This window comes from Streptomyces sp. NBC_00316 (assembly GCF_036158715.1).
In the GTDB taxonomy this organism is placed as follows: domain Bacteria; phylum Actinomycetota; class Actinomycetes; order Streptomycetales; family Streptomycetaceae; genus Streptomyces.
Genome location: NZ_CP108023.1, coordinates 5,791,375 through 5,849,045 on the forward strand (window position 1 = coordinate 5,791,375; position 57,671 = coordinate 5,849,045).

Consider the following 57,671-nt stretch of genomic DNA (forward strand, 5'->3'; position numbering starts at 1 on the left):
CGGGCCGCATGAGCGAGGCCGCCCTGAAAGCTGGAGCTTGGCAACCCACACCGAGAAGACCTTGCAGCGACGCAACCTGTGCGTCGAGTTCCTCGGTGCGGCGTTGCGCCTCCGCCTGCCTGTACTCGCGGTGACTCTGGGCAGCTCGCCGCTGGTAGGCCCGCGCTAGCTGCGCTTCTTGTCTCCGCTGCCTGGCCTCGGCTTCCTGTTGGCGCTGCTGCTGCCGCTGCACCTCAGCCCACACGCCGACAAAACCAGTAGAACGACGACTCATGTGCTGCAGGCCCTCCCCAGGACGTTGGCAGCCGTAAGGAACTTTGGTTGCCCCCACAACCAGTTGTAACGAGACGACTCTATCCAGCAATCGTTGTCTCGCATATCCACTCGTCAACAGCAACCAGCCCGGGCTCTTGCCGCAGGTCACGGTGACGGGAGGGTACTGGGGCTGTACCGCGTATCAGTGCCCAAGCTGTCGTGCTGGGCAGAGCTGATCCCGCGGGGATGGCAGTCACAGAAAAGGGCTATGAGCGAGGCTTGACATGAGTCATCAAGGCGCGTTCACAGCCCCTTTCGGTGGCTGAAGAGACGCCATCCGCGCCGTTGCGGGCCTGGTCGGCGACCGCGCGGCCACTCGATGACCACCGCTGACGTCGTGTGGTTGATTGATATCGTCCGCGAATGACCAGTCGTAGCCGCGACCGCGTTGCAGACGTCCGCAGCGTCGTGAATGCGCACATGCCCGACTACCAGGTCGACTCCGTCGTACAGCTCGGCGAGGGCTTGGACAACCTGGCGTACGAGGTGAACGGTGAGCTGGTCGTGCGCTTCAGTAAGGAGCCCGACCTGGCACGGCGGGCCGCCCTGCTGAACCACGAGGCCCGCGTGCTTGCTGCCGTCGCCGACGTTTCGCCGCTGCCCGTGCCCCAGCTGACGTTCACGGTCGCGGAGCAGGGTTGTCTGGCCTACTTCAAGCTTCCCGGCGTGCCACTGGTGGATATGCCGCGGCACCAGCGATCGGCCCACGGCACGCCGATTGGCGCCACGCTCGGTGAGCTACTCACTGCGCTGCATGCTGTTGCGATCGATCGGATGGCTGTGGAAACGGGCCACCAGCCGGTGGCCGAGTGGCGACATGAGGCCACGGAGAACTATGTGACGGTGGCCGGGCAGGTACCGGCGGCGCAGCGCCGATCCGTCGAGGCGTTCCTGGACGCCGCACCACCACACGATGGCTGTACCCCAACGTTCTCCCACAACGATCTGGGGATCGAACACGTTCTCGTCGACCCGGTCGCATGGACGGTGACCGGCATCATCGACTGGAGCGATGCCGCCGTCGTCGATCCGGCCTGCGACTTCGGGCTGCTCTACCGCGATCTCGGTCCCTCGGCTATCCGCGCCGCCATCAGCACCTATCGAACCGACGCCAACGACGTCGCGGCTCTCAGCGAGCGTGCCTTGTTCTATGCCAGGTGCAGTGTCTTCGAGGATCTGGCATACGGTATCGAGACGGAACAAGGCAAATACGTCGACAAGAGCCTTGCCGCGATGGAATGGCTGTTTCCGTCGTAGCCGCCTCATCCCGACCGAGCCGCCAGAGACATCAACCCGCCGGGAGAGAACCAGCACTGTGAACGCGGCTTGACATGGATCAAGCCGAGCTTCCTGTGGATGATGTACCGCTGCGGGTGGGCGACGAAAGCCGGGCAGGAGACCGTCCTGGCCATCGAGATCACCCGCGACGGCTTCGAGTGGGCATTGCGCCATGCGTGCCTGTCGAGCTACGTGCGCGGGCTGCACTCCGACCGCAGCACCTGGCAACGTCAGCTCAAGCGCGCACCGACCCGCGTCCAGTGGGACCCCGAGCGTGACCTGCACCTGCGCCCCCTGACGTACCGCTCACTCCAACTCGGGCTCTCCGGCGAGGCCGTACGGCGTTACGCGGACGAGTGGACGGTGGCCATCAGCGATGTGACTCCGCTCGCCCGGGAGATCCACGACCTCGTACGCCGCAGCGAGCTGGACGCCGCCGCGGGACTGCTGCCCCAGGAGCACCCCTACCCCGCCGGGGACGAACCACTGGCCGCCCTGCACCCGTGACGGACGAGTTCACCGAACAGCCGGGCCGCCTACGGATCACATGGCGGCACAGGCTCGCCGGGACGGGGGGCGAGCGGAGTACCCGTTCGAAACCGACTGGCCTGGCCGACGGGAATCGCGTCGGTGCCGGAGGTAGTCGGAGCAGTAGCCGAACCGGCCCGGGTCCGGCCCGACCGGCCGTGGCACCGATCGTCACTGACGCGGTGCCACGGCCGGGTCGTCCTGCCGAGGCAGCAAACGTGGCCTCATTCGTTGCACATGCCGCGCGTCGTCCTACCACTCCTGCCTGACCGCCGGGCCGCGAGGAACGGGAGGTCGCGAGCGGAGACCGCGGGGAGGAACATCGGAATCACGTAGGCAAGGTGGTGGCTATGGGGACGCCGTCGATGCGTTTCAGCGAGAGTGCTGAGGATCCGTTCGCCCTCGGGCGTGGCGCCTCGGCTGTACTCGACGACCAAGGCACCGTGGTCGGCTGGAGCGCACGTGCACAGGAGTTGCTGGGCTATCCGGCCAAGGAAGTGATCGGTCGGGCGTGGCAGGACCTCCTGGTCGACGCCCGTGACCTGCCTGTCGCGCGGTCCGTCGTCGTAGACGCCATGAGGACGGGGGGCTGGTTCGGGGTCCTGCCCGTCCGACACCGCGACGGACGGCGTGTGGAGATGGGGTTCCGGGCCCGTGCGGTCACTCGGGACGGGGACAGTCGGGAGTGGGTCCTGGTCGGAGCCCCAGCCGCGGAGGTCGGCGCCTGGCAGCGGGACCGTGCGCTGCTGGACGGCCTGTACCGCCGGTCCCCGATCGGTCTGGTCACTTACGGCCCGGACAGGAGGGTGATTCGGGTCAACCGTGCGGTCGAAAAGGCGAGCGGCGTCCCGGCCGAGGCGCCGGTGGGCCATCGCCCCCGCGAATTCATGGTCGACGAGGACGCGGGCCCGGCCGATGAGCGGGTACGGCACGTCCTGGAGACCGGCGAGCCGTTGATCTTCACGGAGCAGTCCGCCCGGGCACGCCACGATCCAGGCCGGGAACGGATCGTGTCCGTCTCGGCGTTCCGCATGGAAGACCCCTCGGGCCGGGTTCTCGGCGTGGCCGAGACGATCGAGGACGTGACCGACCGCCACCGGGCCCAACGCAGGCTCGCCCTGCTGAACGAGGCGAGCGTCCGGATCGGAACCTCACTGGACGTGACACAGACCGCTCGGGAACTGGCCGAGGTGGCCGTCCAGGGCCTGGCCGACTACTGCTCGGTGGACCTCCTCAAGCCGGTGACACTGGGTGATGAACCGGTTTCCGGTGCATCAGGTCCGCTGCTCCGAGCTGCCCTCTCTCCCCCGGAACACCGCGTCCCGTTCCAGGAAGGCGATGTGGTCCCGCTGCTTCCGGAATCTCCGCAGGCGCGGTGCCTGTACGAGCGTCGCCCGATTCTCGAAGGACTGCTGCCGCTGCGCCCCGAGTGGTACGCCATGGACCGGTGGCGGATCGGGATTGCCTTGGGTCTCGGAGTCCATTCGCTGATCGCGGCGCCGCTGGTCGCGCGCGGTCTGGTACTGGGCGTAGTGAGCCTGTGGCGATCGCGCCATTCGGAGCCTTTTGAGGACGACGATGCCGCCGTGGCCCAGGAGCTTTCCTCGCGTGCGGCCGTCTGCATCGACAATGCGCGCCGCTTCACCCAGCAGCAGAGCGCCGCCCTGACTCTGCAGCGCAGCCTGCTGCCGAGCGCGGCATCCGACCTGCCGGCCGTCGAGGTGGCCTGCCGATACCTCCCGGCGAGCGGTGAACCGGGCATCGGCGGTGACTGGTTCGACGTGATCCCGTTGTCAGGGGCCCGGGTCGCCCTCGTCGTGGGAGACGTGGTCGGCCACGGGATCCACGCTGCGGCCTCCATGGGCCGCCTGCGCGCCGCCGTGCGCACCCTGGCCACCCTCGACCTGGAACCGGACGAGGTGGTGGCGCGGCTGGACGATCTGGTCAGTCTGCTGGCCACCGAGCTGGAGGCGAACACCGACGGCAATAGGTCGGCGATCGAGCAGATGATCGGGGCCACCTGCGTCTACGCAGTCTACGATCCGGTCTCCCGGCACTGCTCCCTGGCACGCGCCGGCCACCCGGCACCGGTGATGACCACGCCGGACGGCCGGGTGACCGTGCTCGACCTGCCCGCAGGCCCACCGCTCGGACTGGGCGGACTGCCGTTCGAGACGTGCGACCTCGACCTCCCCGAGGGGAGCCTGCTCACGCTCTACACCAACGGTCTTCTGGCGGCGCGCAACGGCGACATCGACGTCGCGCTGGAGCACCTGCACGAAGGTCTCACCAACTCCACCGATCCCCTGGACAGCACCTGCCATGCCGTGGTCGAAGCGCTGCTGCCCAAGGAGCACGTACCCACCGACGACATCGCGCTGCTCATCGCCCGTACCCGGGTGCTGCCCCCAGAGAATGTCGCCACATGGCAGCTGCCCCTGGAAGCGACCGCAGCTGCCCGTGCCAGGCAGCTGACGACGGCGAAACTGACCGAATGGGGGCTGACGGAACTGGCCTTCACCACCGAGCTGGTCGCCAGCGAGCTCGTCACCAACACCTTCCGGTACGCGGCCGGCCCCGTCACCCTGCGCCTCATCCGCACGCATTGCCTGATGTGTGAGGTGTCCGACACCAGCCACACCTCCCCTCACCTCCGACGGGCCCTCAGCACGGACGAGGGCGGCCGCGGGCTCTTCCTGGTCGCGCAGCTCACGGAGCGGTGGGGCACCCGCTACACCCACGACGGCAAGACCGTTTGGACGGAGCAGCCTCTCCCGCACGCATGACCCGCGACGAGGGCGTGTCTGTTCCACCAGGTGCTGTCGCGGCGGATCAAGCCATGGGAGTCGCTCGGCCTCAGCGGCCGGACGAACCGGTCAACCACGTCTTGAGCTGTCCTCCGGCGGCTCTTCCCCGGAGCGTCACCGGCACGGCCTTTGACGACACCGCCTCACTGCCGTCGCTGAACACCCAGGACTCGCCCCCGCGCACGACATCCCATGGCCGAGTCCGAGTCCGAGACCGGACCTGTGGCCTCCGCCCCCGCCTGCTTCGCCGAGTTCGCGTGCCACCCGTACGGACGGGCTCATGCGGACTGCTCCCCACCCGCATCCTCGCCCGATGGAGAGAAGCCCCGGCACGACCGATGAGTCTCCACGTCCGCAGGCGTCTACAGGTGTGACAGTGCCGACCAGGCACGAAAACGAGGAGACGAAGCATGAGCACCGAGCAGACCACCCCGGCCAACGGCTTCTCCTACAAGCTGACCCGAACGCTCGACGCCTCCGCGGTGAAGGTGTGGCAGGCGTGGACCACTCCCGAGCAGTACGCCCGGTGGGCTTACGCCGTTGCCGGCTCCGTCGAGATGGACGTACGGCCGGGCGGAGCGTGGAAGGCCACGATGGCCACGCCCGACGGCGGACAGTTCCCGCTGACCGGCTCCTATCTTGAGGTCGCCGAGAACCGCCTCCTGGTGGTCGGCATGGACGTACCCGGCAAGCCCGCGCCCGCAGCCATGACCGTGGAACTCGACGAGCAGAACGACCACCACACGCAGATCTTGCTCCACCAGGCCTGCGACACCGCCGAGGAACGCGACATGGCCGAGCAGGGCAGCACCATGCTCCTCGACAGCCTGAGTGCCTTCCTGGCCGATGAGGCGAGGAACTGACCCCGCGCGGAGCCGCCAACCGCCCGCGCGACGTCACCGTGCTCACCCGGGAGTTCCACGCCCACGTGCGGTCCGGCCGGCTCGACGCGGCAGCGGCGCTTCTGCCGCAGGAGTCGCCGTATCCGACGGGCGCCGCACCGGTGCCGGTGCCCAGCGGCTGACGGGCGGCGATCGGCTGGTCCTGGTGGCGCAGGGCACGAGGGCGTACCGCGTCCGGAGTACGGCGGGGGAGCGCCGTACGCCTCAAGGAGGCCCGGTACTTCCCCCGTTGCGGCGACCCGGGCCCATGGGGCGGGCGCTTAGGGTCGAGAGATGCAGACCCCTGACTCCCGATGGCGCCGGTGGACCCGCGGACGCGCCCGATGGGCGGCGGCCCTGGCCGCGCTCGTCGTGCTGGCGGGCGCCGGTACCTGGACCGCGGCGGCCGACGACAGTGCGCCCGCGGTGCACCGCGAGGACCGCATGATGCGGATGGACGGGGTGTCGATCGACACCTCGTACTTCACGTCCGGGGGTTCGGGGCGCCGGCCCGCCGTGCTGATAGGGCACGGCTTCGGCGGCTCGAAGGACGATGTGCGGGCGCAGGCCGAGAAGCTGGCCGGAGCCGGGTACGCCGTGATGACCTGGTCGGCCCGTGGGTTCGGGAAGTCCGGCGGAGAGATCTCGCTCAACGCGCCCGACCGCGAGGTCAGGGACGTGTCCGCGCTGATCGACTGGCTGGCCCGCCGGCCCGAGGTGAAGCTGGACGCCGAGGGCGACCCGCGTGTCGGCGTCACCGGGGCCTCGTACGGGGGCGCGGTCTCGCTCCTCGCCGCCGGGTACGACAAGCGCGTCGATGCCATCGCACCGGTGATCACCTACTGGAACCTCGCCGACGCGCTCTTCCCCGGCGGAGTCTTCAAGAAGCTCTGGGCCGGGATCTTCATCACCTCCGGCGGCGGCTGCGAGAAGTTCGAGAAGCAGCTGTGCGCCATGTACGAACGGGTCGCCGTCTCCGGGAAGCCGGACGTCGCCGCCCGGAACCTGCTGACCGAGCGCTCCCCGTCCGCCGTCGGCGACCGCATCAAGGTGCCCGCGCTCATCGTGCAGGGGCAGACCGACTCCCTCTTCCCGCTCGGCCAGGCCGACGCCATGGCACATGCCATCAGCCGGAACGGCGCACCCGTCTCGGTCGACTGGATCGCGGGCGGACACGACGGCGGGAACATGGAGAGCGGGCGGGTCGAGAACCGGATCGGGTCATGGTTCGACCGGTATCTGAAGGAGGACAAGGGCGCCGACACCGGACCCGGCTTCCGCGTCACCCGTACCGGAGGCGTCGACTCCACCGATGGCGCCGCACTCCAGCGCGGCGCGACCAGTGACCACTACCCGGGGCTGTCGAGCGGCGAGCGGCAGATCGCGCTCACGGGCGCGGGCGGCGGCGGTCAGGTCGTCATGGGCCTGGGCGCGGCCGCGAACAACGGGCAGAACGGCGGGCAGAAGGGCGGGCAGGACCGGACGGCCGGCGCGCCCGCGGGCCGACGGACGCAGACCTTCCGCAACCCGGCCGGTGCCAACCCGCCCGCCATCTCCGCCGTCCCCGGCATCGGCGGCGGCCTCGCCCAGCTCTCCACCCTCGGGGTCGGGCTCTCGCTCGACTTCCCCGGCCAGTACGCCCGCTTCGACTCCGCGCCGCTCGACACCTCGATGCGCATCACCGGCTCACCCACCGTCCGGGTGAAGGTGACGGCCGGGCACGGCGACGCGGTGCTGTTCGGCAAGGTGTACGACGTGTCGCCGGACGGGCGTCAGCAGGTGCTGCCCGCCCAGCTCGTCGCCCCCTACCGGATCACACCCGCGCAGCAGAACAGGCCCGTCGAGCTGACCCTGCCCGCCGTCGACCACGCGCTCGACGCCGGACACCGGCTCCGTCTTGTTCTCTCCTCCACCGACCTCGGCTACGCCTCACCGGCCGAGCCGACCACCTACACCGTCTCCCTCGACGGACCGATGTCCGTCCCCACCGCACCCGCGGTGAAGACCGCCTCGGCCGGGCTGCCGTGGTGGACCTGGGGACTTCCGGCCGCGGCCGCCGTCATCGCGCTCGCGCTGCTGCTCACCGCGCGCCGCCGCTCCGCGACCCCCGCCCCGGACCCGGCGCTCGCCGACGTCCCCCTGCAGATCACCGGCCTGTCGAAGAAGTACGCCGGGTCCTCGGACCGGTACGCGGTCGAGGACCTGTCCTTCCGGGTCGAGAAGGGCCAGGTCCTCGGGCTCCTCGGTCCGAACGGAGCGGGCAAGACCACCACTCTGCGGATGCTGATGGGGCTCATCGGCCCCGACGACGGCGAGATCCGGGTCTTCGGGCACGCCATCCGGCCGGGCGCACCCGTGCTGTCCCGGGTCGGGGCGTTCGTCGAAGGGGCGGGCTTTCTGCCGCATCTGTCCGGGCGCGCCAACCTGGAGCTGTACTGGCAGGCCACCGGCCGCCCCGCCGAGGACTCGCACATCGAGGAGGCCCTGGAGATCGCCGGACTCGGTGACGCGCTGGCCCGCGCCGTGCGGACGTACTCGCAGGGCATGCGGCAGCGGCTCGCCATCGCCCAGGCCATGCTCGGCATGCCGGACCTCCTCATCCTCGACGAACCGACCAACGGCCTCGACCCGCCCCAGATCCGCGAGATGCGGGACGTGATGATCCGGTACGCGGCCGGAGGCAGGACCGTCATCGTCTCCAGCCATCTCCTCTCCGAGGTCGAACAGTCCTGCACCCACCTGGTGGTCATGGACCGCGGCCGGCTGGTCCAGGCGGGCCCGGTCGCCGAGATCACCGGCTCCGGCGACACGCTGCTGATCAGCACCGCCGCGGAGGTCGCCGAACCGCTGGTGGACAAGGTCGCCGCGCTGCCGGGCGTCGGCTCCGCGGTCCGTACGGACGACGGGCGCGGGCTGCTCGTCCGGCTGGACGGCGCCACGTCGTCGTCCGCGCTGATCGCCGAACTGGTCAGGCTCGACGTGCCGTTGACCGGTGTCGGACCGCACCGCCGCCTGGAGGACGCGTTTCTCACCCTGATCTCCGGAGGCTCCGCATGAGTGCCGCAATCGATGTCACCGACGCCGCCGAGGCGCGCGGATACCGGGCGCGGCACACCCTGCCGCTGCGCGTCGAGGCCGTACGGCAGCTGCGCAGGCGCCGCACCCTGGTGATGGGCGGGGTGCTGGCGGCTCTCCCGTTCGTCCTGATCATCGCGTTCGCGATCGGGGGCACCCCGGGCTCCCGTGGCGGCGGCGACCGGATCACGCTGATGGACACGGCGACCGCATCCGCCGCGAACTTCGCCGCGACCTGCCTGTTCGTCTCCGCCGGGTTCCTGCTCGTCGTGCCGGTGGCGCTGTTCTGCGGGGACACCGTCGCGTCCGAGGCGAGCTGGTCGTCGCTGCGCTATCTGCTGGCGGCGCCCGTGCCGCGGGCCCGGCTGCTGTGGAGCAAGCTCGTCGTGGCGCTCGGCTTCAGCCTGGGCGCGATGGTGCTGCTGCCGGTCGTCGCACTGGCTGCGGGAGCCGCCGCGTACGGCTGGGGGCCGCTCGAACTCCCCACCGGCGGCGCACTCGCGGCCGGCGACACCGTGCCGCGGCTCGCACTCGTCGTCGCGTTCATCTTCGTCTCCCAACTGGTCACCGCCGGGCTGGCGTTCTGGCTGTCGACCAAGACCGATGCCCCGCTGGGCGCGGTCGGCGGCGCGGTCGGACTGACCATCGTGGGCAATGTGCTCGATGCCGTCACCGCACTGGACTCGTGGCGCGAATTCCTGCCCGCGCACTGGCAGTTCGCGTGGGCGGACGCGCTCCAGCCCGACCTGGAGTGGGGCGGCATGGCCAAGGGGGCGGCGATCTCGGTGACGTACGCCCTGATCCTGTTCGCCCTCGCGTTCCGAGGGTTCAGTCGTAAGGACATCGTGTCCTGACGTCGATGTTCCGCGGCGATTCACGGTCTTCGTGCCCGCCGTTGCCGCATCGAGACCCATCCGCAACGTCTTCGTCTGCTCCCTGGCGCCGCCCCGGACGTCACATTCACAAGTGCTGACGCGACGTTGGGGGTAGGGGATGGAACGCCGTACGTACACAAGGGCGTACGCCGGGGCAGGCGCCAGGATGCTGGGTCTGCTGCTGGCGGGCGGGATGCTGCTCACCGCATGCGGGGGCGGAAGCAGCGTGGACAAATCGTCGGCCGACGGCGCGAGCGGCAGGCAGGGGACGAGCGGGGGCGGCCAGGTCGCCCCCGCGCCCGCCCCCGAGGCGTCGGGCGAAGGAGCGCAGAAGACGGAGGACGGGCGGCAGAAGCGTGTGGCGCCGGACTATCTCTCCACGTTCGCCCTGGACGTGGACACCGCCAGTTACGGGTACGCGCGCCGCAGGCTCGCCGACGGCTACCTGCCGGAAGCGGAGACCGTACGGCCCGAGGAGTTCGTCAACAGTTTCCGCCAGGACTACCGGCGGCCCGCCGGCAACGGCTTCTCGGTGACGGTCGACGGGGCCCGGACGGACACCGGCGGGGGCGCGGGGGCCGGCGACTGGTCGCTCGTACGCGTCGGCCTGGCCACCCGCATCGCGGACGAGCACGGTGAACGCCCGGCCGCGGCGCTCACCTTCGTGGTCGACATCTCCGGCTCGATGGCCGAACCCGGCCGCCTCGACCTGGTGAAGAAGTCCCTCTCGATCCTCACCGACGAACTCCGCGACGACGACTCCGTCTCCCTGGTCACCTTCAGCGACGAGGCGAAGACCCTGCTGCCGATGACCCGGCTGCGGGACCACCGCGGAAAGATCCGCGACGCCGTCGACTCCATGGAACCCACCGACTCCACCAATGTGGAAGCAGGCATCCGGCGCGGTTACGAAGAGGCGGTCGACGGCCACCGCCAAGGCGCCAACAACCGGGTCGTCCTGCTCTCCGACGCCCTCGCCAACACGGGCGAGACCGACGCCGACGCCATCCTCGAACGGATCGACGCCGCCCGCCGCGACTACGGCATCACCCTCTTCGGTGTCGGCGTCGGCAGCGACTACGGCGACGCACTGATGGAACGTCTCACCAACAAGGGCGACGGCCACACCACGTACGTCGCCGACGAGACCCAGGCGCGCAAGGTGTTCGTCGACCAGCTCCCCGCCCACATCGAACTGCGTGCACGCGACGCCAAGGCCCAGGTCGCCTTCGACCCGAAGACCGTCCAGCAGTTCAAGCTGATCGGTTACGAGGACCGGAAGGTCGCCGACGAGGACTTCCGCAACGACAGCGTGGACGGCGGCGAGATCGGCCCCGGCCACACGGTGACGGCGCTCTACGCCGTGCGGCTGCGCGACGGCGCCGCCGGGCATGTGGCCACCGCGACGGTGCGCTGGCTGGACCCGAGGACGCGGGCGCCGCACGAGGCGTCGGGGTCGGTCGAGACCGGCGCGATCGGCGGCGGCCTGTGGAGCGGCGACAGCGGCAAGCGGCTTCAGGTGGCGGCAGTGGCGGCGTACTTCGCGCAGGAACTGCGCGGCGACAGGCTGCCCGGTCAGCCGGGACTCGGCGAACTCGCCACACGTGCCTCGGCGTTGGCCACGGCCACGGAGGACAGCTCGGTGCGGAAACTGGCGGACGCGATCGCCCGCGCCGACCGGCTGAAGGGCGGCAGCGGATCGGACGGCGGAGGGCAGCAGGAGGGTGAGATGGACTGACCCGGGAGGGGAGGTCCCTCGGGGGAGGGGCAGTGGGCGGGCTGTGCGGCGGCCGTGCGGAAAGGGCTGCACAGCCCGCTCCCGCCACGCGATGATGTGCGCCATGGCCTCCCTGATGCTCGCGCTCGCCGCCCTCGCCACCGGCCTGTACGCCGGCTTCATGCTGAGCTTCCTGACCGGGGTCATGCCCGGCCTCAAGGCGCTGCCGGACGACAGGTTCGCCGACGCGATGCGCCGCTTCAACGAGAAGGTGCCGGGACCGGTCTTCCTCGTCCTCTTTCTCGGTGTGATCGCCTTCCCGCTCGCCGCCCTCGTCGTACCGGGCGACGGCCGGACCGCCGCCGAGCAGGGTCTCGTCGCGAGCGGGCTGGCCTGTGCGGTGCTCAGCCATCTGGTCACCGCAGCCGGCAACATCCCGCTCAATTCGGCGCTCGCGGCAGCCGAGGGCGGCGACGACAGCGCGGCCCGCCGGGCGTTCGAGTCCCGCTGGAACACCCTCCACCGGATCCGCACGGCGCTCTCGACCGGTGCCTTCGCGCTGCTGGTCGCCGCCGCCGCATAGGGCGGGACCCGCGGGTCGCCGTCGTGTCAGTTCCCGTGGTCACCAGGCGGTCGACAAGCCCGACCACGCACCGACGGTGGCCGCCGCGTAACGCTCCCGGTGGCCGTGCGACGCCGGACGAGGGGCGGCACGCCTCGGAGGCGGCGGGCCGCCTCCGCCAGTGCTCCGCCGGCGCTGTTCCAGCGGTACGCGTGGGCGACTCGTCAGTACACTGAGAAAGTACAAAACACTCATTCCGGGTGCCCTGCCCTACGCGGGATCGCGGAGGGAAAAGTGAGCGATGGCTGAGCAGCTCCTCATGGACGAGGCCGGCGCGGCGCGACTTCGGATGATCATCGAAGCAGGGAGTGAACTGGGGGGTGCCGATCTCCTGGGTTTTGCGCTGGAACATGCCGTGACGGAGGCCGACGGCCTGGGCGGGATGGTGCATGTACGGAGCCCCGGAGGCCGGGGGCTGCTGCTGATGGCGTCCAGCGGGCTGGTCCGTACCGTGGCCAAGGACTGGGAGGGTATCGACGAGCACGGCGCGACCGCGCCCGCTCGTGCGGTGACCGACGGTGTGTCGGTATGGCTGCCCGCCACCGACGGCTGGGAGCGTGACGCTCCGCTCCTCCCGTCCGAGCCTGATGGAGCGGGGCCCGTACAGGGCCCCTCATCAGGCAGCACACCCGAATCGGGCACCGGCGCCCGGTGCCATCGGCCCCGCGCTTCCGCCCCCTGGTCACCCACCTCCGCGCTCCCGGACGGCAGCGGACTGCTGGCCGTTCCGCTGATCACCCCGGGCGGGGCGGTCGGCGCGCTGTCCGTGCTCACCGTCGGCAAGGGGCAGCCCACGCCGCAGCAGCAGGGGGCCGTCGAGGTACTGGCCGCCTGGGCCGCACTGCGGCTGCGGGAGCAGAGGACGGATACGGATCGGGAAGGCGCCGGCCGGGTGCGTGACGATCCGCCCGTCACCCGGCTGCCCACGGAACCGCACGGCCCCCAGCTCCGGCAGGCGCTGGAAGCGATCAAGGTGGGGTCCTGGGAATGGGACCTCGACACGGGGGAACAGCTGTGGGACGAGTCGACCCTCGCCGTTCTCGGCATGCAGGGACAGCCCCCGAGACAGCGGTTCGAGACCTGGACCGGGCTGGTCCACCCCGATGACCTGCCGTGGCTTCTCGTCGAGATCGACCAGGCGATCCGCAACCGCCGGGTGTCCGACGTGGAGTACCGGATCCGCCGCCCGGACGGGAGTTCGGGCTGGGTCACCTCGCGCGGCCGGGTCCTGGCGGGGGAGGACGGCGAGCCCGACCGCATGGTCGGCACGGTGTGGGACACCACCGAGAGCCGTACCGCCCGGGACCTGGTGCGACGCGCGCTGCGGAACCTGAGCGAGGCGTTCTTCGCGGTCGACAGCGCGTGGCGGATCACCTTCGTCAATCCGGAGGCGGAACGTCTGCTGGGCACCTCGTACGCGCTGCTCGGCCGGATCCTGTGGGACGCGCTCGCCGACATCGGCGTCGACGCCATGGGACTCGGCCTGGAGGCGGCCTACCGGCGGGCCGTCGACAGCGGTACACCGGGCGGGTTCGACGTGCGGTGGCCCACCAACCGGCGCTGGTACCACATGCGGCTGGTCCCGATGACGGACGGCCTGACGGTGTACCTCGCCGATGTCACCGAGAACCGTTCGCAGGAGGCGGAGTCCGCCACGGCGGAACGCGTCACGGCCGATCGCAACGCCCGGATCAGCGAACTGACCGGCGCGCTCGCCGAGGCCCTGACGATGCAGGACGTGGTGACCGCCACCGCCGAGCGGGTCATGGCGCCGTTCGGCGCCTCCGGCCTCGTCTTCCATCTCATCGAGGACACGACGGTCCGGGTCGCGGGGGCGGTCGGATATCCGCAGTCGTTCCTCGCGACGGTCGACGGGGTGCCGGTCTCCGACATCGCCCCGATCGACGAGGTGCACCGCACCAGGGAGCCGACGTTCGTCGACTCGGCGGAGGAGTACATCGAACGCTATCCCGAGAGGGCCATCTCCCCCGCATCGGTGAACAAGGCCGCCTGGGCCTTCCTGCCGCTGATCGTCTCCGGCCGTCTCGTCGGGTGCTGCGTCATCTCCTTCACCGAACCGCGCCACCTCGGTGGGGAGGAGCGGGGCCTGCTCATCACACTCAGCGGACTGATGGCGCAGGCCATCGAACGCGCCAGGCTGTTCGACGCCGAGCACACCCGGGCCCAGGAGCTCCAGCGGGGACTGCTGCCGGACATCCTGCCCGCACTGCCCGCCGTGGCCTCCGCCGCCCGCTATCTGCCGGCCAACGAGGGCGTCGAGGTCGGCGGCGACTGGTACGACGTGATCCCCCTGTCCGGCGCCCGGGTGGCGCTGGTCATCGGCGACGTGATGGGACACGGCCTGGCCCAGGCGGCCACCATGGGCCGGCTGCGCACCGCCGTACATACGCTCGCCGACCTCGACTTCCCGCCGGACGAGCTCCTCAACCGCCTCAACGACGTGGTCAACGACCTCGGCGACGACTTCTACGCCACCTGCTTGTACGCCGTGTACGACCCCGTCACCCGTACGTGCACGTTCGGCTCCGCCGGACACCCCCCACCGGCGGTCGTGTACCCGGACGGCACCACCGAATTCCTCACCCGCCCGCCGGACCCGCCGCTGGGCGCCGCTCTCCCGCCGTTCGAGACCACCGAGGCGGTCCTCCCGGAGGGCAGCCTGCTGGTGCTCTACACGGACGGGCTGGTCGAATCCGCCACCCAGGACATCGACCGGGGGATGGTCCACCTGGCGAAGGCGCTGGCCGCCGGGGGCCCCGTACCGGACGAGGACGAGGCCGCGTCACTGGAGCGGCTCTGCGACGACGTCCTGGCCGAGCTGCTGCCGGGCCAGCAGCTCACGGACGACGCGGCGCTGCTCGTGGCCCGCACCCGTGCGATCCCGGCCGACTCCATCGCCGGCTGGGTCCTCTCCGACGGCCCGATCGCCGCGCAGGAGGCCCGCCACCACGTACGGGACAAGCTGGCCGACTGGCAGCTCGACGAACTCGCCATGACCGCGGAACTCCTGGTCAGCGAGCTGGTCGGGAATGCCGTCCGGTACGGCAGAAGCCCGATCGGCCTGCGCCTGCTCCGGGCGGAGGGCCTGATCTGCGAGGTCTCCGACGGCAGCCTGACCACACCCCGGATCCGCCATGCGGCCGAGACCGACGAGGGCGGCCGTGGCCTGCAGCTCGTCGCCGCGCTGGCCCAGCGCTGGGGCGCGCGCTACACCGCCACCGGCAAGTGCATCTGGACGGAGCAGACGGTGCCCTGACCGCTGCGGGGCCGTTTCCGGCGGGCGGGCCGGTCGCGGGGGCGTGCGCTTGATCGCGTACGGCAAGAAGGTTACGCACGGCAGACGCCCCCGAGCGGGCCCGTTGACGGCCCTCTCAGGGGTGCCCTGACACTGCTGTCCCGATGGCGGTCGACCCGCCAGGGATCAGTTGTGACCGAACTTCCGCTGCTTCTTGTGGGCGACCGGCTCCTGGATCGAGCGCACTGTGTCGGGAGCGGCCGTCGGCTGCGGCTGCTGCTCCTTCGTCTCCACAGCAGCGCTGCGTTCATGGCCGCCAGTGCGGGCACCGCGGTTCTGCCGACTCTGCTTCTTGCTCACGATCATGCCTCCTGTACCGGCTCTCGGACATTGGGCCAGTTTCAGATTCGCATGTGAGTACGAAGGTCGCATATCGGGTGAGTGCTCGCGGCCGCTGTACGTGCATCCGGTGCCCGCACGCCGTCACCACGGCGCCAGGTGCCGGGATCAGGCGGGATAGGCGTGCGTCTGGGTCGCTTTGACCGTCGCCCAGACCGTGGCGCCCGGGTGCAGGTCGAGCTCGGCCGCGGCGACCGTGGTCAGGTCGGCGGCGAGGGGGAGTTCGCCGGTGAGGTCCGCGCGGATCCGGTCGCCGTGGGTCTCCAGGCCGGCCACCTCGCAGCGCCACAGGTTGCGTGCACTGGAGCCGGTGGGGCGGTCGCGGTACAGGGTCACGGCGCTCGGCGGGAAGGCGACGAAGACGGGGCCGGTGAGGTCCTCGGTGGTGGTGGCGGCGGGTCCCGCGTCGAGCCGTACCGTGTGGCCCTCGGCCCGCCCCCTGTAGAGGTTCAGGCCGACCAGCTGGGCGATGTAGTCCGTACGCGGGTGGCGGGCGATGTCGGAGGGGGCGCCCTCCTGGACGATGCGGCCGTGCTCGATGACGACGAGGCGGTCGGCGAGCACCATGGCGTCCAGCGGATCATGCGTGACCAGCACTGCGACCGCTTCGAACTCCGCCAGACGGCGTCGCAGTTGAGCGCGCACGTCCAGACGGGTGCGGGCGTCGAGGGCGGCGAGCGGTTCGTCGAGGAGCAGCAGCCGGGGGCGGGTCGCCAGCGCGCGGGCCAGGGCGACGCGTTGGGCCTGGCCGCCGGAGAGCCGGCGGGGCCTGTCGCCGGCGTGGTCGGCGAGACCCATGTGGTCCAGCCACTCCGCGGCTTGGGCCCGGGCCTCGGCCTTGGACGCGCCTTGGCAGCGGGGGCCGAAGGCGACGTTGTCGAGGGCGGTCAGATGAGGGAAGAGCAGATAGTCCTGGAAGACGACTCCGACCGGCCGGGACTCGGGCGGCCTACGGTCCAACGAGGCGCCGTCGAGACGCAGATGGCCGCCGGTGAGCGGGGTGAGCCCGGCCAGTGCGCGCAGCGCGGTGGTCTTCCCGGCGCCGTTGGGGCCGAGCAGCGCGACGACGTCACCGGGTGCGGCGCTCAGCGCGACGTCGAGCCGGAAGGAACCGCGGTCCACGACGAGGCGGGCGTCGAGGCCCTCGCCGCGTACGACGCCGGAAGAGGGGCCCGTGGTGGTGTGGTCGAGGGGGGTCATGACGCGGTCATCCAACGGTCCCGCAGTCCGGCCAGGACGGCGATCGACACGGCCAGCAGCACCAGACTCAGTGCGATCGCCGCCGCCGGGTCGCTCTGCAGCGCCAGGTACACGGCCAGCGGCATCGTCTGCGTACGGCCCGGGAAGTTGCCCGCGAAGGTGATCGTCGCGCCGAACTCGCCCAGCGCGCGCGCCCATGCCAGCACGGATCCGGCCGCGATGCCGGGGGCGATCAGCGGGAGGGTGACCCGGCGGAACGCGGTGAAGCGGGAGGCACCCAGGGTCGCGGCGGCCTCCTCGTAGCGCGGGTCCGCGGCCCGCAACGTGCCCTCCACGCTGATGACGAGGAACGGCATCGCGACGAACGCCTCCGCGACCACGACACCCGCCGTGGTGAACGGCAGGGTGATTCCGAACCAGGAGTCCAGCCACTGCCCCACGACGCCGTTGCGGCCGAGAGCCATCAGCAGTGCCACACCGCCGACCACCGGGGGAAGGACCAGCGGCAGGGTCACCAGGGCGCGTACGAGGCGGCGTCCGCGGAAGTCCGTACGGGCCAGCAACCAGGCCAGCGGCACGCCGATGACCAGGCTCACCGCCGTGGCCGCGGTGGCGCAGAGCAGGGACAGCTGCAGCGCCTGCCAGACCTCCGGACTGGTCAGCTGGTCGGGCAGGCTGCGCCACGGTGCCCGTACGAGCAGGGCGACCAGCGGCAGCAGCAGGAACGCCAGGCCGATCAGCGCGGGCACCAGCAGCGGGAGCGGAACCCCCGGGCGGCGGCCCCGGACACGCCCGCGCCGCGGTCCGCCCAGGAGGGGATCGGCCGCGGTGCGGGACTTGTCGAGCGAGGTCACGGCTGGAGGAACCCGGCCTCGGTCAGGACCTTCTGGCCTTCGGCGGACTGCACCAGTTCGATGAACGCCTTCGCCGCGTCGGCGTTCGGCGCGTCCTTGAGCAGGGCGATCGGGTAGTCGTTGATGGCGTCGGCCGACTCGGGGAACTCCACGCCCTCGACCTTTTCACCCGCCGCCTTCACGTCGGTCTTGTAGACGACCGCGGCGTCGGCCTCCTTGAGCTCGACCTTGGTCAGGGCGCTCTTGACGTCCTGCTCGTAGGAGACCGGGGTGAGCTTGAGCTTGCCGGCGTCCAGGGCCTTCTGCGCGGCGGCGCCGCACGGCACGGTCTTGTCGCACAGGACGACCTTGAGGCCGGACTTGGTGAGGTCCTTGAGGGAGGAGACCTTCTCGGGGTTCCCCGGCAGGGTGGCGATCTCCAGCTGGTTGCGCACGAAGGTGGCCGGGGTGCCGGACGCGTCCTTCGCGTCGGTGACGATCGCCATGGTCTTGGGGCTGGCGGCGGCGAAGACGTCGGCCGGGGCACCACCGGTGATGCCGGCGGCGAGGCTGTCGCTGCCGCCGAAGTTGAAGGTGACCTTCGTGCCGGGGTGTTCCTTCTCGAACTCCTTGCCCAGGGTCGTGAAGCTCTCCTTGAGCGAGGCGGCGGCGAACACGGTCACCGTGCCGGAGAGCTTCTTCGACGTGTCCGCGGACGCCGGGGCGGACGAGTCCGAAGTGGACGACGAGTCGTCGGAGGAGGAGCAGGCGCTCAGTGCCAGCAGCGCAGCGGCGCCTGCGCCGGCCACCTGCAGGGTCCGGCGGGTCCGGCGTGCGGAACGGGATATCACGGGTCCACTCCCTCTGAGTTCTTCGGTGTCCGGCCCGGGGATGATCCGGCGGCCCGGCTCGTCGCGCTCGGCGTGCAATCGGCCGCCGTCGATCCAGCGCCCAGGCGTATCGACACCGACGCCCGTCAAGGCGGCCCCCTCTCCGATCCGGTGGATCTGCACGTGGGGATGATACTGCCGCAGATGCAAGGAGGAAGTCTTCTGTTGCATTGCATGAGCTGGACCTTTGGCGGGCAGGGTGGGCATGTGCGTTTGTGCGGGGCCGCGGTCCGGGTACCGTCACCCGGGGAGGTGGTGGCCAGTGAGCCAACCCTTGACGCGACGGGCTGCCGATCCGGTGGCGGAGCTCGCCCTGACTGGAGACCTTGCGCGCCCGGCCCGGCTGACCGTGTCCGACCTGCTCGCCTGGCCCCAGCATCGTGCGCGGGTCAGCTTCGAGTGCGCGACCAGCGGCATCCAGCACCACGGCTTCACGGGACCACTGCTGCACGACGTCCTGTCCGCCGCCGGCCCCGCCTTCGACCCCGCTCGGCGCAAGGACCGCCTCCGCTTCCTGATCGCCGTGACGGGCGCGGACGGCCACCACGCACTCCTCTCCTGGGCGGAGATCGACCCGGACTTCGGCCGTGCCGCGGTGCTGCTCGCCGTCAGCATCGACGACAACCCGCTCGACCGCGCCGGACCCCAGCTCGTGCTGCCCCAGGACCGCTGCGGGGCCCGGCACATCAGCGGCATCAACGCGGTACGCGTGGACGGTGGTTACACCTCGTGGACGTGACGTCGACGGGTACCGCGGAAGGTTCCGTACCCCTGGCGCGCGATGTCGCAGGCCTCGGCGCTTACTCCTGCCCGTGATGACGTGATCCAGGGGGCCCGCCACCCATGGGTGCCGCGTCAGGTGCGGTCGATGTGCACGTTCGTCGACTTCACGCGGGCGGTGGCCTCCATGCCGACCTCCAGGCCCAGCTCCTCCACGGCCTCCCGGGTCAGCAGCGAGACCAGCCGGTGCGGACCCGCCTGGATCTCCACCTGCGCCGCCACATCGCCGAGCTTCACGGCGGTGACGATGCCGGGGAAGGCATTGCGGACGGAGGTGTACGAGGCGTCCTCCTCGCCGCTGCCGGTCCCGGCGAGCTCCACGGAGAAGGCGGCCAGATCCTTGCCGTCGATGAGCCGCCGCCCACCTTCGTCACGGTGGGTCGCCATCCGGCCGGCATCCGCCCACCGCCGCGCGGTGTCCGGGCTCACTCCCAGCAGCCTGGCTGCCTGGCCGATCGTGTAGGACTGCATGTGCGCCAAGATAGGCGCACTCTCCTGCGGGACCAAAAGGCCCCTCTGCCAGGGGAACGCCCGCAGTGGCGCCCCTGGCAGGACCGGAAGACCGCGCCGGCCCCGTCCCGAACCGCCGGCGCGTCAGGCTGTCCCGGATGCGCCGGGCCCGTCGTTCCCGCCCAGCGGACTCCCCGCCTGCCGAACACGGTGCCCCGCCTGGGGTGCAGCCCACGAGCACCGGCACCTCAAGGGCCGCGAGCGCGACACGGGGATCGCGCCCTGCCGCCACGGCACTGAGCTGCGCCGTCGAGTGGCTGCATGCTTCCGGCCGGCGCCGATGTGGTCACTGCTTGTCATCGTGTTGCCGGGTACGACGGCTCCACATCGACGCGGCACCGTCCAGAAGCGGTTACTCGAGTCGCGCGTCATGGCCTCGAGGCGGCCCCCGCTGTGCGTCAATGACCACAGCCGGCAGGGCGGTTGTCCCCTTCGGCGATCGCCATGGTCGACGGGGTGAACCGAGCGCCCTCACCTGCCGACCGGATCTTCGGTGCGACCCCGGGCGGGTTCGCCGCGCAGGGCTGTCACAAACGGGGAGGCCGTCTTGTCTCCACTCTGAACAGCCCCTGTTGGGAGGAATACATGAGCACTGAGCACGCACACCTGCCACCAGGCGTCGAGGTGATCACGACCCTGCCGGAGGCGGCGGCCCGGATCCCGTCCGGCGCCTCGGCCAGTACCATCCGGGTCACCCTGCCGCCCGGTGACCCCGGTGCGCCGCCGCACCGGCACCCCGGGCCGCTCCTCGGCTACGTGACCCAGGGCGAGATCCTCTTCGAGCTGGAGGGGCAGCCGCCCCGGGTGCTCAAGGCCGGTGACGCCCTGTTCGAGCCCGGGGGCGACGTGATCCACTACCAGGGCGCCAACAACCTTCCGGACGCGCAGTCGCAGCTGGTGGTGACCATGTTCGCGCCTCCGGGTTCCCCGGTCCTGACCGTGGTCAGCGCGGAGGAGCTGGCCGAACGACGACACCTGCGGGTCGCCCAGCCGTGATGGCCACCGGCCCTGGCAGGGCGGCGCCACCGGTGCGCCCGGCCGACCGGCGATCCGCACCCGGGTCCTGCTTCGCACGTCGGCACGGACTGGCCGGCCCGGAAGGCAATGAATTCCGCCTCCTGCACACCCGGCTCCAGCCCCGCTGACCACGTGCGTCGTGGCGCCGAGCCGCTCAGCCGTTGAAGTGGGGCCGGGGGTTTGCTCGCCGGTGCCGGTGCCGGTGCCGGCACCGGTGCCCGTGCCCGGGCTTGCGCTGGAGTCGTCCATCGACGAGCGGCCGCGGATGTTGCGGGCGGCGGGCCTCCGCGCAGAGCTGGTCGTAGCCGGGGCTGTCGGCGACGGAGTGGGAGGTCTGGCTGTCCCGTTCGCTCACGAACGTGTTCGCGCCAAGGACGCTCTGCTCACCTCTTCGGAACGAAGCGGTAGACCGTGGAATCCCTCGCCTCGAAACCGAGGCGCTCATACAGCCGGTTCGCCGCGTGCCTCGACGGACGCGATGTGAGGTCCACGGTCCGGGCACCCGCCGCGTCCGCCAGGCGCAGAGCCTCCTCGGTCAGGGCACCCCCGACTCCGAGTCCCCGCGCGGCCTCGTCGACGACCACGTCCTCGATGCGGGCCCGCATACCGGACGGCAGCGGAAACATGACCAACGTCAGCATCCCGACCGCTTCGCCTTCGACCCGCGCCACCAACACCGTGTTCGCGTCGGAGGCGAGCAGGCGCCCCACTGCCTCGCGATCCAACGGGGCGGCCGTGCTCGAAAGCTGGGGCAGCAACCGAGCAAATGCCTCGACCAATTCGTCGTTCGCTTCGCGGACAACCGCGACCTCAACGCTCATGATCCCGACCCTACCGAGCGAGCCCCGTCGCGGGGCGGTTCATCACAGCTCCGTCCCCGCGCAGGGGAGAACGGAGTGTTCGACGCGGATGGCCTGGACGTTCGACCACTGGATGGTCCGGCGGCGGAGGCTGTGCACGATGGCTGTCGACTCCGTGAGAGTGACGCCGCAGTACTGACCGAACATCAGCAGCACGAGCGGCAGAGCGGCCCACGTACCCAATGACTCGGTTGTCTCAGAGCGGGCGAGCTTCCAGGTCACCCAATAGATGACCCTCGTGCCCACGACGACAAGGAGGGGCAGAGCAGGCAGTACGCGCTGGAGACGCGTACACGGATGACGGATGCGCGCAGCCTCGACTGCGATTGCTCCACCAATACCCGCCCCTCGGACAATGCGGCCAGCGTCGGCACGCGATCGCCAGGGCACGACGGTCAACGGCCTGGAGCTGAGCTCGGCGCTGCTGATCTGCGAGGCGCTCGACGCTCGTGACGCGTCGGTGATCGCGATGTGGTTTACACGAGAGTGAGCGCTCTCTATCCTGTGGCGAACGGCCGCCGTCGGCCACCCCCTGGTGCGGGGCAGGCCGCATTCGCAATGCAAGGGAGATCAGGTGACCGCGAACCAGCCGCAGACGACCTACGAGGTGATCGAGGAGCGCGCCACGGTCGACTCCGACAAGACTGCGCTCGTCTTCCTCGAGCACGGGACCGTCGGTGGCATCGACCGCCGATGGTCATTCCGCGAGTTCCGCGACGAGGTCGTGCGAACCGCAAACATGTTTCATCTCCTCGGGGTCGGTCGCGACGATGTCGTGTCGCTGCTGCTGCCGAACCTGCCCGAGGCGCAGTTTGCCTTGTGGGGCGCGGAAGCGGTCGGGATCGCCAACCCGGTCAACTCCCACCTCGCGGTCGATCAGATCGAGCACATCCTCAACGCCGCCGAGACGAAGATCCTGGTCGTCCAGGGGGCGTCCGACCCCGGCGTGTGGGCCAAGGTGGAGCAGCTGGTCCGCCGCGTTCCGTCGCTCAAGGAGATCATTGCGGTCGACGACCCGGCGAGCTGGGGTGCGCAGATCGCCGCGGCCCCGTCTGAGGCGCTGCTCTTCGATCCGCCGAACGCGAGCGACATCGCGTCGTACTTTCACACCGGCGGGACGACCGGAGTGCCGAAGCTGGCCAAGCACACGCACGCCAACGAGGTGCACAACAGCTCGGCGGCCTCCGGGGTCCTGAAGTGGTCGTCGTTCAAGTCGATCGTGATGGGACTGCCGATGTTCCACGCCGCCGGCGTAGTGGTGTGCTCGCTCGGCCCGCTCGTCGCCGGGAACACGATCGTCATCGTCGGCCCGCTCGGGTTCCGTAACCCCCGCGCGATCGAAGGCATCTGGGACGTGATCGATACCTACGGCGTCGACCTCATGGTCGCGGTGCCAACGGTGCTCTCGGCGATCCTCGAGTCGCCGGTGCCGAAGGAGCGCGCAGCCAAGCTTGCGCTAACCATGACGGGTACCGCCCCGGTGCCCGTGGCGCTTGCGCAGCGCTGGCAGCAGGCGACTGGGAAGTACCCGATCGTCGGGTACGGGCTGACCGAGAGCGGCTGTGTGATCACTGTCACCCCGCTGGGTGCCGAAATCAAACCGGGTTCGGTCGGTCCCGCGTTGCCTGACTGCGAGGTCCGCGTCGTTCCCTACCGCGACGAGGACGAGATCATTGATCCGGCCGTCATCGGCGACTGCGCCCTTGGAGAGGTCGGCGTCGTCCTCGCCAAGGGTCCGAACATCTTCCCCGGTTACCGCGAGTCCGAGAAGGACGTCGGGGTCCTGCTCGACGGCGGGTGGCTGAACACCGGCGACTTGGGCCGACTCGACGAGGAAGGCTACCTGTGGATCACCGGCCGGGCGAAGGACCTCATCAAGCGCGGCGGGCATGGCATCGACCCGGCGAACGTTGAAGAGACCCTGAGTTCGCACCCGGACATCCAGGTTGCAGCGGTTGTCGGACGACCAGACCCCTATGCCGGCGAGCTGCCCGTCGCCTACGTCACCCTTCGTGCAAACGTCGAGGATTTTGATGCCGACGCTGTGCGGCTGTGGTGCAAGAAGCGGGTCAGCGACCCGGCTGCTGCGCCTGTCGAGATCGTCGCGCTCGACGAGCTGCCGCTGACGGCGGTCGGCAAGATCTCGAAGGTCGACCTGCGCTGGCGCGCTTCGGGCTTGGCGATCGAGCGCGAGATTGAGGCGGCGTTCGCCGGACCGTTCACAACGGCCGTGCTGGAGCTGCGCGAGCAGGACGCCACGTACGTCGGCCATGTCACCGCGCGCGGGGCGTCGCAAAAGCGGCACCGCTCGGAGTGCGAGACAACCTCGCTGTCGGTCATCTCTTGCTCACCGAGGGCGAGGGACGCGCTTTCGAAGAGACCGCGCGGCGTCGCGACGCGATCATCCACACCGCCGACGCCAAGGAAGGTGTCGTGTCGTTCGTCGAGCGCCGCGATGGGCAGTACGTCGGCGCGTAAGCGCCGCCCGCATCGATCGCGAGGACATGCCGGGTACCAAGCGGCGAGCGTGATCTGACGACCGTGTCCGGCCTGCCTCCGCTTCAGCGGGGCAGGCCGGACACGTGCAGCGGCTGGAGCGACGAGTCCGGCTGTGCCGAGCGCTCGTGCAGGTCTCCCGCAAAGTCGTCGCCGACCATGGGCCGGCGAACCCCGAGAGCGACTGCTGCAGCTGCAAACGACGTGGAGCCCGAGTGCCTAATGCGGGACGCCGAACCACGCCTCGATCAAGAGGTACAGTGCCTGCTGCTCGTCGGGGAGCCCCTCTTCGGCGAGTCGGCTGAGTCGTCGACGCTCGCATGAGCTCGGGGCGGTGGCCCGGCAAGGCTGACCCCGGGCGGGGGCCCGGCCGGGGAGAGCCGATGGCCGTGGTCGCCAGCCGCCCGTCGGCTGTTGCGTGCCGCTGCTCGGCCGACGCTCAGCGGCGGCTACCGCGGGGCGACTGCGGAGGAGAGGGCGGCGTCAAGCAGCACCGACGCTGCAGTGCGCGCCTGCAGCGCGATCGATGGGTCGCGTCGCATGTCCGACGCGACGAAGGCCCCATCCATGAGCAAGAGCAGCTGGGTCGCCAAGGTCTCGGGGTCGGGCGCGCCGGCCTCGCGGGCCTCGCGGGCGAAGCGCCCGAGCATGGCGTCCTTGTGGCGGATCGCGAGCTGCGTCAGCGGATGGTCCGGGCTGGCCATCTCGACACTGGCGTTGATGAAGGCGCAGCCGCGGTAGAGCTCGTCGACGAAGACCACCTCGGCCAAGACGTCGTAGGTAGCGAGGATTCGGTCACGGGGCGTCGTCGCTCGGCGCGCCACCTCGCGGTCGAGCTTCTCCTGGACGCGCTGGTTGCGGCGTTCCAGGTACGCCTCGACGAGCGCGTCCTTCGACCCGAAGTTGCGGTAGAGCGACATGATCGAGGTGTCGGCCTCGTCCAGGACACGGTTGATCCCCACCGCGCGGATGCCCTCGTTGTAGAAGAGGTGCGCGGCTTTCATGAGGCGATCACGGGGCGGCGGCTTCTTCACGCCCCCTATGATAGCGACCACTCTCGCGGGCGCAACCGTGGTCGACAAGGGGCGCCGACTGTGTGGGTTTCGGAGGTCGCGTCCAGGCGTCGGATCGAACGAACGTTGTTCAGTGAGGGAGCTACAGGACTGCGTGAGGCTGCAAGACCGACGCCACCAACGCATATGCGGTGGCCATGATCGCGTTACGGACGCCGGGGGTGACCGCGCTGGCCTACGACGAGGAGCGCCCGGACTGGGGGTCGCGGATCGCGTCGCTGAGTACAGCTAGCGTGATGCGCCGGAAACGACGGACGACATCGCGCAAACCTGGTTCATGCTGCCGCACCCTACGGAAGGTCGTTCCGAGGTACTACGGGATCTCCACAGGTCCACGCTCTGCGCCCGGACAGTCGGACAGCTTGGACACCTCGCTTATCCCTGGTCTAAGCCTATGAGTGGCTTCGATCAACACGGGCGGCGGGAGCGAGCGCCGTGGGACACCAACCGTCCGGCCGTCCGCAGTCGTGCTGGGGGCTGATCGGGTACCCGACGCGGCGTGGCCGTCTATCCGCACGCTGCGCCGGGCAATCTGGGTGTCGGAGGTGATCTTTGTGGCGAACGAGGACGCGATGCGCCGAACACCGGCGGGTGGGGACGCGGGGGACTGGGCGGGTGGGGCAATCTTGGATGCCTTGTTCACCCAGTCACCGGTAGGGCTGCACATCCTGGATACGGAGCTGCGGGTCGTGCGGGTCAACGCCGCCGCGCGGGGCATGCGCGGTGTGCCGGTCGAAGGCCTGACCGGGCTGCATTTCGCCGAGGCATACGCCGGCCTTTCCGCGCCCGACGAGGTGGAGGCGATGCTCCGTGGTGTGCTGGAAAGCGGTGTGCCCGTGCGCGAGCATCTGGTCCACCGGCGGCTGGCTTCCGAACAGGGGCGGGAAGCATGCGGGTCGATGTCGGTGTTCCGCCTGCAGGACCCGCAAGGGACGGTCCTGGGACTGGCCGCCACGGTGGTCGACGTCACGGAACAGGAACAGGCACGTGCCCGGCTGGGTGCGCTGAATGCCGTGCGCGAGCGTGTGGGTCAGACCCTGGACGTGATCGCCACCTGCCAGGAGCTGGTGGAGGCCTTGGTGCCCGGCTTTGCCGACTTCGCCATGGTGGACATTGTGGATGCCGTGGTACGCGGCGAGGAGTCCCCGACAGGGCCACTCGCTGAGGATGTTGCTCTGCGCCGTGCCGCCCTCCGGGCCCGCGACGGCCTGCAGGTACCGAGCTATCCGTTGGCTGACATGCGGAGCCTGAACTTGCTGCCCCCCTACGCGCAGGCCATGAGCGACCTCCGCCCCCGCCTCGTGCTTCTGAGTCCCGACAGCCCGTGGCTCGACGCCCCCAGGGCCAGGGCGGTCCGCGCAGCCGGAACGCACACACTCATCGTGGCGCCGCTGGCTCTGCGCGGCACGGCCCTGGGAGTGCTGAGCCTTCTCCGGACCGGCGGGTCCGATCCCTACGACGAGGACGATGTCGGCCTCGCTATCGATGCGGCCTCCCACACCGCCCTGTGCATCGACAACGCCCGCCGATTCACCCGCGAGTACACCATCGCCGCGACGGTCCAGCGCCATCAGCTGCCCCGCTATCCCGCCTCTCACAGCACGGTCGAGACCGCCCACCTGCACGTGCCCGGCTTCAGCGGCGGGGGAGGCTGGTTCGACTCGATTCCCCTGTCCGGCGCCCGCACTGCCCTGGTCGTCGGAGAGGTCGCCGGCAGTGGCATCCAAGCGGCCACCACCATGGGGCAACTGCGCACTGTCATCCGCTGTCTGGCTGCACTGGACCTGCAGCCCGACGAGCTCCTCGCGCGCCTCAACGACACCGCAGCCTTCCTGGCAGCAGAGCGCGCGGCTCTGCCCCCCGGCGATGCCCTGCACCGCCAACCGCTCTCGGCGAGCTGCGTCTACGCCGTCTACGACCCGGTCACCCGCACGTGCACCTTCGCACAGGCCGGGCACACCCCACCCTCGATCATCCGCCCCGACGGCAGCACCGAGGTTCCGGACAGCACCCCAGGGCCGCTCCTGGGCAGTGCGGAAGGTCCCCCCTTCGCCGCCACCACCACCGACCTCCCCCACGGCAGCATCCTCGCCCTCTACATCTCCGAGACCCTGCCCGCACCCCCCGCCGATTCCGACGGTGCCCCCGCACTCCTGCGCGACGTCCTCGCTCAACCCGGCAGCCCTCTCAAGGACCTGTGCGACGACATCCTCCGCACCCTCCGCAGCAAGGACCGTCCCGGCGAGGCCATTCTCCTCCTCGCTCGCACCCGGCCCTTCCCCGCCCACTCCCTTGCCACCTGGCTCCTCGACCACGACCCCACAGCAGCAGCCATCGCCCGCGGACACACCCGCCGGACACTCGCAGACTGGAACGTGGACGAAGACACCGCTTACGCAGCCGAACTGATCGTCAGCGAACTCGTCACCAACGCGATCCGCTACGGCGCCCCGCCCATGCAACTACGCCTCATCAAGGACCGCACCCTCACCTGCGAAGTGCACGACGACAGTCCTGTCTCCCCCCAACTGCGCCACGCCCGCACAGTCGACGAAGGGGGACGCGGCCTGTTCATCGTCGCTCAACTCGCCCAAAGATGGGGCACCCGCTACACCACCGAAGGCAAGACAGTCTGGAGCGAACAGACGCTCCCCACTCCGGCTTCCCCTCACTCTGAGCCGACAGCCGGGTCCGTCCAATAGGCGGTGATCCGTCCAGGCCGTGCGTGATGCGCGCAGCCGCATGGACGGATGGATGCCGAGGTCATCGATAGCGCCCAATGTCCGCTTCGCGGCACGGTGGGGTTTGCCGCTGCAGACCGTGGTTCTCCGCCGCAGATGGTGCGGAGGTGGCGGTGCTTGCCGTCACAGCAGTCGACTTCATTGGGCCGGGCCGAGTACCTCGTCGGCGCTGCGGGGCTCTTGGCGCGGTCGCAGTCATCGTGAGATTCTCCTGCCACGGATCGGTGCGAGGGCCGCCAAGCGCTCGGACATGAGGCGCCATCGCCCTTACACATAGCAATCCTCACTGCGGATGCGCTGCGCGCACCTTTGCCCCTGCGCGTGTGCTCACCTGGGATGGATCCCCCGGAAGCTCCGGCTCTGCGGGGGCCATCCAGATCACTTCACGATTCCCCCACCAGGTCCGATGATGTTCCGTGCCGCGTCTCCCTCACAGTGCAGAGCGAAGGCGGCAACGCGGGTGCGGCAGGCCCATGCCCGGGGCCTCGCGTCCTGAGAAGCTCCCGAGGACAGATCCGGCCCAGCGCAGGAAGATGAAGTCAGACGTGCTGAGTACGTCGTCGTCGCCTTCTGGGGCAGCCACTTCCGCCAAGCACTTGCTCAACGGATCGTCAGCCCTCACCCCCGCCGGAGGCAACCATGGGCGCAGTTCTCGGTGACGTGCTGGGTTTCGCGGCCGCCGTCGCGGTCAGCCCGCTCCCGATCATCGCAATCATCCTCATACTCGCCACGCCCCGGGGACGTCTCAACGGACTGCTGTTCACCGTCGGCTGGATCCTGGGACTCTCGGCTCTGGGCGCGGTGATGCTGGCGATCGCTTCCCCCGCAGGCGCCTCCGCCCACAATCACCCGGCCACCTGGGTGGGAGCACTCAAGCTCGCTCTGGGCGTGTTCCTCATCCTCTTCGGTACCCGGCTATGGCACCGGCGTCCGAAGGACCCCTCGCAGGCACAGCTGCCGAAGTGGATGGGCGCGATCGACCGCCTTACACCGGTCAAGGTCTTCGGACTCGGACTGGCCTTGGCAGCGCTCAACGCCAAGAACGCCCCACTGACCATCGCCGCGGGCGCCGCGATCGGCTCAGCCGGACTGCCGGTCGGGCAGCAGATCGCATCACTGGCAATCTTCGTCCTGATCGCCACCCTCGGCCTGCTGACCCCGCTGGGAGTCTTCGTGCTCGGGGGAGAGCGAGCCAAGACCACGCTCGGCAATTGGAAAGACTGGGCAGCTCAGCACAATGTCGCCGTGATGGCCGTCCTGTTCTTCGTTCTCGGATTGAAACTGCTCGGAGACGGCATTTCCATCCTCACCTCCTGACCGGCTTGGCCACCTGCCGGACCTCAAGAAGCGCATCGAGGCCGGAGGGGACCTACCCGATCTTCCAGAGCGTTGAGCGCGGCTCTGGAAGCGCCACCGTGTATCCGCCGTGGCCGCCCGCAGAAACCCGGTGTCAGCCGGACAGCGCCGGACCCTCCCCACCGTGACCTGGGGAGGGTCCGGCGCTTATGCGTTCTCTACGCGGCCCTCGCTACGGTGCTGTGGCCTGCCAAAAAGGCCCTCCCGAGGGAGGGCCTGGCTTGGTGCGGACTGTGTGCCCCCGGCAGGACTCGAACCTGCGGCCAAGCGCTTAGAAGGCGCCTGCTCTATCCACTGAGCTACGGGGGCCGGGTGGTGGCCTCAGCGGCCTGGAGCCCTGGGACCGGGCCGGTCTGTGACCTTGCCGGGACAAGGATAGGGCTCCGATCGACTGGACCCGGTTGCTTCACCTGCGTGGCACGATGTGGAGGTTCAGTGAAGCGAACCGATAATCGCAGGTAGGTGCCATTCGTGCACCGCTTTTGACGTCCAGCGCCCCGGGTGTTGTGCACTCGTTATGCCTGCGCCCCACTCGTCCCCTCTGTCCCGACGGCGTAACCGGCGCGCAGAGACGGCTATACGCTTCAAAAAGCCGCCAAAATTGGGCATTCTTCGCATGTGGTAACCATGGACGTACGGCCTCAGCTCATCGACGCACTTTCCGCCCTGCGCGACCGTGTCGCTGCCGTGCGTCTGCCGCTCCCGCTTCCCGGGGCGGCACGGGCCCGCCAGACCAGGGTCGAGCTGCTCGCCCAGCTCGACAACTACCTGCTTCCCCGGCTGAAGGATCCCGAAGCGCCGCTGCTCGCGGTCATCGGTGGATCCACCGGGGCCGGGAAATCGACGCTCGTCAACTCGCTCGTGGGGCGGCGGGTCAGTGAGGCCGGGGTGTTGCGGCCGACCACCCGGACCCCTGTTCTCGTCTGTCATCCGGATGATCATCACTGGTTCTCCGGGCTCCGCGTGCTGCCGCAGCTGACCCGGGTCTGGCTGCCGTCGGGGGAGTCCGCGGATCCCGGGCTCGACGACCGCGACGGGCTCGACGAGGGCGAGGACGAGGACGGGACCGCGTTGCGGATCGAGACCGCCGCGAGTCTGCCGCGTGGCCTCGCGCTGCTCGATGCTCCGGACATCGATTCGCTCGTCGTGCAGAACCGGGTACTGGCCGCCGAACTGATCTGCGCCGCCGACGTCTGGGTCATGGTCACCACCGCCTCCCGGTACGCCGACGCGATGCCGTGGCATCTGCTGCGTACCGCAAAGGAGTACGACGCCGCCCTCGTCACCGTGCTCGACCGGGTGCCGCACCAGGTGATCGCCGAAGTGTCGCGGCAGTACGGGGCGCTGCTCGCCAGGGCGGGTCTCGGCGAGGTGCCGCGCTTCACCATCCCCGAGTTGCCCGAGTCGGCGGGCGGCGGCACCGGGCTGCTGCCCACCACCGCCGTCGCACCGTTGCGTGCCTGGCTGGGGCACCGCGTGCACGATCCGGCGGCCCGTCAGCAGGCGGTGGGGCGTACGGCGTCCGGGGTGATGAATTCGCTGGACGTACGGCTGCCGGAGCTGGCCGGGGCCGTCGCGGCGCAGTATGCGGCGGCCGTGCGGCTCACCGGCGTGGTCGAGGACGCCTTCCAGAAGGAGGGGGCCCGGGTGCAGAGGCGGCTGCAGAACGGTGGGGTGCTCGCCGGGGACGCCCGCACCAGGTGGCGTGGATATCCGCACTACAGCTCCTCCCAGGAGCTTCTCGACGCGCTGGTGGAGAGCTTGGTCGCGCTTCTGCACTGCGCGGTGACCGCTGCCGACGAGCAGATCAGGACGACCTGGCGGCGTGAGCCCGCAGCGGGTGTGTTCGGGCTCGAGGCCGCCGGCCGGGAGGCCGGGGGATGGGGACCCGCCGAGGACATCCGGGGCCGGATCGCCATGGCCGTACGACGGTGGCGGCGGGTCCTGGAGGAGCTGGCCGAGGAAGAGGTGCGCCGGCTGGAGCGCAACGCCGCGCCGGACGCCGAGACGGTGGCGGCGCTGCTGGCCGCCGCTCTGCTCGGTGGGCGCCGGGCCCGCAGCGCCGGGGAACAGCTCGCCGAACGTATCGGCGTCCAGGGGGCACTGCGGCTGCGCGACAAGGGCGGAGAGCTGCTCACCACCTACATCGACCGGGTGCTGCACGGCGAACGCGACCGGCGGCTCGCGCCGCTCGACGCGCTCGATGTGGCCCCGGAGCCGCAGGCCGAATTGATTGCCGCGCTTTCCGTACTGCAGAAGGAGAGGGGGCAGCGTTGACTGCCGTCACTGACCAGGACCACGGCCAGGAGCAGGACCAGGAGCACGGCCGGGGGCGGGCGACGACCCGGGACACGGCCCGGGAGGCGGTCCGGAAGCCGGAGCAGGGCCGAGGTGCGCGGTCCACGCCCCGCGTCGTCCCCGAGCCCGTCGGGCGCTGGGACGACGGGCTGATCGCCCGGCGTGCCGCTGCCGCGGCCGAAGAGCACCAAGGCGGGCCCGAACCCGAGGCCGCATCCGACGACGACGTACGGCCCCAGGTCGAGGCGTACGTACCGTCCGGCAGCCCCCTGCGGGCGCGGCTCGACGCGTTGCGTGAGCTCGTCGGGCTGTCCAGGGCCCGGCTCGACCGGGCCACCCTCGCCGAGGCGGGGCGCGTACTCGACGAGGCCGCCGCTCGTCAGCGGCTCTCCTCGCGGCACACCGTCGTCGCCATCGCCGGGGCGTCCGGCAGCGGCAAGTCGACCCTCTTCAACTCCCTCGCGGGCGCGCAGATCTCCGACACCGGGCTGCGCCGGCCGACCACCGCCGCACCCATCGCCTGCTCCTGGACCGACGGCGCTGCCGGGCTGCTGGACCGGCTCGCCATTCCCGGGCGGCTCAGACGCAGGCCGCAGCAGGGCGGTACGGAGGCGGACGAGGCGCTTCAGGGGCTCGTCCTCGTCGATCTGCCCGATCACGACTCGGCGGCCACGGGGCACCGCGAGCAGGTGGACCGGGTGCTTGCGCTGGTCGACGCGGTGATCTGGGTCGTCGATCCGGAGAAGTACGCGGACGCCGCCCTGCACGAGCGCTATCTGCGGCCGCTGGCCGGGCACGCGGAGGTCACCTTCGTCATCCTGAACCAGGTGGACCGGCTGCCCGGCGACGCCGCCGACCAGGTCCTCGACGATCTGCGCAGGCTGCTCGACGAGGACGGCATGGCCCTGGGCGAACACGGCGAACCGGGTGCCACGGTCCTGTCCCTGTCGGCCCTCACCGGCGATGGTGTGGGCGAACTGCGCGAGCTGCTCGGCCGGTTCGTCCAGGGGCGCACGGCCGCGGCGCGCCGGCTCTCCGCCGATGTGGACGCTGCGGCGGCGAAACTGCGGCCGGTGTACGTCGCCGAGGGGCGGCCCGGACTCGGGGAAAGCGCCCGCGAGGAGTTCGCCGACCGGCTCGCCGAGGCCGTCGGCGCGGCCGCGGCCGGTCAGGCCGCCGAACGCGAGTGGCGCAAGAATGCCGGGCGGGCCTGCGGTACGCCCTGGCTGCGGCTGTGGCGCTGGTACGAGTCCACCAGGCAGCCGGGAACCCCGGACCGGGCGGCCGTGCTGCCCGCGCCGCCCGAGCAGCAGCTCACCTCCCGGCAACGCGTCGAGCAGGCGGTACGCACGGTGGCGGACGCCGCCGCCGACGGCCTGCCCGGTCCCTGGGCGCAGGCGGTCCGCGAGGCCGCGGTGCAGGGGGCGGAGGGGCTGCCGGAGGCGCTGGACGAGCTGGCGGAGAAGGCCGGAGCGGAAGCGGACGGCCGGGGCAGGGCCGCGGGTGAGGAGGCCGGCCGTGGTGCGGGGAGCGGGGCGCCGGACGCCGTCGGTGCGGGCGCCGGGGGTGTGGTGGCCACCGCGGTGGCCTGTGCATCCGGTGTCGCGCACAGCGGGCGGGCGGCCGGCAAACCACCGCGGCCCGCCTGGTGGCCCGCCGCCGTGCTGGCGCAGGTGTCCATGACGTTGCTGCAGATCTTCGGCGGTCTCTGGCTGATCGGCCAGATCGTCGGCGTGGTCGACCCGGGGCTGTTCACGGCCGCGTCGGTGATGGTGGCCGGGGTCATCGGCGGGCCGCTGGTCGAGTGGTCGTGTGCGGCCGCCGCGCGCGGTCCTGCGCGGCGGTACGGGCAGGAGGCCGAGCGGCGGCTGCGCGAGGCCGCGGCGGCCTGCGGCCGGGCGCGGGTGCTCGATCCCGTGGCGGCCGAGCTGGTGCGCTACCGCGAGGTGCGGGAGCGGTTCGTGGCGGTGACGGAGTTTTCCACAACCAGCCGGTAGTCCACAGCCCTCAGCAGGATCCCCGCCTCCCCTTCAGCATGAGATCAGTGACCGCACGGCAGCGGTCGCCGAGGCCGAAGGGGAGGCGGAGGCATGAACGAGACCGTGGTGACACTGGTGGGCAATGCGGCGACCGGGGTGGAGTTCCGCGAGACGGCTACCGGCGGCATGGCGCGATTCCGGTTCGCTGTGACCGCCCGCCGCTGGGACCGCGATAAGCAGCTCTGGGCGGACGGGCACACCAGCTTCTACACGGTGTGGGCCTGGCGCACGCTGGCGGCGAATCTCGCGGGCTCGGTCGCTGTCGGAGAACCCCTGGTCGTGCACGGCCGGTTGAAGGTGCGCGAGGAGGAACGGGACGGGCAGCGCCGGACGTTCGTGGACATCGAGGCGGTGGCGGTCGGCCACGATCTGACGCGGGGGACGGCGGCGTTCCGGCGCGTGATGCGGGCGGATCCGGCGTTGACCGCCCGGCCGGGCAGGAGGCGGGGCGGACCGGAGGCGGAAGGAGCGGGGAGGGGTGCCGCCGGCGCGGCCGGGATGCCTGTTCAGCGAGGGGATGCGGCTGCGCCGCCGGCGAAGGGCGAGCTGCCGGTGAGGGGCGAGCGGCGTGCGGGAGGAGGGCCGACGGTGCGTCAGGAACCGATTCCCGAACTGGCGTCGACACCGTGACTGGGGCCGAGGGGGCGGAAGTTACCGGCGATAACGATTCTGAGTCGGAATGGTTGTACGACGGTATGACGGGGGATTATTCATCGTCCGCCTCCTTAGGATTCCCCCGTACTCACGGGGCACTTGAGTCGACTGGCGGGGCACTCCCCACACGCGCACCGAGCGCGAGGGTCCCGCCCGGAGGGGACATCTGTGTTTTCTGCTTCTTCAGCGACCGCTTTTTCAGCGACCGTTCCGTCATCCACGGCGGGGACGACTCCGCGGCGGCGGGGCATATCCCGGTTTGCCGCATCGGTGGTGGCGTCCGGTCTCGTCATAGCCGGCGCACTCGTCGGCGCGGGCAGTGCGGCCGCCGACGACACACCTCAGCACCAGGGCGGCGCGACCGCCGTCCTGGACGGGCTGAAGACCTACGACCGGGCCGTGCTCCACACGGGCGGCAAGAACCAGGTGCTGCCTGCCGGGCTCTTCGAGATGACCGTCGACGGCGGCGGCAAGCTCAAGACGTACTGCATCGACATCCACAACCCCACCCAGGACCAGGCGAAGTACCTGGAGACCCCCTGGAACCAGACATCGCTCGGCACCAACAAGAACGCCGGCAAGATCCGCTGGATCCTGGAGCACTCCTACCCGCAGATCGATGACCTCGCGGCGCTCGCCGAGCAGGCCGGTACCGGGCCGCTCACCGAGAAGACCGCGGCGGCGGGCACCCAGGTCGCCATCTGGCGCTACTCGGACGACGCCGACGTCGATGCCTCCGACGAGCAGGCGGAGAAGCTCGCCGACTGGCTGGGGGAGCACGCCGAGGACGTGGCGGAGCCCAAGGCGTCCCTCGCCCTGGACCCGGCGGCGGTCTCCGGCCTGTCCGGTGAGCGGCTCGGGCCGGTCACCGTCCACACCAACGCAGGCCAGGTCTCGGTGACCCCGCCCGCCGACTCCGCCAGTGGCGTCAAGGTCACCGACAAGAGCGGCAAGCCCGTCACCGTCGCCGCCAACGGCGCCCAGCTGTACTTCGACATCCCGGCGGGCGCCGCCGACGGCACCGCCGCGCTGACCGTCCAGGCCACCACCTCGGTGCCGGTCGGCCGGGCCTTCGCCGGCGTGACCAAGAGCCAGACGCAGATCCTGGCCGGGTCCAGCGAGTCCACGGTCTCCGCGAACGCCACGGCGACCTGGGCCAAGAAGGGCGCGATCCCCGCGGTCACCGCGAAGAAGAACTGCGCCAAGGGCGGCGTGGACGTCACCGCGACCAACGAGGGCGACGAGGCGTTCACCTTCGAGCTGGCCGGCGCCGAGCACACCGTCGCGGCCGGTGCGACCGAGACGGTGACCGTCCCGGTCGCCGAGGACCAGGCGTACGACTTCACGATCACCGGTCCCGGCGGGTTCACCAAGACCTTCAAGGGCGTGCTGGACTGCAAGACCGCAGGCACCACCGGCGGCGGCCTCGACACCCAGACCACCGAGCAGCCCTCTACGGCCACGGCGGGCGGCAGCTCGGCCGGGACCGGGGGCGACCTCGCCGAGACCGGCAGCTCGAGCGCCACGCCGATCATCGCGGGCATCGCCATCGGCCTCGTCGTCATCGGCGGCGGTGCGGTCTTCCTCCTCCGCAAGCGGAAGGCGTCGCCCGCGGGCAGCGCAGGCTCCTCCGAGTGACATGCCGCTGTTCGGTGAGCGGAACGTGACATAAGAGCGGCACATCGTCACGATGTGCTGATGGCAGCCCCGGTACGCCCACGCGTACCGGGGCTGTCGCGTACCGGGAGCGCCCCCGGGTGCGTACCGCCGGACGAACGGGTTTCCGTCCTGGGACGGACGTCAGGCAAGATGGGTGTATCTGCCTACACCCCTACTGCTGCCGGACGGTTTCTCTTGGCTGAGTTCATCTACACCATGCGCAAGACGCGCAAGGCGCACGGCGACAAGGTGATCCTCGATGACGTCACCCTGAACTTCCTGCCCGGCGCGAAGATCGGTGTCGTGGGCCCCAACGGCGCCGGTAAGTCCACGGTGCTGAAGATCATGGCGGGCCTGGAGCAGCCGTCCAACGGTGACGCGTTCCTGTCGCCCGGGTTCAGCGTCGGCATCCTCATGCAGGAGCCGCTGCTCGACGAGTCGAAGACCGTGCTGGAGAACGTCCAGGACGGCGCCGCCGAGATCATGGGCAAGCTCACGCGCTTCAACGAGGTCGCCGAGCTCATGGCGACCGACTACTCCGACGCGCTGATGGAGGAGATGGGCAAGCTCCAGGAGGACCTGGACCACGCCAACGCGTGGGACCTGGACGCCCAGCTGGAGCAGGCCATGGACGCCCTGGGCTGCCCGCCCGGCGACTGGCCGGTCGTCAACCTCTCCGGTGGCGAGAAGCGCCGCGTCGCGCTCTGCAAGCTGCTGATCGAGGCCCCGGACCTGCTCCTCCTCGACGAGCCCACCAACCACCTCGACGCCGAGTCGGTGAACTGGCTGGAGCAGCACCTCTCGAAGTACTCGGGCGCCGTCGTCGCCGTCACGCACGACCGGTACTTCCTGAACAACGTCGCCGAGTGGATCCTCGAGCTGGACCGCGGCCGGGCGCTCCCGTACGAGGGCAACTACTCCACGTACCTCGACAAGAAGGCCACCCGCCTCAAGGTCGAGGGCCGCAAGGACGAGAAGCGCGCCAAGCGGCTCAAGGAAGAGCTGGAGTGGGTCCGCTCCAACGCCAAGGGCCGGCAGACCAAGTCCAAGGCACGTCTCGCCCGGTACGAGGAGATGGCGGCCGAGGCGGACAAGATGCGGAAGCTGGACTTCGAGGAGATCCAGATTCCGCCGGGCCCGCGGCTCGGTTCCATCGTCGTCGAGGTCAACAACCTCTCGAAGGCCTTCGGCGACAAGGTCCTCATCGACGACCTGTCGTTCACGCTGCCCCGCAACGGCATCGTCGGCGTCATCGGTCCGAACGGTGCGGGCAAGACCACGCTGTTCAAGATGATCCAGGGCCTGGAGACGCCGGACTCCGGCGCCATCAAGGTCGGCGAGACCGTCAAGATCTCCTACGTCGACCAGAGCCGCGCCAACATCGACCCCAAGAAGACCCTCTGGGCGGTCGTGTCGGACGAGCTCGACTACATCAACGTCGGCCAGGTCGAGATGCCGTCGCGGGCGTACGTCTCCGCGTTCGGCTTCAAGGGCCCGGACCAGCAGAAGCCTGCCGGTGTCCTCTCCGGTGGTGAGCGCAACCGTCTCAACCTGGCGCTGACGCTCAAGGAGGGCGGCAACCTGCTGCTCCTCGACGAGCCCACCAACGACCTCGACGTCGAGACCCTGTCCTCGCTGGAGAACGCCCTCCTGGAGTTCCCGGGCGCCGCTGTGGTCATCTCCCACGACCGCTGGTTCCTGGACCGCGTCGCCACGCACATCCTGGCGTACGAGGGCGACTCGCGGTGGTACTGGTTCGAGGGCAACTTCGAGTCGTACGAGAAGAACAAGGTCGAGCGTCTCGGCGCGGACGCGGTCCGTCCGCACCGTGCCACGTACAAGAAGCTCACGCGAGGCTGATCGTCTTGGCTCGTCACATCTACAACTGCCCGCTGCGCTGGTCGGACATGGATGCCTTCGGCCACGTCAACAACGTGGTCTTCCTCCGCTACCTGGAGGAGGCGCGCATCGACTTCATGTTCCGGCTGGCGCCGGGGGACGGCTCGCCGTCCTTCGCCGGCGGGTCCGTGGTGGCCCGGCACGAGATCGACTACGTGCGCCCGCTGGTCCACCGGCACGCGCCGGTGACCGTCGAGTCGTGGGTCACGAAGATAGGTGCCGCGTCGCTGACGATCTCGTACGAGGTCAAGGATCCCGACCAGGTGTACGTACGGGCCTCGACCGTCGTCGTGCCGTACAACCTGGCCGAGGAGCGGCCCCGGCGGATCTCCGCCGAGGAGAAGCTCTTCCTGCAGGAGTACCTGGTGACCGAGGAGCCCGCCGCCGCATGACGGTGCCCGTGCAGTCGCTGCAGTTCGCCGACGCGAGGGAGGCGGCGGATCTCGCCGCCTTCCTCGGCCGGCTCCTCCACTACGACCGGGCGGCCGCCGTCCGGCTGCAGGCGGGCGGCAGCGCGCTGGCGGTGTTCGGCCGGCCGGCGTCGTTCGAGGTCCTCGCGATCCGGACGGCGCGGCTGGAGGGCACGCACGACTTCGACGTCACCGTGTCCGCCGGTGAACTCCTCGAATCCCTCGACGTCGAGGGCACGGCCGACGGCGCGGGCGCCCTGCCCGCTCCCGTCACCGGGCCGCCGTGGACGGGGATCCTCCCGCCGCGCGGCGGCTGGCAGGAACAGCCGGGACTGCCCGGTCCCGTCGCCCTGCGCGCGGCGCTGAACGCCGCGGTGGCGGAGTTCCGTTCCCGTGACGAGGCGTTGCCCGCGGAGCGCCGTACCCGGGCGGAGCGGGATCTCATCGGCCACGAGATCTGGTCGCGCACGATCGGCTCCACGGGACTCCCGTTGCGTGCGGTCCATGCCGCCCAGTCCCTCGGCTTCCTCCGCCCGGACCCGGACTTCCCGGTCGCCCTGCTCGCCTCCGGCCCCTGGCTGCGGCTGCGCACCCCGTTCGGCTCGATCGCCCTGCGGCGTGCGGGCGGCCTCGGGAACCTCGGGGTGACGTTCGGCCCGCGCTGACCCCCGTGGCTGCCGGTCGGCGGTCTTCCGGGCGCAGACGCGTCCGGCGCCACACTTCACGAGGGGCCGGTGCGGCGCAGCGCGATCGCTGCCACGACCAGCAGCGGCACCGCGGCGACCTGCCCGGCGGGCAGCCGTACCGGCCCCGGCGGTACCGCCCACCACACTGCTGGTACCGGTCACCCCGATGGGACCGTGCCCGTCGTGCGGTGGTGGGGCACCGCACACCGCACGGTGGCCGCAGGAAAAGTGCCTTCGGAATGGCGCGTGGGGCGGAGCCGTCAGCCCTCGGTGTTGATCATCGACGCGGCGGCGTACGTGAGGTAGTCCCACAGCTGCCGCTCGTGCTCCGGGGCCAGCCCGAGCTCGTCGAGGGCCACCCGCATCCGGCTCAGCCAGGCGTCGTGCGCGGCCCGGTCCACCCGGAACGGAACATGCCGCATCCGCAGCCGCGGGTGACCGCGCTGCTCGCCGTACGTCCGGGGACCGCCCCAGTACTGGATCAGGAACAGCGTGAACCGCTCCTCGGCCGGCCCCAGATCCTCCTCCGGATACATCGGCCGCAGCAGCGGGTCCTCGGCAACCCCCTCGTAGAAGCGGTGGACCAGGCGCCGGAAGGTCTCCTCGCCGCCGACCTGCTCGTAGAAGGTCTGCTCCTGCAGCGTGTCGTGCGGATTCTCTGTCACCCGTCCATGGTCGCAGACGCACCGGCCGAGGACCCGGGTCCTAGGACCCGGGTACGGACGGCCATCGTGCCTCGTCGCTTCCGGCGGCCGCGAGCGGGAGAGTGGAGGCATGGGGCCAGACCTGGATCGGTTCGCGGCGGCCGGCGCCGAAGCCCGGTGGGCGATGGTGCGGGCAATCGTTGCGGGCGGTGCGCTCAAGGACCCTGCCTGGCGTGCCGCGTTCGACGAGGTGCCGCGCCATCTTTTCGTGCCGTACTACTTCGTGACCGGGCCCCGTGGACCCGAGCGGCTCTGGTGCGAGGACCCCGACCCGGCCCGGCGGGCCCAGTGGCTGCACGGGGCGTACACGGACGGGGCGCTGGCCACCCGGATCCAGGACGGTGAGCTCGTCTCGTCGAGCAGCCAGCCGTCGCTGATGGCCCGGATGCTGGAGGAGCTGGAGATACGGGACGGGCAGACCGTCCTGGAGATCGGCGCCGGCACCGGCTACAACGCCGCGCTGCTCGCCCACCGCCTCGGCGACGACGCGGTGACCACCATCGACCTCGACCCGGAGATCACGGAGTCGGCCCGCAGGCATCTGGCGGCGGCCGGCCGCCATCCGGCGGTGACCACCGGGGACGGGGCCCGGGGCTGCCCCGAGCGGGGCCCGTACGACCGGATCATCGTGACCTGCGCCCTGCCGTCCGTACCGCAGGCGTGGCTGGCGCAGTGCAGACCCGGGGCGCGGATCCTGGCGCCGTTCGCCACCGGTCTGATCATGCTGCATGTGCAGGAGGCGCCGCACGGGACGTATGCCGAGGGGCGGTTCCTGCACACGCCCGCCTACTTCGTCCCGCTGCGCGGGGCCGTACCGCCTCGGGAACGCCACCCGCACACCGGCGGACTGCCGCGGCGGGTGGCCGAGAACGAGCTGTTCCGCTTCCTGCTGACGCTGACGCAGTCCACCCTCGACCCGCGCGAGGCCCTCTCCCTCTGGCAGCGCGAAAAGTGCCCCGAGCGGGAGCGGTTCGGCGTCACGGTCCGCGACGGGCGGCAGTGGGCCTGGCTGGACGACCCGGAGGGGCCGTACGCCTGGCCACTGCCCGCCGACTGAGTACGCCGGTCAGCCGCGCCGGATGGTGATCGTCGTCCACGCCCCGACGTGCACCTGGTCGCCGTCCTGGAGCGGAACGGGGACGTAGGGCTGGATCGGGTCCTCGGCACCGTTCAGCGTGGTGCCGTTCGTGGAGTTCTGGTCGACCACGGCCCAGCTGCCGTCGGGCTGCTGCACCAGCACCGCGTGCTGGTGCGAGACGCCCGGGTCCTCCGGCGGCACGGACAGATCGACATCGGGGGACTCGCCGGTGCTGTGCCGGCGACGGCCGATGGTGACCTGGTTGCCGGTGAGCTGGAGGCGCTGCTCCGGGGAGTACGCGGGCAGGTTGAGCCCGGTCGCCTCGGGGCCGCTGCGCTGCATCATCGCCAGGAAGTAGTCACGGTCCGGAGCGATGACCGCTGTCCAGCTCGCGGGCGCCTGGTTCGGGATCTGGTGCTGGAACGGAGGCTGCTGCTGCATCGGGGGCTGGGGGCCCTGCGGAGGCTGAGGAACCTGTGCCCGTGAGGGCGGCGGCAGCATCCAGTCGTCACCGGTGGGCTGCTGGACCTGCGGCTGCGGGGGCGCGGTCTGCTGCTGGAAGGACGGCGGAGGCGGCGGGCCCTGCCGCTGGAACGCGTTCGGCGGCAGCTGCGGACCCGGTCCCGGCGGGCCGGGATGGCTGTCGGGACCTGACAGCGGCTCGGCCGGGCGGTTCACCTGGGAGGGCCGCGAGCTCTGGTACTCGTACGGGTCACGCTGCTGAGGAGGCGGGGGCGGCGGCCCCTGCTGCGCCTGGAAGCCGGGCGGCAGGTTCAGACCGGGCACCGGGCCGCCGGGACCGGGGGCACCAGGACCTCCGTGCTGCGGGGCCAGCGGGGTGTAGGACGTCGCCGTGTTCGTGAGGAAGTTCCAGCGGCACTCCTCGCAGAACGGCGCCATCGCCTCCCGCGGGGTGCGGCACTGCGGGCAGAGCTCGGCCTGCTGGGTCGCTTCGGGCCCGGGGCGCTGGGGGTAGCCGTAACCGGGCGCCGGCGGCGGGGGTGGCGGCGGGGGGACTGCGCCCGCAGGGGCGCCCGCCCCGGCCATGCGATGGCCGCAGACCTCGCACCAGTCCTCGGAACCCGACTGGTGTCCGTTCGGGCAGGTCGGCATGTCGGCGCTTCCCCCTCTCCTCGTCCGGCCCCGGAGGCCGTCATTCCTGTTGCTCTGCCAGGTCGCCGGGCCAGCTGGATGCCGGTCGGCCATCAGGTCATTTCTTCACGCGAACGGTCTTGGTGGAGCGCGTTTCGAGGGTCATCTCGTCGGCCTCCGCGACCTTCGCCTTCAGTCGCACAGTACCTGTCGCCGCATCGACGACGTCCACCACCTTCGAAAGCAGTTTCGCAGTATCCGCGTTCCCGGAGGCTGACGCCAGTTGCACCGCGCGGCCCAGTTTCGCCGTCGCGCCGTCGAAGTCTCCCGACTTGCGTGCATCGAGCCCCTGCTGGATGACTTGTGCCAGTTCGGCCTGGCCCGTGTAGTGCGCGACCTGCGGATTGATCGACGTGGACGCCACCATGTCGTCGGTCCACACCGCCCGTACCAGCCCCTGCGAGAGCGTCTGCGGAGCCGCCGCCCCCGACGGGTCGGGGAGGATCAGCGAGACGCGGGCCGCCAGCATCTCCTGCCCGATCCCGGCCTCCGGCACCTGCACGCACACGTGGTAGTCGCGGGACTCGTCGCCCCAGGACCCGGTCGGATAGTCCCCGGCGCGCGGGCCCGCTTCCGTACGCCGGTCGGTCAGTTCGGCGACCGTCGGCGCCACCTGCTTCACGAACTTGATCTCGACCCCGACGGGCGTCCAGAGCCGCAGCGCCACGTCCGCGACCTCCTTGCCCATCGCGTTCTCCATCATCTGCGTGAAGTCCACGGCGAGGCCCGCCGGGTCGGCGACTATGTCGGCCGTGCCGAGCAGCGCGGAGGCGATGGCTGTGACTTCTTTCACTTCCCAGTCGGTGCCGACCCCGCGGGCGTCACAGGTGAAGCGGCCCGCGCACGCGTCGAGTGCGGCCCGCAGGTCCTCAGGCGACTCGTGCTCGTTGCGCCCGTCGGTGAGGAGGATGCCGTGCCGGATGTCCACATCGGCGGCGCCGAGCAGCCGGTCGGCCAGCCGCAGCCAGGTCCCGATCGCCGTACCGCCGCCCGCGCTGAGCCGCCGCAGCGCCTCCTTGGCCTGGGCCCTGGTCTGGGCGTCGGCCGTGGCGAGGCGGCCGTTGCCCGGGTAGACCTCCTTGGCGAGGTGCGTACCGCCGACCACGGCGAACGACGTGCCGTCGCGCAGGGTGTCGATGGCCGCGGCCGTCGCGTCGCGTGCGTTGCGCATCTTCGTCGGCGGATAGTCCATCGAACCGGAACAGTCCACCATGATGACCACGGCGGCGTTCGGCCCCTGCGTCGGCACGGCGGCGGGCGAGGCATGCGCACCGGTCAGCGGGGTGCCGCCGGTGGTGCCGCCACCGGTCGAGGTGACTGTGACGATCGCGTTGACCTCGCGTCCGCCCTCCGGCAGATACTCGTTCTGGTACACCTCGACGGAGAACTGCGGCACGTGGGACTTGGAGAAATTGGCCATCTGATCGGCTCCTGGCAAAGGTGGCAGAGCTGGCGAGGTCGCAGTCGGCGAACGGACGGAACGGGACTCAAGCGGTGCTGTAGGCCGATCCTGCCCCTTGCGGCGGTACGGCGAACGGCAGCAGAGCCACTGTTACGTTGTCGTGGCCCCCACCGTCGAGCGCGTGGCCCACCAGTACCTGGGCGCCGTACAGGGGTCGTTCCTGGGCGTCCGGCGGGACGGCGGCGGCCATGTCGGCGGCCGACTCCGCGTAGTTCCACAGCCCGTCGGTGCACACCACCACCAGACCCGGCCGGTCCGGTTTGAACGACGCGGTGTGCGGCTCCAGTTCGTACGCATCGGCGCCGAGCCAGCCCGTGATGGCGTGGGCGCGCTCGTCCGCGTACGCCTCCGCCTCGTTCATCAGGCCGGCCGCCACCATCTGCGCGGCCCAGGAGTCGTCCTCGGTGAGCCGGGCGGGTGGGGTGGTCCGGTCGTCCGGCACCCAGTAGACGCGGCTGTCGCCGACCCAGCCGACGACCAGCAGGCCGCCCGCCACGACCGCGCCGACCAGGGTGCACGCCGGCGCGTTCTGGTGGTGGTGCGGATCGCGCTCCGGGGCCCTGCTGTCGTCGTGGGCCAGCGAGTTGACCGACTCGGCGGCGGCGACGATCGCCTCGTGCATCGCCTGCTGCGGGTGGACTCCGCGCGGCAGCGACTCCAGCAGCGACTCGTTGGCGGTGGTTGCGGCGGCGGCGGATGCCTCGTCGGGGCGGCTCGCGGAGGAGACGCCGTCGCAGACGATCGCGACGACGGCCGGTGAACCGTCCGGCAGCGCGGTGGTCGACACCGCGAACGAGTCCTCGTTGCGGTGGTGGCGCAGGCCCCGGTCGCTGACGGCGGCCACCGAACCGAGCTCCTGCTCCATGTGGTCGCGCTCGCGGGGCTGGGCGTGTCCGCAGTTCTCGCAGTAGCCGTCGGGGTCGACATGACCGGCTCGGCAGGCGACGCACAGCTTGGTGCCCGCCGGAGGCGTGAGGGCCGGCTCGGGCACGGCGGCGCCCGCGGGGGTACGGGGGTCGAGGGCGGCCGGCGCAGCGGGTGCGGCCAGCTCGAAGTCGCCCGAGCCGGAGGGGCCGGGCCGGTCGTAGCGAACCGCCACGGGGGCGGTTTCGGGGCCACCGGCCGGGACACCGGCCGAGGCAGCCGCCGAGCCGGGCGGCTCGGACCGGTCGGCCGCGGGGGCGGCCGACCACTCGACCGAACCGGAAGCCGCCGCGGTGCGCGCGACCGATTCGGGAGCCGCACCGGGCGTTCCGGCGCCCGGGACCGCAGGCACGGCCATGGCGATGGTCGGGTGGTCCTCCGGCGGTGCCGGTACGACCGACAGGTCGTAACCGCACGCGCCGCAGAACAGGTCGCCCGTTTCCAGCGGCTCCTCGCAGCTGGGACACCTCGACAAGGCCGTCTCCTGGTGCATCTGCGACATTTTCACACCCACGTCCGGGGGCGGAAGCGGTTGGCCCGCTCCACCAGGTCGATCCTCTCGTCGCCACGCTGCGCAAGCCGGGCGAGTATCCGGTACGAACGCTCCAGGCCGAGACGCAGGCCGCGTTCGTCCACCTCACTGCCGAGCAGAGTCCTGGGTCCGGCGGCGCCGGCAGGGCCGGCGGACGCCTGGGACTGCGGGGTGTCCGGCCGGGCGGTGGGGCTTCCGGAGAGTACCCAGTCCAGGGCCGTCCCCAGTACCTCGGTCGACAACTGCTCGCGGCGCACCGCGTCCAGCCCGAAACTCTGCAGCCCGGACACCTGCTCGGCGGCGGCCGTCAGATCGGCGATCAGTGGCTCGTACGGGGCACGTTCACGCAGCCGGGCCCGCACGGCGGCGACCCGGGCCGCCGTGTAGTGGATCGACGCCTCGGGCACGGACTCCAGCGTCCGCACCGCCCCGGCCCGGTCCCCCGCCGCGATCTGCACCCGGGCCAGGCCGAACGCGGCGCTGACGAAGCTCGGGTCGGTCGTCCACACCAGGCGGTAGTACTCGGCGGCGTTGTCCAGCTGACCGAGGACCTCCGCACAGATGCCGAGCGCCAGCTTGGGCGCCGGCTCGCCGGGGAACGCGTCGTAGACCGCGTCGAACGACAGCGCCGCGTTCTCGTTGTCCCCCGTCACCAGCGAGGCGACCCCGCGGTACCAGACGACCCGCCAGTCGTCCGGGTGCTGTGTCTCCAGACCTGCCAGGGTCTGGCCGGCCGCGCCCAGTTCGTTCATCTCCAGCCGGGCACGCAACTCCCGCAGCCTGGTCTCCAGCGAAGCGGCGGGTACGGCCTGCAGCGCGGAAATCAGTTCGGCGGGTGCCGACGCCATCAGTCCGGCCAGAAAGCCCGCGTTGGCGTCGTTCGCGTCGACCCGGGGGACGGGCAGCGCGAGCGAGGTGGCCCGTGCGTCGAGCCCGGCCAGCCGGGGCACGCCCGAGGCGTACGGGCCCGGCGGAGGAGCAGGGGCGAGAGGCGTGATCTCGGCCCGGGGTGCCGGAATGGCCGCCTGCGTCTGCGCGTACGGACCGGTGGCGGCGCCGGCGCCGCCCCGGACGTGGGTGGCGGACGCCGAGAGCGGTGCGGCCCCGGCGGCCGGCTGCCCGGCACCGACGGGCAGCGCGCCCGGCACGGCGTAGCCGGACGCCCCCGGCGCCCCGGCCGGCACCCCTGCGGGACCCGCGACCGGAGCCCCGCCGTTGCCCGTTGCCTTCACGCCGCGCCGGCCCGACGGCTGTGCCCGCACCCCCAGCCGTGACACGTCGTCCGTCAGCTCGGCGAACAACTGCGTGTCCGTGACCCGCAGTTCCGTACCGAAGAGCGTCGACAGCGCCGGTCGCGGCCGCCCCGTCTGCAGTGCCACGACCTCCCGCAGCACGCCCGTCAGCTGCTCCGCCATCTCCGACGCGGAGGCGAACCGCCGTGCCGGATCCGGGTCCGTGGCCCGCACCAGCAGCCGGTAGAACGACTCGTAGGTCCGGAACACCTCGATGTTGCCCGGGTCCGGAAGCGAGTCCACGAAGACGTTCGTGTACCCCTGGAAGTCGAAAGTGAGCACGGCGAGTGTCCGCGCGACCGTGTACAGATCGGAGGCGACCGACGGGCCGGCCTCCGCCACCTCCGGCGCCTGGTACCCCACCGTGCCGTAGATGGCCGACTCCTCGTCGTCCATCCGGCGCACCGCACCCATGTCGATCAGCTTGAGCTGGTCCTCGGTCTGGATCGCGTTGTCGACCTTGAAGTCGCAGTACAGAAGATTGCGGCTGTGCAGATGGCCGAGCGCCTCCAGGGCCTCGATGCCGTACGCGCAGGCCTGCTCGACCGGCAGCGGATCCCGCTTGCCGGCCGGGGTGCGGCGCTCGTTCGCGATCTCCTTGAGCGCCTTGCCGCCCACGTACTCCATGACGATGTAGCCGTCGAGGGAGCCGGTCCGCTGGTCGAGGTGCTCGACGAAGTTGTAGATCCGCACGATGTTGGAGTGCTCGATCTCGGCGAGGAAGCGCCGCTCCGAGATCGCGGCCGCCATCGCGTCCTGGTCCCCGGTGTCCAGCAGGCCCTTGAGGACCACCCACCGGTCGGAGACCGCGCGGTCCACCGCGAGGTAGACCCAGCCGAGCCCGCCGTGCGCAAGACAGCCCGCCACCTCGTACTGGCCGTGCACGATGTCGCCGCCGTGCAGTTTCGGTACGAAGGAGTACGGGTGGCCGCACTTGGTGCAGAACCCCTCCGTGCGCCCCGGCCGGTCGCCACGGGACCGGCCCACGGGGGCCCCGCAGTCGGAGCGCGAGCAGAACCGCTTCCGTTCCGGCACCTCCGGGTTCTCCATGACCGCGGAGCGCGGGTCGGGACGCGGCACGCCCGGTACCTGCACGAGCCCCGCACCCAGCCGGTTGCGGCCGGACGCGCCCGTCGAGGAACCGGAGGAGCGCACCGACACCGAGCGGGACGTGGCACCGCCCGACAGGGAGCGCGACAGCCGTCCCGACACCGAACGCCGCGAGGTCGACGAGCGGGACGAGGAGCGCGAGGAGGCCCGGGACGACGCCGGCGAGCCGCTGCGCGCCGAACTGCTGTTGCTGCCCTTGCCGCCGGCACCGCCGGCCGCGATGCCGGTGGGCGGTGAACTCACCATGCCGTTCGGCGAGACGACCGGAGCCAGACCGCAGGTGTCGCAGTACAGCTCACCGCCGCCCATGTCCTCGTAGTTGCCCTCGCACGCGGGGCGCTGGCACTGCGTACTCATGGTCTGTCCCCCTGTTCGCCCCGCCGCCGCAGCGGCCCGTTCGCCCTGCCCGTGCCCGTACGCCCGCTCATCGCCGGTCCTCCGGTGCGGACGGCCGGCGGGGGTTCAGCAGCTCCGCCACCGCCTCCTGGTAGCGCAGCACCGCCTGCGCGGCGACCCGCAGATCGCACGGCGCGCTCCACAGCATGCGGCGCGCCGCGTCGTACCGTTCGATCAGCATCGGGTCCTCCGCCAGGCCGTGCCGGGCGACCTTCGCCTTGTACGCGTCCAGCCGGCCGCGCAGCTCGGCCCGGACGGCCAGCGGCGCGGTGACCGCCGTCAACGATTCGCGGGCGCGCAGCAGTTCGTCCTCGGCCTCCCGTTCCAGGGACTCCAGCAGCGGTGAGAGCCGGTGCCACTGGGCGTGCCTGCGGTACTCCGACGCGGCGGCCAGCCGCTCCTGCAGAGCGGTCGGAGGACCGCTGACGGCGGGCACCTCGGAGGCGGCGATCTTCGCCAGCACCTCGCCGCGCGCCGCCCGTGCCTCGGCCAGCGTGCGATCCGCGCGGGAGAGGATGTCGCGCAGCTGGACGAGGCGCTGCTCGGCGTCCTGCCGGACGGCGAGGACCGCCTCGATCTCCCGCCGTACGTCGTCCAGGGCGCGGGCCGCCCGGTCGTAGCGCAGGGTGTCCGGACGGCCGCCACCGGGCGCCGCGCTGCCGGGGCCAGGCAGCCAGAACGCCAGCGGATCGGAGATCACCTGCGCCCGCAGCGTGGTCAACTCATGGGTGATCGCCTCGAGGTCGTCGCCCGCCGGGTGTTCCCCGGGCCGCACGCCGACGGAGTGCGCCAGCGACCGGGTCCGGCGCAGCTCGGCGGCGAGCAGATCTATCCGGGCGGGCAGTGCGGACCACACGGAGTCGGAGGCGACGACCATGTCCAGCGCGCGTGCGTACAGGTCGTTCATCCGGGCGACCAGCTCCTCCAGCGTGAACCGCTCGGACAGCTTCGCCGGGCCGGTGATCGACGGATCGGGCCGGGTGGCGGTGGACGCCACCGTGACGCCCTGGCCGCGGAGCAGTTCGGTCAGCGCCAGCAGATCGTCGCGGTTGGGGGAGCGCCGTCTGGCCCGGATCTCACGGGCCTCGTCGATCGCTCCGGCGTAGGCGTCGAAGTACCCCCACAGCAGCGTGATCGACTGCTCGGTGGCGGCCCAGCGCTCCTTGGTGACACCGGTCAGATCGGCGCCCTCCAGGAGCCGGCGGCCGGCATGGTCCTGCAGGGCGAGGAGCGAGGTCTCGATCGCCTCGTGCTCCGCACCGAGCCGGCCCAGCGCACGGTCCGCCTCGTCCCGGTCCAGGACCGGGACGGGAGGCTTCCCCGCATAGCCGGGGAAAGGGCCCGCGACGCCCATCGATCACCTCTCCGCTCTCCCCGCCGGGACGAACCCGGTGGGATCAAGGACTAGTTGTTCCGGTACTTGGGGGCCGGCGGCGCCGATATTCCGGGCAGCCCGCTCGCCAGCCACTTCCGGTACGACACCATCCAGGGGCTGGCGGCGCCACCCCTGCGGTAGTCGACCAGCACCTGGTTGACCCGGGCCACCAGGTCGTTCGCACCGTGCTTCGTGGCCACGCCGTAGTACTCGGTGGTGAACGGCTTGTCGCCCTTGAGGACGACGGCCGGGTCCTGGGCGGCCTGGCCCGCCGCCAGCGCGTTGTCGGTGACCACCGCGTCGACCTCGCCCATCTGCAGGCGGACCAGGCAGTCCAGCTGGTTGGGCACGGTGAGCTGGTCCTCGTCGGCGTCGGTGCCGTCGTGCCGGTCCTTGAACCTGGCGCCGAACGACTGCTTCTCCAGTGCCTCGTACGCGGTGGAATCCTCGGCGGTGCAGACCCGCTTGCCGGCCAGGGACTTGTCGTACCCCGTGATCGGCGAGTTCTTCGGCGCGAGGACCTGCTGACCGGCCTGGAAGTAGGCCGTGGAGAACGAGACCCGTTCCAGCCGTTTGCAGTTGATCGTCATCGTCCGGACGACGACGTCGACCTTGTCGTTCTCCAGCGCGGCGATGCGCTGGTTGGTGGGGATCGCCCGGAAGATCACCTTGTCGGGGTCGCCCAGGACGTCGCGTGCGATGGCCCGCACCAGGTCGATGTCGAACCCCTCGAGCTTCCCGGTGGCCGGATCGCGGTAGCCCCAGCGGAAACTGTTCTGGTCGACCCCGGCGATCAGCTTCCCGCGCTCCTTGATCTTCTCGATGCTCGGCCCGTCGGCGCCCGACGGCGGCAGGCTCGCCTCCGGATCGGTGCAGTCGTCGGCGCTGGCCGGCACCGCAGTGGCCGCACCCGGCCCGGCGAACCCGATGCCGAAGGGCCCGGAGCCGCCGTGCGAGAGCGGCAGCAGGGTGAGGGACGCCGTCACCGCGCAGGCCACGGCCATCCCCGTCACCCCGCCCCAGCCGCGCAGTCCTCCCCGGGTGGAACCGGTCCTGGTCATCGTTCCCCCTCTCACCGGTACTCCGACAGTCTGCGGTTGATCCCGACGATCGCTGCGACCGCCGCCAGCACGGCAAGAGCGGCCGCCCCGACCGGCAGCCCGCCCAGCGCCCCGCGTCCGTCCCTCGCGGCCCGGGTGAACTCGCCCTGCTCATGGGCGAGCGCCTTCTCCAGCGCCCCGTCCACCCGGCCGAAGGATTCCCCCGTGGAGTCCTTCGCCCCGATGATCTGCTTCAGAGCGCTGTCGTAGTCGCCGTTGTCGTCGGTGCTGCGGGCGGTGCGGTGGCGGTTCTGCCACTCGGAGACACCGCTGACGGCCTGCGCCACCGGCCCGCTTCCCTGGGCGTCGTCGGCGAGCTTCCCGGCCGTCGACAGCTCGCCGCCGAGCGCCTTCATGCCCGTGCTGTAGTCGGTTTCGTACTTGTCGTTCTTGCCGTCCGCGGTGAGCACCGCACCGCGGGCGACCACGGTCAGGAGCTCATTGGCCCGTGCCTTCAGCGAGTTGATCCTCGCCTGGTTGAGCACATCGAGGGACTGCTGGCCGTGCACGTCGGCGTCCCGCAGCTCGGCACGCGCCACCGTGTGCCCCACCGCCAGCCACAGCAGCAGCACGGTGGACGCCGCGGTCGCGGCGAGCAGCCCGTGGTTGAAGACCCGGTTCGTCCTTCGGTAGTTGCGCCGCTGCGCCCAGAACAGCGCACCCAGCGTCACCACACCGAGCCCCAGCGAGAGGAACGGCCACGCTCGCGCGGAGTCGTCGTCCTGGTCGAGCCGGCCGGTCTCCGCCGTGTACAACCGCTCGGCGGCCGGCAGCAGCTCGGCGGACATCTTCTGGTTCGCGTACCGGAGATAGGCGCCGCCCAGCGGCAGGCCCTGGCGGTTGTTGGCGCGGGCCCGCTCGATCAGGCCGGTGTACCGGGGGAGTTCCTGGTTGAGCTTGGTGATCTCCTGGCCCGACGGCGACGAGGCGTCCGTGGTGGACGCCGCCTTCACCAGCAGCCGGGACGCGTCCTGGATGTCCTTCTCGTACCGTTCGTGGACCTCGCGGGGCTCCTGCGGCCCTGCGAGGAATCCGCTGGCCGCCGCGGTGTCGGCATCGGCCAGGGAGCGGTAGATGTTCGCCGCCTCGGCGCTCAGCGGCTGGCTGCGGCTCACCACCTCGTCGGCGGCCGCCGCCCGGTCGGAGATCTCGAACGCCGTCACGGCCCCGAAAGCGAGGACGAGCGCCGCCAGCGCGGCCCCGATGATCTGGAGCCTGCCGGGTTCGGTCGTTGCCGCGGCCCGCAGCCGCGCCGTCGATTCGGACCAGGCACTGCGACGCGGCGCGGGTACGGAGACGGGCGCGGACGGCTGGGCCGGTGCGTGCTCCGGCGCCGTGCGCACATTCGGCGGGTATGTCACGTGACCTCCCCCTCGGTCGCTGACGGTGGCCCGGCCCCCGGCCGATCGGGGGACTGGTACCCGGCCAGAAGTATGGCCGCAGGGACGGACATCCACACCAGGAACGCCTGGATCCTGCACCGGTCCACGGACGCACCGGGCATGCGACTGCCCCCCATGCATTCGATCAAGGCCGGAGCCGTCGATCAAGGCGATCGGCGGCCCGGTCCCCGAACCGGACCGATCTCCCCATCCATGAACACGTCCGGGACAAGTGATCGGTTCCCGTACGCAAGGGGCGGCCCGCAACACCGGCGGAACGCCCCCGCGTTGCCGGCACGTCAGCTGTACTGTGCGCGCAGCCTGTCGTGCACCTCGGGCGCCGCCCCGGTGCGGTCCAGGCCCAGCAGCCCGGCGCCCAGCACCGGCGGCTGCGTCACCACCCGGATCACCGCCTTCGGGGCGCGCTCCGCGAGGAGCGCGGCGACGGCGTCGTCCAGCTGCGGATGACGGGCCGCCAGCACACTGCCGCCCAGCACCACCGGCGCCTCCTCGTCCAGCAGCCCGAGTCGGCCCAGCGCGACCGATGCCATCGCGACGACCTCTTCCGCGAGCCGGTGCACCAGAGCCTGCGCCACCGGGTCCCCGGCCGCACCGGTCGCGAACAGTACGGGCGTCAGCTCGTGCCGGCGCTCGAAGTCGATCTGCCCCCGGTGCAACGCCTCGATCAGCGCGTACATCGAGTCGAGCCCGAAGTGGGCGGGGAGCGTGCGGGCCAGTTCCGTCGGCTCACCGCGCCCGTCCTCGGCCCGCGAGGCGAACCACAGGGCCTCCTCGGCGAGCCCCGAACCGCCGCCCCAGTCACCGGAGATCCGGCCGATGGCGGGGAAGCGCGCGGTCCGCCCGTCCGGCACCATGCCGACACAGTTGATCCCCGCGCCGCAGACGACGGCCACGCCCCGGGGTTCGTCCACGCCCGCCCGCAGGATCGCGAAGGTGTCGTTGCGGACCTCGACGGTGCCGCCCCAGCCGCGTGCCCGTAGTGCCTCGGCCAACTCCCTTTCCTCGACCGGCAGATCGGCGTTGGCGAGACAGGCCGACACATGGCCGACGGTGTCCACCGCGGTGCCGAGCCCCCGCGCCCTTGCCAGTGCCTCGTCGAGCGCCGCGCCGAGGACGTCCACCGCCGCCCCGATGGAGACGGCCGCCGGCTGGAAGCCGCCCCCGCGGGCCGTGCTCAGCACCGTTCCGTCCGGTCCGATCAGTGCGACGTCGGTCTTGCTGTTCCCCGCGTCGATGGCGAGGACGGCGGCGTTCACGCCCACGCGAGGTGCTCCCGGTTGTGTGCGATCAGTTTGTCGGTGAGCGCCTCGGCGTACTCGAACTGGCCGATCAGGGGGTGGGCGAGGAGTGCCTTGAAGACCCGGTCCCGGCCGCCGCGCAGGGCGGCTTCCAGGGCGAGGTCCTCGTACGCCGTCACATGGGAGATCAGACCGGCGTACAGCGGGTCCAGTTCGGGTACGGCCAGTGGTGCGGCGCCGGTGCCGTCGACGCGGGCCTGTACCTCGATCACCGCGTCGTCGGGCAGGAACGGCAGCGTCCCCCTGTTGTAGGTGTTGACCACCTGGACGGGGGAGCCGCCGGATCCCAGCAGTGAGGACGCCAGGTCCACGGCCGCCTCCGAGTAGAAGGCGCCGCCGCGCTTGGCGAGCAGCGCGGGCTTCTCGTCGAGTGCGGGATCGCCGTACAGGGCGAGGAGTTCCTTCTCCATCGCGGCGACCTCGGCCGCCCGCGACGGCTTGGTGCCGAGCTCGCGGACGACCTCGTCGTGCGCGTAGAAGTACCGCAGGTAATAGGAGGGGACGACGCCGAGCCGGTCGACGATCGCCCGGGGCATGTGCAGATCGTCGGCGATCGCGTCGCCGTGCTCGGCCAGCAGCTTCGGCAGCACGTTCTCGCCGTCCGGCCCGCCGAGCCGGACCCCGAGCTCCCACGTCAGGTGGTTGAGCCCGACATGGTCGAGGTGCACCTCGCCCGGCGTGACGTCGAGCAGCGCGGCGAACTTGCGCTGGAATCCGATGGCCACGTTGCACAGGCCGACGGCCTTGTGCCCGGCCTGGAGCAGCGCCCGGGTCACGATGCCGACCGGGTTGGTGAAGTCGATGATCCACGCGTCGGGGTTGGTGCGGCGGACCCGTTCGGCGATGTCGAGGACGACCGGGACGGTGCGCAGTGCCTTGGCCAGGCCGCCGGCTCCGGTGGTCTCCTGGCCGATGCAGCCGCACTCCAGTGGCCAGGTCTCGTCCTGGTTGCGGGCGGCCTGGCCGCCGACGCGCAGCTGGAGAAGGACGGCGTCGGCGCCGGCGACACCCGCGTCGATGTCCGAGGTGGTGACGATGCGGCCGGGGTGGCCCTGCTTGGCGAAGATCCGGCGGGCGAGGCCGCCGACGAGGTCGAGGCGGTCGGCGGCCGGGTCGACGAGCACGAGCTCCTCGACGGGCAGCGTGTCCCGCAGCCGGGCGAACCCGTCGATCAGTTCGGGTGTGTAGGTGGACCCGCCACCCACTACTGCGAGCTTCATGTCAGCCCTTCACTCCGGTCAGTGTGACGCCCTCGACGAACGCCTTCTGGGCGAAGAAGAAGACGAGGATCACGGGGGCCATGACCAGTACGGTCGCGGCCATGGTCAGGTTCCAGTCGGTGTGGTGTGCGCCCTTGAAGGACTCCAGGCCGTAACTGAGCGTCCAGGCGGCCGGGTTCTCGGAGGCGTAGATCTGCGGCCCGAAGTAGTCGTTCCAGGCGTAGAAGAACTGGAACAGCGCGACGGCGGCGATGCCGGGCCGGGCCATCGGCAGCACGACCTTCAGCAGGGTGCGCAGCTCGCCGCAGCCGTCGACCTTCGCCGCGTCGAGGTACTCGTCCGGGATGGTCAGCAGGAACTGCCGCAGCAGGAAGATCGAGAACGCGTCACCGAAGGCCATCGGGATGATCAGCGGCCAGAGCGTGCCGGACAGGTCCAGCTGCTTCGCCCAGAACAGATACATCGGGATGACGACGACCTGCGGCGGCAGCATCATCATCGAGATGACGAGCAGCAGCGACAGCCGTCGGCCGCGGAAACGGAACTTGGCGAGCGCGTACGCCACGGGCAGCGACGACACGACGGTGAGGACCGTGCCGAGCCCCGCGTACAGCAGGGTGTTCCTCCACCAGGTCAGGAAGCCCGGGGTGTCGAACACCCTGCGGTAGTTGCTCCACTCGAAGGGGTGCGGCCACAGATCCCGGGTCAGCGCCTGCTGGTCGCTCATCAACGAGGTGAGGAACAGGAAGACGAACGGCAGCACGAAGAAGAGCGCGGCCGCGATGCCGAGCGTGTGCACGGCGATCCAGTCCAGCAACGCCTTGCGGCGGGCGGTCCGCTCGGCCGGGGTGACCTGCCGTCCGGCCGACGGGTCGGCGGCCTTGAGGGTGTCGAGAGCCTGCGCCACGTCACTCACCTGCCTGGATCAGCCCGCTGCGGCGCCGCATCAGCAGTGCGGTGAACGCCATCGCGAGGACGAAGAGAACGAGCGCGACCACACAGGCGGAGCCGTAGTCGAATCGCTGGAAGCCGAGGTTGTAGACGAGTTGCGGAAGCGTCAGTGTCGACTTGTCGGGATAGCCCGGTTCGAACTGCTGCCCGGAGCCGCCCATCACGCCCGAGGCGACCTTCCCCGCCACGAGGGGCTGTGTGTAGTACTGCATCGTCTGGATGATCCCGGTGACCACGGCGAACATGATGATCGGCGAGATGTTCGGCAGCGTGACGAAGCGGAACCGCTGGAACACGCTCGCCCCGTCCAGCTCCGCCGCCTCGTACTGCTCCTTCGGTACGTCGAGCAGCGCGGCCATGAAGATCACCATCAGGTCGCCCACCCCCCACACCGCGAGCGCGGTCAGGGCCGGCTTGGACCAGGTGGCGTCGGTGAACCAGCCCGGTGTGGGCAGCCCCAGATCGCCGAGGATCGAATTGACCGGCCCCGTACCCGGGTTGAGCAGAAAGACGAAGCCGAGCGTGGCCGCGACCGGTGGGGCGAGATAGGGCAGGTAGAACAGGGTGCGGAAGACTCCGGCACCCGTCTTGATCCTGGTGATCAGCAGGCCGACGCCGAGACCGAAGACGACCCGGCAGCTCACCATCACCACGACCAGCCACAGCGTGTTCCGCAGGGCGGGCCAGAACAGCGGATAGTCGTGGAAGACGTACGACCAGTTCTTCAGCCCGTTGAACTCCGGTGCCGCGAAACCGTCGTAGTGGGTGAAGGAGAAATAGAGCGTGGAGATCAGCGGATAGGCGAAGAAGACGCAGAACCCGATCAGCCACGGCGACATGAAGGCGGCCGTCCGCAGGGCCGACCGGCGGCGCTTCGAGCGGAGTGTGTACGTGCTCATCGCGGTGCTACTTCGCCTGCGCGATCGCCGCGTCGATTTCCTGGGCGGTCTTCTCCAGGCCCGCCTTGACGTCCGTCTGCGTGCCCTTCTCGATGTCGAATCCGAGGTTCTGCAGGGACACCAGGTACGCGCCCCCGTTCACGGACGGCGGGGTGGTGGTGCTCTCCGGGTTCGCGGCGATGTCCAGGAAGGTCTTGAAGCGCGGGTCGTACTTCAGCTTCGGCGACTTCAGCGCCGCCAGCGTGGACGGCACGTTGTGAATGGCATTGGCGAAGTCGACCACCGCGTCGGTGTCGGTCGTCATGAACTTCACCAGCTCCCACGCCGCGTTCTGCTTGGTGGAGGTGGACGCGATACCGGCGATGGTGCCGGTGAGATAGCCCTTGCCGTACGTGTCGGCCTCGTCGTCGGCGACGGGCATCGGGGCGACGCCGATCTCGAAGTCCGGCTTGGCGTCCTCGGCCATGCCGAGCCGCCACTCGCCGTCCAGCTGCATGGCCACCTGACCGGTGTGGAACGGGTGCTTGGCGCCCCACTCGTCACCGAACGAGGTGCGGTACTTCTCCAGCTTCGCGTAACCGCCCAGCTCGTCGACCAGCTTCTTCTGCGTGGTGAGCATGGACGCGAAGGCCGGGTCCTTGGCGATGTTCGACTTGCCGTCGGCGTCGAAGTACGTCGGGTTCCAGCCGCCGAGGTAGTGCTCGGTCGTCGACTCGTAGCCGTGGTAGTTCGGCATGAAGCCGAGCTGCTCGTACGAGTCGCCCTTGGTCTTCGTCAGCTTCTTGGCGTCCGCGGCAAATTCCGACCAGGTCTTCGGCGGGGAGGCGATGCCGGCGGCCTTGAACGCGTCCTTGTCGTAGTACAGCCCGTACGCGTCACCGAGCAGTGGCACCGTGCACCGCACCCCGTTGTACTGGGTGTACTCGTTCATCGCCTTCGGGAAGGTCTTGTCCGGGTCGATCCCGTCCTTCTTGAGGAAGGGGTTCAGATCGACGAAGGCCTTCGACGAGCAGAACTTGCCGACATTGTTCGTGGTGAACGAGGAGACCACGTCGGGAGCCTTGGAACCGCCCGCCCGCAGCGCCTGGTTGATCTTGTCGTCGGTCATGTTGCCGACGACCTTCACATGGATGTTGGGGTGCGCCTTCTCGAAGGCGGCGATGGTCGCCTCGATTCCCTTGACCTCCGTCGGAGCGCTCCAGCCGTGCCAGAAGGTGAGGGTCGTCTCCTTGGACGCGTCGTCACTGGCGCCGTTGCTGCTCTGACCGGTACAGGCAGAGGCGAAGAGGGATATCGCGGCGGTCGCGGCGAGCGCGGCGGCCGACTTCCGGCGGTTTCCGGACATGGCGGTGTCTCCCGATGAAGGTTGGGACGGGACAGGGTCGGCTGTGCGAAGGGAGGGACGGCAGAGGTCAGCGTGAGGTGTCGAAGACTTCGTCGCGGGTCGAGACGAGGGCGCTCTCCAACGCCCCGCGCAGTACGGGCCGGTGAGTCACTTCGCCGATGATCAGCCGCGGCCTGGAAGCCGCCAGCTCGGCGAGCTCCGCCTGTACCCGCGCGCGCAGCGGTTCACCGCCGCCGGAGATCAACTCGCCGGACAGGACGACGAGTTCGGGGTCGA

The 57,671-nt window shown here is 70.8% G+C and carries 44 protein-coding genes, 1 tRNA gene and 2 pseudogenes (2 of these 47 only partly in view); 23 read left to right on the top strand and 24 right to left on the bottom strand.

What is annotated here, in order from left to right; translation table 11 throughout:
• Positions 1 to 274: the 5' end (the start) of a restriction endonuclease gene (locus tag OG878_RS25780; RefSeq protein ID WP_328891382.1), read on the bottom strand. 1,787 nt of this gene lie to the left of the window's left edge; 274 of the gene's 2,061 nt are visible here — the first part of the coding sequence; its start codon is at positions 272 to 274; its stop codon lies beyond the left edge, outside the window.
• Positions 275 to 678: 404 nt separating this feature from the next.
• On the opposite strand from OG878_RS25780, the gene OG878_RS25785 reads away from it, so the two are divergent.
• The 9 genes from OG878_RS25785 to OG878_RS25830 all read left to right on the top strand — a co-directional run bounded on the left by OG878_RS25785 (position 679) and on the right by OG878_RS25830 (position 15,375).
• Complete coding sequence (locus OG878_RS25785) at positions 679 to 1,572, top strand: phosphotransferase family protein (RefSeq protein ID WP_328888973.1); 894 nt, start codon at positions 679 to 681, stop codon at positions 1,570 to 1,572.
• Positions 1,573 to 1,602: 30 nt separating this feature from the next.
• The gene (locus OG878_RS25790) at positions 1,603 to 2,100 is read left to right on the top strand and encodes a DUF4291 domain-containing protein (protein WP_328891383.1); all 498 of its coding nucleotides are present in this window, start codon (positions 1,603 to 1,605) and stop codon (positions 2,098 to 2,100) included.
• Positions 2,101 to 2,471: 371 nt separating this feature from the next.
• Entirely contained in the window at positions 2,472 to 4,907 is a 2,436-nt protein-coding gene (locus tag OG878_RS25795; RefSeq protein WP_328888974.1) for a SpoIIE family protein phosphatase, read from the top strand.
• 431 nt (positions 4,908 to 5,338) lie between these two features.
• Positions 5,339 to 5,791 carry an SRPBCC family protein gene (locus OG878_RS25800; protein ID WP_328888975.1) on the top strand — a complete coding sequence of 151 codons (453 nt, stop codon included), beginning with the start codon at positions 5,339 to 5,341 and terminating at the stop codon, positions 5,789 to 5,791.
• 312 nt (positions 5,792 to 6,103) lie between these two features.
• On the top strand, positions 6,104 to 8,866 hold the full coding sequence (locus tag OG878_RS25810) for an alpha/beta fold hydrolase (protein ID WP_328888976.1): 2,763 nt from the start codon (positions 6,104 to 6,106) through the stop codon (positions 8,864 to 8,866).
• Positions 8,863 to 9,738, top strand: coding sequence for an ABC transporter permease (locus OG878_RS25815; protein WP_328888977.1), 876 nt, complete (start codon positions 8,863 to 8,865; stop codon positions 9,736 to 9,738). Before OG878_RS25810 ends, OG878_RS25815 begins: the two co-directional genes overlap by 4 nt.
• 139 nt (positions 9,739 to 9,877) lie before the next feature.
• Complete coding sequence (locus tag OG878_RS25820) at positions 9,878 to 11,497, top strand: vWA domain-containing protein (protein WP_328888978.1); 1,620 nt, start codon at positions 9,878 to 9,880, stop codon at positions 11,495 to 11,497.
• Between the two features lie 103 nt (positions 11,498 to 11,600).
• Entirely contained in the window at positions 11,601 to 12,059 is a 459-nt protein-coding gene (locus OG878_RS25825) for an anthrone oxygenase family protein (protein ID WP_328888979.1), read from the top strand.
• A gap of 280 nt (positions 12,060 to 12,339) precedes the next feature.
• Positions 12,340 to 15,375, top strand: a complete 3,036-nt coding sequence (locus OG878_RS25830) for a SpoIIE family protein phosphatase (RefSeq protein WP_328888980.1) — start codon at positions 12,340 to 12,342, stop codon at positions 15,373 to 15,375.
• A gap of 165 nt (positions 15,376 to 15,540) precedes the next feature.
• Here the strand turns inward: OG878_RS25830 and OG878_RS25835 are convergent, their stop codons facing one another.
• From OG878_RS25835 to modA, 4 genes are all read right to left on the bottom strand, one after another.
• On the bottom strand, positions 15,541 to 15,720 hold the full coding sequence (locus OG878_RS25835; protein ID WP_328888981.1) for a hypothetical protein: 180 nt from the start codon (positions 15,718 to 15,720) through the stop codon (positions 15,541 to 15,543).
• Between the two features lie 141 nt (positions 15,721 to 15,861).
• Entirely contained in the window at positions 15,862 to 16,953 is a 1,092-nt protein-coding gene (locus OG878_RS25840) for an ABC transporter ATP-binding protein (protein WP_328888982.1), read from the bottom strand.
• Positions 16,950 to 17,807: a molybdate ABC transporter permease subunit gene (modB, locus tag OG878_RS25845; RefSeq protein ID WP_328888983.1), complete on the bottom strand. Its 858-nt coding sequence runs from the start codon at positions 17,805 to 17,807 to the stop codon at positions 16,950 to 16,952. The genes OG878_RS25840 and modB overlap by 4 nt, the downstream gene beginning before the upstream one ends.
• On the bottom strand, positions 17,804 to 18,634 hold the full coding sequence (gene modA / locus OG878_RS25850; RefSeq protein ID WP_328891384.1) for a molybdate ABC transporter substrate-binding protein: 831 nt from the start codon (positions 18,632 to 18,634) through the stop codon (positions 17,804 to 17,806). The genes modB and modA overlap by 4 nt, the downstream gene beginning before the upstream one ends.
• Positions 18,635 to 18,938: 304 nt before the next feature.
• Here modA and OG878_RS25855 point away from each other — a divergent pair, with 304 nt between their 5' ends.
• A complete protein-coding gene (locus OG878_RS25855) occupies positions 18,939 to 19,415 on the top strand; it encodes a molybdopterin-dependent oxidoreductase (protein WP_328888984.1) in 477 nt (158 codons plus the stop codon).
• A 116-nt stretch (positions 19,416 to 19,531) separates the two neighbouring features.
• Here OG878_RS25855 and OG878_RS25860 read toward each other — a convergent pair whose 3' ends face one another.
• The gene (locus tag OG878_RS25860; RefSeq protein WP_277326255.1) at positions 19,532 to 19,927 is read right to left on the bottom strand and encodes a TOBE domain-containing protein; all 396 of its coding nucleotides are present in this window, start codon (positions 19,925 to 19,927) and stop codon (positions 19,532 to 19,534) included.
• A 624-nt stretch (positions 19,928 to 20,551) separates the two neighbouring features.
• On the opposite strand from OG878_RS25860, the gene OG878_RS25865 reads away from it, so the two are divergent.
• Positions 20,552 to 20,962 carry a cupin domain-containing protein gene (locus OG878_RS25865; protein ID WP_328888985.1) on the top strand — a complete coding sequence of 137 codons (411 nt, stop codon included), beginning with the start codon at positions 20,552 to 20,554 and terminating at the stop codon, positions 20,960 to 20,962.
• A gap of 404 nt (positions 20,963 to 21,366) precedes the next feature.
• Here OG878_RS25865 and OG878_RS25870 read toward each other — a convergent pair.
• Positions 21,367 to 21,816, bottom strand: a pseudogene (locus OG878_RS25870) (GNAT family N-acetyltransferase); the annotation flags it as partial.
• 30 nt (positions 21,817 to 21,846) lie between these two features.
• Positions 21,847 to 22,089 (bottom strand): hypothetical protein, encoded by a 243-nt coding sequence (locus OG878_RS25875; RefSeq protein ID WP_328888986.1) that lies wholly within the window; start codon positions 22,087 to 22,089, stop codon positions 21,847 to 21,849.
• Between the two features lie 109 nt (positions 22,090 to 22,198).
• Between OG878_RS25875 and OG878_RS25880 the strand changes: the two genes are divergently transcribed.
• Positions 22,199 to 22,333: a hypothetical protein gene (locus OG878_RS25880; RefSeq protein ID WP_328888987.1), complete on the top strand. Its 135-nt coding sequence runs from the start codon at positions 22,199 to 22,201 to the stop codon at positions 22,331 to 22,333.
• 84 nt (positions 22,334 to 22,417) lie between these two features.
• A complete protein-coding gene (locus tag OG878_RS25885; protein WP_328888988.1) occupies positions 22,418 to 24,379 on the top strand; it encodes an AMP-binding protein in 1,962 nt (653 codons plus the stop codon).
• A gap of 409 nt (positions 24,380 to 24,788) precedes the next feature.
• Here OG878_RS25885 and OG878_RS25890 read toward each other — a convergent pair whose 3' ends face one another.
• Positions 24,789 to 25,373, bottom strand: a complete 585-nt coding sequence (locus OG878_RS25890) for a TetR/AcrR family transcriptional regulator (RefSeq protein ID WP_328888989.1) — start codon at positions 25,371 to 25,373, stop codon at positions 24,789 to 24,791.
• Positions 25,374 to 25,966: 593 nt separating this feature from the next.
• Here OG878_RS25890 and OG878_RS25895 point away from each other — a divergent pair.
• Together OG878_RS25895 and OG878_RS25900 are read left to right on the top strand one after the other, a co-directional pair.
• Positions 25,967 to 28,114: a SpoIIE family protein phosphatase gene (locus tag OG878_RS25895; protein WP_328888990.1), complete on the top strand. Its 2,148-nt coding sequence runs from the start codon at positions 25,967 to 25,969 to the stop codon at positions 28,112 to 28,114.
• A 678-nt stretch (positions 28,115 to 28,792) separates the two neighbouring features.
• Complete coding sequence (locus OG878_RS25900) at positions 28,793 to 29,470, top strand: GAP family protein (protein WP_328888991.1); 678 nt, start codon at positions 28,793 to 28,795, stop codon at positions 29,468 to 29,470.
• A gap of 275 nt (positions 29,471 to 29,745) precedes the next feature.
• Here OG878_RS25900 and OG878_RS25905 read toward each other — a convergent pair.
• Positions 29,746 to 29,818, bottom strand: a tRNA-Arg gene (locus OG878_RS25905).
• A 318-nt stretch (positions 29,819 to 30,136) separates the two neighbouring features.
• Here OG878_RS25905 and OG878_RS25910 point away from each other — a divergent pair.
• From OG878_RS25910 to OG878_RS25940, 7 genes and pseudogenes are all read left to right on the top strand, one after another.
• Complete coding sequence (locus tag OG878_RS25910) at positions 30,137 to 31,786, top strand: dynamin family protein (RefSeq protein ID WP_328888992.1); 1,650 nt, start codon at positions 30,137 to 30,139, stop codon at positions 31,784 to 31,786.
• Positions 31,783 to 33,804, top strand: coding sequence for a YfjP family GTPase (locus OG878_RS25915; RefSeq protein ID WP_328888993.1), 2,022 nt, complete (start codon positions 31,783 to 31,785; stop codon positions 33,802 to 33,804). Before OG878_RS25910 ends, OG878_RS25915 begins: the two co-directional genes overlap by 4 nt.
• A 93-nt stretch (positions 33,805 to 33,897) precedes the next feature.
• Positions 33,898 to 34,281 (top strand): annotated as a pseudogene (locus OG878_RS25920) (single-stranded DNA-binding protein); the annotation flags it as partial.
• Between the two features lie 387 nt (positions 34,282 to 34,668).
• The gene (locus tag OG878_RS25925) at positions 34,669 to 36,138 is read left to right on the top strand and encodes a Cys-Gln thioester bond-forming surface protein (protein WP_328888995.1); all 1,470 of its coding nucleotides are present in this window, start codon (positions 34,669 to 34,671) and stop codon (positions 36,136 to 36,138) included.
• A gap of 216 nt (positions 36,139 to 36,354) precedes the next feature.
• Complete coding sequence (gene ettA, locus OG878_RS25930) at positions 36,355 to 38,019, top strand: energy-dependent translational throttle protein EttA (protein ID WP_277326249.1); 1,665 nt, start codon at positions 36,355 to 36,357, stop codon at positions 38,017 to 38,019.
• Between the two features lie 5 nt (positions 38,020 to 38,024).
• Positions 38,025 to 38,450 (top strand): acyl-CoA thioesterase, encoded by a 426-nt coding sequence (locus OG878_RS25935; RefSeq protein ID WP_328888996.1) that lies wholly within the window; start codon positions 38,025 to 38,027, stop codon positions 38,448 to 38,450.
• Positions 38,447 to 39,133: a hypothetical protein gene (locus OG878_RS25940; RefSeq protein ID WP_328888997.1), complete on the top strand. Its 687-nt coding sequence runs from the start codon at positions 38,447 to 38,449 to the stop codon at positions 39,131 to 39,133. The genes OG878_RS25935 and OG878_RS25940 overlap by 4 nt, the downstream gene beginning before the upstream one ends.
• Before the next feature lie 281 nt (positions 39,134 to 39,414).
• Here the strand turns inward: OG878_RS25940 and OG878_RS25945 are convergent, their stop codons facing one another.
• Positions 39,415 to 39,819 carry a globin gene (locus OG878_RS25945; RefSeq protein WP_328888998.1) on the bottom strand — a complete coding sequence of 135 codons (405 nt, stop codon included), beginning with the start codon at positions 39,817 to 39,819 and terminating at the stop codon, positions 39,415 to 39,417.
• Positions 39,820 to 39,928: 109 nt separating this feature from the next.
• Between OG878_RS25945 and OG878_RS25950 the strand changes: the two genes are divergently transcribed.
• Positions 39,929 to 40,915 carry a methyltransferase domain-containing protein gene (locus OG878_RS25950; RefSeq protein ID WP_328888999.1) on the top strand — a complete coding sequence of 329 codons (987 nt, stop codon included), beginning with the start codon at positions 39,929 to 39,931 and terminating at the stop codon, positions 40,913 to 40,915.
• Between the two features lie 9 nt (positions 40,916 to 40,924).
• Here the strand turns inward: OG878_RS25950 and OG878_RS25955 are convergent, their stop codons facing one another.
• The 13 genes from OG878_RS25955 to OG878_RS26015 all read right to left on the bottom strand — a co-directional run.
• Entirely contained in the window at positions 40,925 to 42,049 is a 1,125-nt protein-coding gene (locus tag OG878_RS25955) for an FHA domain-containing protein (protein ID WP_328889000.1), read from the bottom strand.
• A gap of 97 nt (positions 42,050 to 42,146) precedes the next feature.
• Positions 42,147 to 43,508, bottom strand: coding sequence for a vWA domain-containing protein (locus OG878_RS25960; protein WP_328889001.1), 1,362 nt, complete (start codon positions 43,506 to 43,508; stop codon positions 42,147 to 42,149).
• A gap of 67 nt (positions 43,509 to 43,575) precedes the next feature.
• Positions 43,576 to 44,976 (bottom strand): PP2C family serine/threonine-protein phosphatase, encoded by a 1,401-nt coding sequence (locus tag OG878_RS25965; protein ID WP_328889002.1) that lies wholly within the window; start codon positions 44,974 to 44,976, stop codon positions 43,576 to 43,578.
• A gap of 2 nt (positions 44,977 to 44,978) precedes the next feature.
• Complete coding sequence (locus OG878_RS25970) at positions 44,979 to 47,765, bottom strand: tetratricopeptide repeat protein (RefSeq protein ID WP_328889003.1); 2,787 nt, start codon at positions 47,763 to 47,765, stop codon at positions 44,979 to 44,981.
• 67 nt (positions 47,766 to 47,832) lie between these two features.
• Complete coding sequence (locus tag OG878_RS25975) at positions 47,833 to 49,158, bottom strand: hypothetical protein (protein WP_328889004.1); 1,326 nt, start codon at positions 49,156 to 49,158, stop codon at positions 47,833 to 47,835.
• A 50-nt stretch (positions 49,159 to 49,208) separates the two neighbouring features.
• On the bottom strand, positions 49,209 to 50,240 hold the full coding sequence (locus OG878_RS25980; protein ID WP_328889005.1) for a glutamate ABC transporter substrate-binding protein: 1,032 nt from the start codon (positions 50,238 to 50,240) through the stop codon (positions 49,209 to 49,211).
• 11 nt (positions 50,241 to 50,251) lie between these two features.
• Positions 50,252 to 51,640, bottom strand: a complete 1,389-nt coding sequence (locus OG878_RS25985; protein ID WP_328889006.1) for a hypothetical protein — start codon at positions 51,638 to 51,640, stop codon at positions 50,252 to 50,254.
• Between the two features lie 320 nt (positions 51,641 to 51,960).
• Positions 51,961 to 52,944, bottom strand: a complete 984-nt coding sequence (locus OG878_RS25990) for an N-acetylglucosamine kinase (RefSeq protein WP_328889007.1) — start codon at positions 52,942 to 52,944, stop codon at positions 51,961 to 51,963.
• Entirely contained in the window at positions 52,935 to 54,200 is a 1,266-nt protein-coding gene (locus OG878_RS25995) for a 6-phospho-beta-glucosidase (RefSeq protein ID WP_328889008.1), read from the bottom strand. Before OG878_RS25995 ends, OG878_RS25990 begins: the two co-directional genes overlap by 10 nt.
• A gap of 1 nt (position 54,201) precedes the next feature.
• Complete coding sequence (locus OG878_RS26000) at positions 54,202 to 55,107, bottom strand: carbohydrate ABC transporter permease (protein ID WP_328889009.1); 906 nt, start codon at positions 55,105 to 55,107, stop codon at positions 54,202 to 54,204.
• 1 nt (position 55,108) lies between these two features.
• Entirely contained in the window at positions 55,109 to 56,050 is a 942-nt protein-coding gene (locus OG878_RS26005) for a carbohydrate ABC transporter permease (RefSeq protein ID WP_328889010.1), read from the bottom strand.
• A gap of 7 nt (positions 56,051 to 56,057) precedes the next feature.
• Entirely contained in the window at positions 56,058 to 57,395 is a 1,338-nt protein-coding gene (locus OG878_RS26010) for an ABC transporter substrate-binding protein (protein WP_328889011.1), read from the bottom strand.
• A gap of 67 nt (positions 57,396 to 57,462) precedes the next feature.
• Positions 57,463 to 57,671, bottom strand: the 3' end of a protein-coding gene (locus tag OG878_RS26015) for an ROK family transcriptional regulator (RefSeq protein WP_328889012.1). Its footprint extends 1,027 nt past the window's final position; the window shows 209 of its 1,236 coding nt (coding positions 1,028–1,236); its start codon lies off the right edge, out of view — the gene reads right to left on this strand; the stop codon is at positions 57,463 to 57,465.

Bases quoted from the DNA above. Each gene is read 5' to 3' on its own strand.
- OG878_RS25785 (WP_328888973.1), top strand. From the start codon at position 679: ATGACCAGTCGTAGCCGCGACCGCGTTGCAGACGTCCGCAGCGTCGTG.
- OG878_RS25795 (WP_328888974.1), top strand. From the start codon at position 2,472: ATGGGGACGCCGTCGATGCGTTTCAGCGAGAGTGCTGAGGATCCGTTC.
- OG878_RS25800 (WP_328888975.1), top strand. From the start codon at position 5,339: ATGAGCACCGAGCAGACCACCCCGGCCAACGGCTTCTCCTACAAGCTG.
- OG878_RS25810 (WP_328888976.1), top strand. From the start codon at position 6,104: ATGCAGACCCCTGACTCCCGATGGCGCCGGTGGACCCGCGGACGCGCC.
- OG878_RS25815 (WP_328888977.1), top strand. From the start codon at position 8,863: ATGAGTGCCGCAATCGATGTCACCGACGCCGCCGAGGCGCGCGGATAC.
- OG878_RS25820 (WP_328888978.1), top strand. From the start codon at position 9,878: ATGGAACGCCGTACGTACACAAGGGCGTACGCCGGGGCAGGCGCCAGG.
- OG878_RS25825 (WP_328888979.1), top strand. From the start codon at position 11,601: ATGGCCTCCCTGATGCTCGCGCTCGCCGCCCTCGCCACCGGCCTGTAC.
- OG878_RS25830 (WP_328888980.1), top strand. From the start codon at position 12,340: ATGGCTGAGCAGCTCCTCATGGACGAGGCCGGCGCGGCGCGACTTCGG.
- OG878_RS25835 (WP_328888981.1), bottom strand. From the start codon at position 15,720: ATGATCGTGAGCAAGAAGCAGAGTCGGCAGAACCGCGGTGCCCGCACT.
- OG878_RS25840 (WP_328888982.1), bottom strand. From the start codon at position 16,953: ATGACCCCCCTCGACCACACCACCACGGGCCCCTCTTCCGGCGTCGTA.
- OG878_RS25860 (WP_277326255.1), bottom strand. From the start codon at position 19,927: ATGCAGTCCTACACGATCGGCCAGGCAGCCAGGCTGCTGGGAGTGAGC.
- OG878_RS25865 (WP_328888985.1), top strand. From the start codon at position 20,552: ATGAGCACTGAGCACGCACACCTGCCACCAGGCGTCGAGGTGATCACG.
- OG878_RS25880 (WP_328888987.1), top strand. From the start codon at position 22,199: ATGCGGCCAGCGTCGGCACGCGATCGCCAGGGCACGACGGTCAACGGC.
- OG878_RS25900 (WP_328888991.1), top strand. From the start codon at position 28,793: ATGGGCGCAGTTCTCGGTGACGTGCTGGGTTTCGCGGCCGCCGTCGCG.
- OG878_RS25910 (WP_328888992.1), top strand. From the start codon at position 30,137: ATGGACGTACGGCCTCAGCTCATCGACGCACTTTCCGCCCTGCGCGAC.
- OG878_RS25940 (WP_328888997.1), top strand. From the start codon at position 38,447: ATGACGGTGCCCGTGCAGTCGCTGCAGTTCGCCGACGCGAGGGAGGCG.
- OG878_RS25950 (WP_328888999.1), top strand. From the start codon at position 39,929: ATGGGGCCAGACCTGGATCGGTTCGCGGCGGCCGGCGCCGAAGCCCGG.
- OG878_RS25955 (WP_328889000.1), bottom strand. From the start codon at position 42,049: ATGCCGACCTGCCCGAACGGACACCAGTCGGGTTCCGAGGACTGGTGC.
- OG878_RS25960 (WP_328889001.1), bottom strand. From the start codon at position 43,508: ATGGCCAATTTCTCCAAGTCCCACGTGCCGCAGTTCTCCGTCGAGGTG.
- OG878_RS25965 (WP_328889002.1), bottom strand. From the start codon at position 44,976: ATGTCGCAGATGCACCAGGAGACGGCCTTGTCGAGGTGTCCCAGCTGC.
- OG878_RS25970 (WP_328889003.1), bottom strand. From the start codon at position 47,765: ATGAGTACGCAGTGCCAGCGCCCCGCGTGCGAGGGCAACTACGAGGAC.
- OG878_RS25975 (WP_328889004.1), bottom strand. From the start codon at position 49,158: ATGGGCGTCGCGGGCCCTTTCCCCGGCTATGCGGGGAAGCCTCCCGTC.
- OG878_RS25980 (WP_328889005.1), bottom strand. From the start codon at position 50,240: ATGACCAGGACCGGTTCCACCCGGGGAGGACTGCGCGGCTGGGGCGGG.
- OG878_RS25995 (WP_328889008.1), bottom strand. From the start codon at position 54,200: ATGAAGCTCGCAGTAGTGGGTGGCGGGTCCACCTACACACCCGAACTG.
- OG878_RS26005 (WP_328889010.1), bottom strand. From the start codon at position 56,050: ATGAGCACGTACACACTCCGCTCGAAGCGCCGCCGGTCGGCCCTGCGG.
- OG878_RS26010 (WP_328889011.1), bottom strand. From the start codon at position 57,395: ATGTCCGGAAACCGCCGGAAGTCGGCCGCCGCGCTCGCCGCGACCGCC.